This is a genomic window from Pseudomonas sp. LS44 (assembly GCF_024730785.1).
In the GTDB taxonomy this organism is placed as follows: Bacteria; Pseudomonadota; Gammaproteobacteria; order Pseudomonadales; family Pseudomonadaceae; genus Aquipseudomonas.
Genome location: NZ_CP102830.1, coordinates 3,908,477 through 3,965,375, shown reverse-complemented (window position 1 = coordinate 3,965,375; position 56,899 = coordinate 3,908,477). Strand labels below are relative to the sequence as shown.

The window sequence follows — 56,899 nt, the reverse complement described above, 5'->3', positions numbered from 1 at the left end:
CGTGACCCTCACTGGGACCTTCCGCATGACCCGCGCGATGCTGCCGCACATGGAGCGCCGTGGCGCCGGTGCGATCGTCAACAACGCCTCGGTGCTCGGCTGGCGCGCGCAGAAAGAACAAGCGCACTACGCCGCGGCCAAGGCTGGGGTGATGGCGCTGACCCGCTGCAGCGCCCTGGAGGCCGCCGAGAGCGGGGTGCGGATCAACGCCGTGTCGCCGTCCATCGCCTTGCATGAGTTTCTCAAGAAGGCCTCCAGCAGCGAGTTGCTGGAGCAACTGGCCGGCCGTGAAGCCTTCGGCCGCGCTGCCGAAGTCTGGGAAGTGGCCAACGTGATGATCTTCCTGGCCAGCGACTACGCCTCCTACATGGTTGGCGAAGTGCTGTCGGTCAGTTCGCAACAGGCCTGAGGAGGCAAACATGAGCACCGTATTCAGCAGTGCCGAGCAGATGCTCAAAGCCCAGGGCCTCGACCTGGGCGTCACCGAGTGGCTGCCGATCACCCAGGAGCGGGTCAACCTGTTCGCCGAAGCGACTGGCGACCAGCAGTGGATCCACGTCGACCCTGAGCGCGCCGCCAGCGGCCCGTTCGGCGGTTGCATCGCCCACGGCTACCTGACCCTGTCCCTGGCCAATCTGTTCATGCCGCAACTGATGAGCATCGAGAACATGGCCATGGGCGTCAACTACGGCAGCGACCGCGTACGTTTTCCGGCGGCGGTCAAGGTCGGTGCGCGAGTGCGTGGCCGCGGCGAAGTGCTGAGCGCGGAAATGGTCGGCGCGGCGGTGCAGTTCGTGGTGCGCATCAGCGTCGAAATCGAGGGCGGCGAGCGCCCGGGCTGCGTGGTCGACACCATCAGCCGCTACACCTTCAACCCTATTGCCGAGTGAGCCTGTCCATGAGCATGAATGAAGTTGTGATCGTTGCCACCGCGCGGACCGCGCTGACCAAGTCGTTCCGTGGTTCTTTCAACGACACCGAAGCCCCGGTGCTCGGCGGCCATGTGGTGCGCGCGGTGGTCGAGCGCGCGGGCATCGAGCCGGGCTCGGTGGAAGACGTGATCATGGGCGCCGCCGTGCAGCAGGGCACCCAGGGCTACAACATCGGCCGCCTGTGCGCCTACACCGGCGGTCTGCCGGACACCGTGCCGGGCATGGCCCTGGACCGCATGTGCGCCTCCGGCCTGATGAGTATCGGCGTGGCGGCCACGGGCATCCTCGCCGGGGAGATGAACATCGCCATCGCCGGCGGCGTCGAGTCGCTGTCGCTGACCCAGACCAAGCACAAGAACAGCTACCGGGCGCAGTCCGAGGCGGTGCTCGAGTGCATGCCGAGCGCCTACATCCCGATGCTCGAAACTGCCGAGATCGTCTCGCGCCGTTATGGCATCAGCCGCGCCGCCCAGGACGAATACTCGCTGCAAAGCCAGCAGCGCACTGCCGCCGCGCAGCGCGATGGCTTGTTCGACGAGGAAATCGTGCCGCTGGCCGCGCGCAAGCTGTGCTTCGACAAGGAAGGCCAGCCCACCGGCCATGAAGAGGTGTTGGCCGAGCGCGACGAATGCAACCGGCCGTCGACCAAGCTTGAAGATCTGGCTGCGCTGAAACCGGTGTGGAAGAACGGCAAGTGGATCGAGCAGGGCGAGTTCATCACCGCCGGCAACGCCTCGCAGTTCTCTGACGGCGCCGCTGCCAGTCTGCTGATGAGTCGCGGCGAAGCGCAGCGCCGTGGCCTGCAGCCGTTGGGTATCTATCGCGGCATCGCCGTGGCCGGCTGCGCCCCGGAAGAAATGGGCATCGGCCCGGTGCTGGCGGTGCCCAAGCTGCTCAAGCGCTTCGGTCTGAGCGTGGCCGATATCGGCCTGTGGGAACTCAACGAGGCCTTCGCTTGTCAGGTGCTGCACTGCCGTGACGTGCTGGGCATCCCCCACGACCGTCTGAACGTCAACGGTGGCGCCATCGCCATCGGCCACCCGTTCGGTATGTCCGGTGCACGGATGGTCGGCCACAGCCTGTTGGAAGGTCGCCGTCGGGGTGTGCGTTACGTCGTCGTGACCATGTGCATCGGTGGTGGCATGGGCGCCGCCGGCCTGTTCGAGATCTGCTGATCGGCCCGTCCGTCGCTCGTTCCGGAGATAGGCCATATGGACGATGTGCCCGGAACAGAGCGGGCGGACTATCGAGACCAGTCAGTCTTCGCTGTACTCGCTGTGCTTGATCGGCGAGGTTAATGACTACCAACAAGAATAAGAGGGTAGCCGCATGAGATTCGTCGAGCGCCTAGTTACTGCAGTATGGAGGCGATCATGCGTTCACTGATCGCCTATCTGGTGTGCGCCATTGTCGCGGCGGGCATTGCGTACGCCTTTACCCCGCGTGATCCGCAAACGCCGTCTGATACCCAGCTGCGCGCGGACCGGGTGCATATCAATGCCCTGCTCAATCTGGACAAGCGCCAGGTGGCGGTGGGCGAGCGCGGCAGCATTCTGCTGAGCGACGACCAAGGCCGTTCCTGGCAGCAAGCGTCGGTCAAGCCGCAGCGCCATGTGTCCTTGACCGGACTGGTGGCCGTGTCCGCCGAGCAGCTGCTTGCGGTCGGGCATGATGGCTTGATCCTGCGCTCGCAGGACGCCGGTTCCACTTGGCAGGAGGTTCGTTTCGAGGCCGAGCAGGGCGAGCCGCTGCTGGGTATCTGGGCGGCCGGCGGCAATCGAGTGCTGGCTTTCGGCAGCTTCGGCAAGTTCTACCAGTCCGACGACGCCGGCCTGACCTGGCAAACCTTGCCGCTGGAGGTCGACAGTGCGCACCTCAACAGCATGGACGGCGGCGCCGATGGCCGACGCATGCTGGTCGGCGAGCAGGGCCTGGTGTTGCGCAGCTCCGATGCCGGCCAGAATTGGCAAACCCTGCCCCCTTTCTATAAAGGTTCGCTGTTCGGTGTGGTCCGCCTCAGTGCGCAGCGCTGGGTGACCTATGGCATGCGCGGGCATGTATTCGTCAGCGACAACTTCGGCGACAGCTGGGAAGAGATCAAGGTCGGCAACAAGCTGCCGCTCTACGGTCATGTGCTGCTGCCGAACAATTCCGGAGTGCTGATCGTCGGCGCGGGCAGCTCGTTGGTGCGCCTGGATGGCCGCGGGCGTCTGCTCGAGACCAGCCGCCAGCCAGGGCTGGGCACGTTAACTTCAGCAATTGTGGTTGGCGCCCAGCAGGTATTGGTGGGCGGTGAGCGCGGTGTGTTCCAAGGTCCCGGTGTCAGCGTTGTTGCACTTGGCAAGTGAGAGGCTAGTGATGAAGCAAGGTAAATCCTGGATAGAACGCAAGGTCGAGGGCTGCGCCGATTTGCTCATGGCGTACCGCAAGCTGTTTATGACCGTGTTTCTGTTGCTGACGCTGGGCTTGGGCTATAGCGCCACCCACACCAAACTGGACCCAGGATTTAACAAGCAGATCCCAGTGCGCCACGAGTACATGCTCAACTTCCTGAAGTTCAGCCAGTACTTCACCGGCGCGAACCGCTTTCTGGTCAGCGTGAAGTGGAAGGGCGAGGGTGATATCTACAACGCCGAGTTCCTCGATACGCTGCAAAAGGTCACCGACGATGTGTTCTTTATCTCTGGCGTCAGCCGCGCCAGCGTAACCTCGCTGTTCACCGCCAATGTGCGTTACGTCGAAATCACCGAAGAGGGTTTCTTTGGTGACGTCGTGGTGCCGCCGCGCTTTGCCGGCTCCGTCGAGGATCTGGCCCAGGTGCGCAGCAACGCCGCTAGATCTGGGCAGATCGGGCGGCTGGTCGCCAACGACCTGAGGTCGGCGCTGGTCCGCGCCGACCTGCAGGATATCGACCCGAAGACCGGCAAGCCGGTTAGCTATGTCGAAGTGTCCAAGCGCCTGGAGGATATTCGCGCCAAGTACAGCAACGACAAGATCGAAATCAATATCGTCGGTTTCGCCAAGCTGGTCGGCGACGTGGTCGATGGCCTGATCACCGTGATCGGTTTCTTTGTCGTCGCCTTCCTGATTACTGGCCTGTTGCTGTGGTTGTATTCTCGCTCGCTGAAATTGACCGTGGTCGCCTTGGTGGTGGCGCTGCTGCCGGTGGTCTGGTTGCTCGGCCTCTTGCCGTTGCTGGGCCTGGGCATCGATCCGATGTCGATTCTGGTGCCGTTCCTGATCTTCTCCATCGGCGTCTCCCATGCGGTACAGATGACCAACGCCTGGAAGCAGGAAGTGCTCGCCGGTAGCGATTCGGTGCAGGCGGCGCGGGCGGCGTTCTGCAAAATTTTCATTCCCGGCTCCCTGGCGCTGTTGATGAACGCTCTGGGCTTTGCGGTGATCATGATGATCGACATCCCCATCGTCCACGAACTGGGGGTGACGGCTTGCATTGGCGTAATGCTGATGATCATCACCAACAAAATGATGCTGCCGATCATCATTTCGCACCTGCATCTGGAGCGCAGCGTGCTCAACCGCGAGCGCGTCGCGGAACAGGGCAAGCACCCGCTGTGGTGGCGGCTGTCGGCCTTGGCCGAGCCACGCCCGGCGCTGGCGGTGTTCGCTCTCAGCCTGCTGCTGCTGGGGTTCGGGGTGGTCAAGGCGCGTCAACTCGAGGTCGGTGATATCGGCGCCGGCGCACCGGAGTTGCGCGCCGACTCGCGCTATAACCAGGACAACGAAAAAATCATCAGCAGCTACTCCATCGGCCTCGATGTCCTGGCGGTGTTCGTGCAGGCGCAGGGCGTCGAGGAAGCCTGTCTGACGCCGCAGGTCATGCGTGCGGTGGAAGCCTTCGACTTCCAGATTCGCGCCGTGACCGGCGTGCAATCGGTGCAGAGCGTGGCGGGCATGGGCAAGGTGATGATTGCCGGTAACAACGAAGGCAACCCGCGCTGGGCGGCGATTCCGGGGTCGAGCCGGGGCTTGAGCCAGGGCTCGCGCGCCTACATGCCGGATGATGGCCTGGTGACCGATGGTTGCCAGCAGATGCAGATTCTGGTGTTCCTCACCGATCACGATGGTGCCACCGTGGCCCATGTGGTCAAGGAGGCCAAGCGGATCATCGCCGAGGTGGCGATTCCCGAGACCAAGTTCCTGCTGGCCGGCGGCAACGTCGGGGTGATGGCGGCCTCCAACGAGGCGGTGAAACGCGCCGAGGTGGTGATGTTGGCGGCGTTGTTCGGCTCGGTAGGGCTGTTCTGCTGGCTGACGTTCGGCTCCCTGCGCGCGGTGCTGTGCATTCTGGCGCCGCTGGCAATCGTCGCGGTCCTCTGCAACGCCCTGATGGCCATGCTCGGCATCGGCCTGAAAGTCGCCACGTTGCCGGTGATGGCGCTGGGCGTCGGAGTCGGGGTCGACTACGGCATCTACCTGTACGAGCGCATCCAGCACGAAATGGCCGAGGGGGCAGACCTGCGTAACGCGTTCTACGAGGCTATGTGCCAACGCGGCACCGCGGCGGTGTTCACCGCGCTGACCATGTCCATCGGCGTCTGCACCTGGGCCTTCGCGCCACTGAAGTTCCAGGCCGACATGGGCGTGCTGCTGTCCTTCATGTTCCTGGTCAACGTGCTCGGTGCGATCTTCCTCCTGCCAGCCCTGGCCGCCTGGTTCAATCAGAGCCGGCGCCTGGTCTCGGTGAAGGCTGCACCGGCTGAACAGCCACAAGTCGCTGGTCGCGACTACTCGCTAAAAAAAGCTGTAGCGGCAGAGGATGCCTAAGAGTCTTTTTACGACCTTCTGGATTAGAACCAGACAAGGCGCAACGACCAACGGGAGTAACAGCCCAAGGCTGGCCCGAAGGGCGAGCGTAGCGAGTCAAATGGCCGAAAAGCGCAGTTTACGACATGTAAATGCGCATTTTCGGCCACTTTTAACGCGATCTTGCCGCGAGTTAGGAGGACGTAAATAGGCTCTGAGAGCGCCGCTTTAGACGCTGTGGTGCTGGCGAATCGATAGCTAACCTTTTGTCTAAGTAGCCTTGTGCCGGGCTGGAGCTGTGGCACTATCCAGAGCATCGACTGGCATCTTGATTGAGCCCGGCGAGCGGGTCGAAATCATAAAAATAAAAAGGGCAGGCCAATGCGCTTAGCCCAAGCGAGGAGACAGGCTATGGAAAAAACCACCTTGGGCGTTCAGGCCCTGGCGGCGATGAATTTGGATCTGGTCGAGTATGATCGCGTCATTGGCGAGCTCTATGACGGCGCGCTTGACCCCAAGTTGATGGTGCATCCCTTGCGCCATATGCGCGAATTGTTCCAGGCGAACTACGTCACCCTGATCCTGCGGTTGCCCGATCAGCCGGAAATGGGGCTGATGCTCGTGGCCGGCGATATCAAAGATGAAGGCGAGGTGAGCTATCAGGTCTATCCGCAGACCATGAATCCTTTCATCAACCAGCCGATGGACCGGGTCTTCACGGTCGACGATGTGATGAGCGAATCGGAATGGGAGCACTCGGCCTACTTCCAGCAGGTTTGCTCCCAGCAAGGCGTGTTCCACGTGATGGGCGCGGATATCTCCACGCCGGATGGCGGCAAGTTTCGCTTCCGCATCACTCGGCCCAAGTCAGCGCCGAAATTCTCCGCCGCAGAATGTGCCCTCTGCGAGATGTTCCTACCGCACTTACGCCGTTCGCTGCGCATGCACAACCTGCTGGATCGCAGCGAGTCGCTGAGCGAGTTGTACGCCCAGGCGATCAGCCGCCTGTCGGTGGCAACCATCGTGCTCGACGAGAGCGGCAGTGTTTTGAAGATCAATCCGGTGGCCAAGGAAATCCTCGATCGATCCGATGGCCTGAAGTTGGTCGGTGGTCGTCTGGAAGCCACCTATCCGAGCGATAACCGCGAGTTGCAACGGCTGGTCCGCAATGCGTTCGCCTGCGAGGGCGAAGAGGGCCGGGCGGTGGCCGAGGCGATGTCGGTGGCACGGCCGTCCGGGCAGGTCAGCCTTGGTCTGGTGGTCGAGGCGATTCCTTCGTTGGACTGGGCCGATGGCAAAGGTAAACCGGCCGCGGTGGTGTACATTCGCGATGCGGTGGGCAAGTCGATAGCCAGCGAAGTGGTGACCAAGCAACTGTTCAACTTGACCCGGGCGGAAACCGCTCTGGCCATGGAACTGGCCAACGGCCTGTCGCTGGAAGAGGCGGCCGAGGTGCTGAACGTCCGCCGCAATACGGCCCGTGCGCACCTGCGCTCGATTTTCTCGAAGACCGGCGTACGCCGACAGACGGAGTTGGTGCGTATCCTCCTCAACAGTGTGGTCGCCTTGGGAAAGCCGAAGCTGGCGCTGCTGGCCGCCGACAAGGTCGACAAGGTCGAAGCTCCGGAACTGCACCTCGCTCACTCGGAACGTCGTAGCGCCTGAGCCTGCCCTGCGCAGCTCTGTTTAAAGCTCATAACCCCTCAAAGCCCCGGTCGTTTCCATGCGTCTGGGGCTTTTGCGTTGCGCTGGGAAATGGGTCGGTCTGTAGTCCGTGCGGACGATGTTGCCCGCCTCATGCCCTGCAGATACTTAGCTTCCACCGCATCAGCGCGGAGCCCCGCCCTGTGCTGGACGCGCGAACGATCCTGGCACTCAACGCCGATCGCTTGCGGGTCCGAGGATTCTGTAGATGCGGCGAGCGCCTGAGGCGTCGTTGCGAACCTGATGCTTACTGAACGAGGAGAGACTTTATGCCTGTTACAGCTGTCAGTGGTTCCGCTTCCGGAATGGGCGCCGCGATCTGCGCGGCGCTACGCGCCGCCGGGCACCGGGTCATTGGGATCGACCGGGCCAACGCCGAAGTCATCGCCGACCTGTCCAGCCATGCCGGCCGCCAGGCGGCCATCGCCAGTGTGCTCGAGCAGAGTGGCGGCGTGCTGGATGGACTGATCTGCTGCGCCGGGGTCGGTGTGACCGCGCCTTCGTGCGGCATCATCCTGGCGGTCAACTATTTCGGCGTCAGCGAGTTGCTCGATGGTTTGGCCGATGCCCTGGCCAAGGGCGAGCAGCCGGCAGCGCTGGTCATCGGTTCGGTCGCTTCGACTTATGCGAATGCCGACCAGCCAATGGTGGCGGCAATGCTGGCCGGCGACGAAGGCCAGGCGCTGGAACTGGCCAACGCCCTCGGTCAGCCACAGGCGGCCTATGCCGGCTCGAAATACGCGGTCACCTGCAATGCCCGGCAGAAGGCCGTGGCCTGGGCCAAGCAGGGCATTCGCCTGAACGTGGTGGCACCGGGCGCCGTGGAAACGCCCTTGTTCCAGGCCTCGCAGGAAGATCCTCGGTTCGGCGAGGCGACCCGCCAGTTCGTAGCGCCGCTGGGTCGCGCCGGCCATCCCGAAGAGATCGCCACGCTGGTGGCCTTCCTGCAATCGCCCCAGGCCGGTTTCATCCACGGCAGCGTGGTGTTCGTCGATGGCGGCATGGATGCGATGGCTCGTCCAACGCGCTTCTAAGAGCAGGCCCTGAGACCCAGTCGAGCGAGAAAAATAATGGCCAAGGTGGCATTCATTACCGGCGCTAGCCGGGGGATCGGGCGGGAGGCGGCGCTGGCCTTCGCCCGTGCCGGTTTCGATGTGGCAATCAGTGCGCGCACGCTGGAGGAAGGCGAAAGCCATACCCATGCGCTGCGCAATGCCGACGGCAAGCCGTTGTCGGGCAGCCTCAACGGCACCGCCGCGGCGATCCGCGCCCTCGGCCGCAAGGCGTTGGTGGTGCGCATGGACCTGCTCGACAGTGCTTCGGTGCTTGCTGCCAGCGCGGCGGTGTTCGCCGAGTTCGGCCGCATCGACGTGCTGGTCAATAACGCCGTCTACCAGGGCAGCGATCTCAACCTGCCCTTTATGGAATTGCAGGCGGAGACCCTGGAGCGGGTTCTCCAAGGCTATGTGATGACGCCTTTCCTGCTCACCCGCGCGGTGGTGGCGGGCATGCTCGAACAAGGCGGCGGGGTGGTGATCAACGTCACCTCCGGTGCCGGCGAGAGCGACCCGCCGATTGCCGCCAGCAAGGGTGGCTGGGGCTATGCCTACGGTGCGGGCAAGGCGGCGGTTTCGCGGCTGTCCGGGGTGCTCGCGATCGAGTTGGGTGAGCGCGGCATTCGCGCCTACACGGTCAACCCCGGCGTGGTGACCACCGACGCACTCAAGGCCACCATCGGCGACCGTGGCCTGATCGCCCTGCGTGCCGGTTCGGCGCCGCCCGAGGTGCCGGCGGCGGTGATGCTCTGGTTGGCCACGGCTGAGCAAGCGGTCGACTACCAGCGACGGACCATCGCGGCACAGCCGTTCGCCCTGGAGCACGGCATCGTGCCCGACTGGCGGCAAGCCTGAACCCCTGCGGCATGCCAGGCGTGCCGCAACTGACCCGGAGGAGCCATGCCAAACATGAAGTCGGTTTCACTGATCAGTCGACGTGCCGATCTGTCACGCGAGGCCTTTCGCGACTATTACGAGCACCAGCACTGCCTGTTGGCCATGCGCTATCTCCCATTTCAGCGCTATGTGCGCAATCACCTGCTCGGCTCGGAGCCCGAGGTCGATTTCGATTGCCTCAGCGAGTTCGAGGTCGCCGTTGGTTTCCGCAGTCAGGACGTCCTCGACTCGCCGGCCGGTGCCCTCCTGCGGGAGGACGAGCAGCGCTTCATGAAGCCGCGCGAACTCGTGCGCACGGCCGCCGCGGTGGAAAGCCTGCTGTTCGGCCCGCCGCGGGACGCCGAGCACTTCGTCTGTAACCGCCAGCTGCTGTTGTTCAAGCGCGGCGACGAAGCGGCGCCAAGCTTCGCTCGGCGTCTCGCGGCTCACGGCGCGGCACTGGGTGCTGCCGGCTCAGGCGTGCGGCGCGTGACCCTGGATCTGTTTCAGGCCTATCCCGGCGTCGCGCTCGGCTATGACGCCATGCTGTCGTTGTGGCTGGAGGAGGGGGCGCGAGCACCCGAAAGCGATTGGCCGGCCGAGGTCAGCATGCGGGTGAGCAGCCATGAAAGCCCACCCGAGCAGTTGGCTGGGCTCTACGTCGGGCCGGAGTTGGAGGGTGCGGCGGGCGGTTCTTGAGAGTCAGTCCGGTTTTCTCTAGTCCAAGCGGAGGATGAGTTACACGCGGCAGTGGTCGAAGATGCCCCAAGTTGAATCACTTGTACTCAGTAAGGTTAATCAGGGCAGGTGAGTTAAATCGTGGCGTTTCTATAGAGGACAATAATGATGACGAAACTCGCCGAGATCAAAGTTGAGAACGTGCTGGAACCCTATCGCTACGCCCGTGGCTGGCACTGCCTGGGCGATGCGGACCAGTATCGTGATGGCAAGCCACATACCCTCAATGTCTTCGGTACGCGTCTGGTCGCTTTCGCCACCAGCGATGGCAAGATCAACGTTCTCGATGCCTATTGCCCGCACATGGGTGCCGACCTGTCCCAGGGCACTATCGAGAACGACCGTCTGGTGTGTGCCTTCCACCACTGGAAATTCGATGCCGCTGGCAAGTGCGCGGAAATCCCCTACTGCAAGCGCATCCCGCCGAAAGCCAAGACCAAGAGCTGGCTGACCTGCGAAGAGAACAACCTGTTGTTCGTGTGGAATAACCCCGAGGGTAAGCCGCCGCGCGAAGGCGTGGTCATCCCGCATCTGCCGGAAATGGACGATGACTCGTGGATCCACAACTGGAACATCGACATCATGGAAATCGACACCAACCCTCGCGAGTTGGTCGACAACCTGGTTGATGCCCATCACTTCGGTCCGGTGCATGGTACGCCGACGACCTACTTCGCCAATATCTTCGAAGGCCATATCGGCCATCAGATCTTCCATGGCGATTCCGAGCGTCTGGGCGGTGGTCTAGTTGCACCGTCGGCCTACTACGGTCCTGCCACTCACTTCACGCGCATCAGCTCGAACTTTGGTGGCGTGGAGATTCACGCCATCCTCCTCAACAGCCATGTGCCGGTGACGCCGAATAGCTTCGTGCTGCGCTTCGGTTGCATGGTCAAGCGCGTGGAGGGCTTTACCGAGGAGCAGAACAACGAGATCGCCAAGGGCTATGTGACCGGCAACCGCGAGTCGTTCTACCAGGACGTGGCGATTTGGAAGAACAAAATCCGCATCGACAACCCCGTGCTGGCTGAAACCGACGGCCCGGTTTATCAACTCCGCGAGTGGTATCAGCAGTTCTTCATGGACGAGGACAAAGTACCGGCGAGCATGGCCGAACGCCGCGAAATCGTCACCGTCGATCTGCGCAAAAGCTGATCGCGAGCAGGAAAGGGCAATGGCGATGAGCGGCCGTAAAGGCTGACCAGCATCTTGGCGACCAGTTTCGCCTCGTCATGGGGTGGTTTACCGTTCAATGCCTGCCCTTTCTGCTCGGCGCCTTGGCCGACCGCTTCGGTTTCGATACCGGGCAGGTCGGCATGCTCGGCTCCGCTTACCAGCTAGCTGCTCGGCACTTGGGTGGTCGTGATGGTTATGGACCACCTGAGTGGGCATGACTGGAGCTGGTTACGGCGGCGCTATTTGCCTTTCCGCTTCTTCTGATGCTGCCTCGACTGTCTCTATCTGATCCTTCCCTTTCTTAACGTCACTTGCGTGAACCTCAGCGCTGCCAAATACCATATCGATCCTCCTGATTGATATTGGTCGGGCTGTCTGGGGCTGCATGGCAGATACGCGAGCCCCAAACATAGCTCCCCTCTTCGGCGAAGCTCTCCGACGTTACTGCTCGGAATGAAGCATCTTGCAAGAGAGGCTTGCCTTTCGTGCAGGTGTTGACCGGACGTTTGTGTCCCGCTTTGAGCGTGCTATCAAGCAGCCTACGATCACCACCCCGACCGCTCTTGGGTTGGCGCGGGGGTGTGCCTTCTGCGGATTTGCTGAGGGGAGCGGAAGAGGAATACGTGCGGTAGGCAGGCTAGCCGAGCATGTAGGCACCAAAGTGAGCAGTCACGATGTTCTGGCTGGAAAAAGAAAAGCCCCAAGCCGTTAGGCTTGGGGCTTTTGCATGGTGGGCCTTCCCGGGCTCGAACCGGGGACCGAGCGATTATGAGTCGCGCGCTCTAACCAACTGAGCTAAAGGCCCGTGAAACTTTTTCGGGCTTACCCTAGCGCTTACTGGGGGGATGGTTAAATCTGCGTAAGCGATTGTTTGTACTGATAAAGCGTCAGTCTGAAATGACTGCTTTGAGTCTTCTGCCCTAACTAACTGAGCCATACGACGCAGAAGGCCGGCGGATTATACCGGCGCCTTCTCGGCAGCGCCAACGGCATGGAGCGGCGTGAGGAAACTGGCTGCAAAAGCGTCCGCCGGCAATGCCGGGCTGACCACGAAGCCCTGGATTTGCTGGCAGCCTTCGCGGGTGAGGAATTCCTCCTGGGCGGCGGTTTCCACGCCTTCGGCAACTACCGTGAGCTGCATGCTGCGTGCCAGGGCGATGATCGCTCGGGTGATGGCGGCATCGTGGGGGTCACCCGGTAGACCTTGGACGAAGGATTTGTCGATTTTCAAGGTGTCCAGTGGCAGGCGCTTGAGGTAGCTGAGCGAGGAATAGCCGGTACCAAAGTCGTCGATCGCCAGTTGTAGCCCCAGCGCTTTCAACTCATGAAGGATGGCTAGCGCTTCTTCGGTTTGGCTCATGATGAAACTTTCAGTGATCTCCAGTTGCAGCAAGGCCGGCGGCAAGCCGTTGTCGCTGAGGAGACTGGCGACGCGCTGGACCAGTCGTGGCTGGCGGAGTTGGCTGCCAGCGAGGTTGACTGAAAGTGCGCCGAACGGGGCGTGCTGTGGAAGCCAAAGACTCATCTGTCGGCAGGCTTCCTGTAGTGCCCAGTCGCCAATTGGCAGGATCAGGCCGCTTTCTTCTGCCAGCGGGATGAAACGATCAGGCGAAACTTCCCCGAGTTGTGGGTGGTGCCAGCGGATCAGCGCTTCGGCACCGATCAGCTGGCGGCTGGGGAGGGCCAGTTTCGGCTGGTAGTACAGACTGAATTCACCCCGTTCGAGGGCGCGGCGCAGTTCATGTTCGAGCGCCATGCGCTGCGTGGCTTGGAACGTTAGATCGTAGGTGTAGAACTCGGCGCGATTGCGGCCCTTGGATTTCGAGCGATACATCGCGGCGTCGGCATTTTTGATCAGTGTGGCAACGTCTGTGCCGTCCTGTGGAAACAGGCTGATGCCGATGCTGGCGCTGATGAAGAACTCATGTTCGTCCGCTTCGAAGGCAGTGCCGAAACAGCGCAGCAGTTTGCTGGCGACATGTTCGGCATCGGCCGGTTGGTGCAGGCCGGGCAGCAGGATGATGAACTCGTCGCCGCCGAGTCGGGCAACGGTGTCGATGTCGCGTAGTTGGTCGCGCAGACGCATGGCAATGCTCTTCAACAGCAGGTCCCCGATGGGGTGGCCGAGGCTGTCGTTGATGTGTTTGAAGCGGTCGAGGTCGAGGAACAGCACCGCGCCCTGGCGATCATCGGCCTGGGCCTCTTGCAGCGCCATGCGCAGGCGGTTCTCGAAGAGCAGACGGTTGGGTAGGCCGGTGAGCGGGTCATGGTGGGCCTGGTAATCGAGCCGGGCCTCGGCGTGTTTGAGTATCGAGATGTCGGCGAACACGCCGACGAAGTGAGTGATTTCGTCAGCACTATTGTGCACTGCGCTGATGGTCAGCCATTGCGGGTAGGGCTCGCCGCTTTTGCGCCGGTTCCATATCTCGCCCTGCCAGTGGCCTTCGGCGGCGAGCTGGTGCCACATGGCGACATAGAAGGCGCTGTCGTGTTGCCCGGAGGCGAGCATGCGCGGGGTTTGGCCCAGCACGTCGCTTTCGCTGTAACCGGTGATTTCACTGAAGGCACGGTTCACGGCGGTGATGCGCTGCTGGGTGTCGGTGATCAGCACACCTTCGGCGGTGCTTTCGAAGACGGTGGCCGCCTGCAGGAGTTTTTCCTGCATGAGTTGGCGCTCGGTGATATCGCGGGCAATGGTCAGCATGCACTTTTCGGTGCCGATGACGATGGTTTGCGTGGAGAGTTCACACAGCCGTATCTGGCCGTCGCGGGTACGGATGGGAGCGACGAAGTTGCGTGCGCTACCGTTGTTTTGCAGTTGTTCGAGGAACCTTTTCCGGTCATCGACGTCGGCCCAAATGCCCAGTTGCAAGGTGGTCTGATCAGTTAAGTGGGCGAGGTTATAGCCGGTAATTCGGGTGAATCCGTCGTTGACGTCGATCAGCAGGCCATCGTGCTGGCGGGTGATCAACAAACCGTCCGGCGAGGCGTGGAAAGCCTTGGCGAACTTCTCTTCGGATACTTCCAGCTGCTGCTGGGTAGCCTTCAATTGGCTGATGTCGCGGACGGCGATGACCAGCGCCGGCACGCCGAGGAGCTGGATCTGTTGCGCCGAAATCAGGCCGGTGAACAATTCGCCGTTACTGCGGCGAAAGGGCATTTCCAGGTTGTGCAGATTTTTCTCTTGCAGCAGCTGGAGCAGCCCTGGGCCGATGTCGGATACTCCCCAGATCCCCAGTTCGGTGGAGGTTTTGCCGACGGCGACCGCGGCGCTGATGCCGATCTTTTCCTCGAAGGTTCGGTTGACCGTCAGCAGGCGGCCGTCGTCGCGGCTGGCGATGACCAGAATGTCTGGGCAATGGTGAAACACCGAGGTGAATTTCTGCTCCGACAGGCGCAGGGCGTTTTCCGTCTGCTTGGCCTCGGTGACTTCGATCATCAGGCCGCGCATCAGCAATTCATCGCCGTGCTTGATCAAAGTGACGATGTCGCGCAGCCAGACCACCCGGCCATTGGCGGCGATCATGCGATAGTCGAGGGTGTGGTCGCGTCCGGCGCTGCTTTCGCCGAAGCAGTAATCGATCGCTTGCTGCGCATCATCGGGATGCAGGGTGCGCTGCCAGAAGCCCGGCTCCCGCCATTCGCTAAGGGGGTAGCCGAGAAGCTTTTCGGCATGCGGCGAAACGTAGGTGAAACAGTGGTCGCTGAGGCGCATTTCCCAGGCGATGGCCGACAGGCTTTCGACTAGGCCGCGGTAGTGCTGCTCGCTGCTGCGCAGATCCTCTTCGAGGGCGACGCGCTGTCCGATTTCGGCGCTCAGACGGCGATTGATGCGCAGAATCCCTGCCAATACGACAAGTACCAGCAGTAGCCCCGGTAACCCATACAGCAGCACTTCGCGCCAGAGTCTCCGGCGGTCCAGGATGCTGCCGACCCAGGGTTCTTGCAGGCTGCTGATTTGCGCAGGGCTGAGGTCGGCAAACAACTTGTCGAGGATGCCGACGAAAATCTCCTGACCCTGCGGTACGGCCATCGCCAACTGGTAGCGGTATGGCGTTTCACCGCTGATGTAGAGACCTTCAAGCTTGAGTTGGCGCAGGCTCCACACGCTGGAGGCGAGATCGCTGACAAGGGCGTCGACCTGGCCGGTCGCCAACGCTTGGAGGGCAGCGTTGACGCTGCTCAGGGCGAGCAGATTGAAGTCGGGGTGCTGGCTGCGGAGCAGTTCGTGCGGGGCGTAGTCGCGGACGATGGCGATCTTCAGGCCATACAGGTCCTTTAGCGTGCGCGGCTGGGGGCCGCCCTGTTTGGCAAGGATGACGATCGGGAAATCGAGGTAGGGGCGGGTGAAGCTGAGGTAGGTCTGGCGCTCCGGCGTCGACATGACCCCGGGTAGCAAATCCAAAGTGCCGGCCTTGGCCTGGGTAAGTACCTCGCTCCAGCTGCTTGGTTCGACCGGACGCAAGGTGATGCCCAGGCGTTGTTCGATCAGCCGAACGTAGTCAGACGCCAGGCCCTTGTAGCGATTGTGTTCGTCGCGGAATTCGAACGGGGGCCAAGAGGCATCTACACCGAGGCGCAATTCGGGATGGGCCGCCAGCCAGGCGCGCTCTTCATCGGTCAAGTTCAATGCGCTAGACGGGGAGGCCCAAAGTGCCAGGCACAACAACAAAATGACCGGCAGTCGCGGCATACGAGCCTATCCCAAGGGTTCACTATTGGCGAAGTGTAGTCATGGAACAGGATGCTAGAAAAGCAAAACCCCCGGCTGGCCGGGGGTTCTGGATCACTCGTCGAGGAAGGAGCGAAGGTGCTCGCTGCGCGTTGGATGGCGCAACTTGCGTAAGGCCTTGGCCTCGATCTGACGGATCCGCTCACGAGTCACATCGAACTGTTTACCGACTTCCTCAAGGGTGTGGTCGGTATTCATGTCGATGCCGAAGCGCATGCGCAGGACCTTGGCTTCCCGTGCGGTGAGGCCGGCGAGTACTTCGCGGGTGGCTTCCTTGAGGCTTTCCACGGTCGCCACGTCGATCGGCGATTGCATGGTGGAGTCCTCGATGAAGTCGCCCAGATGCGAATCTTCGTCGTCACCGATCGGGGTTTCCATGGAGATCGGCTCTTTAGCGATCTTCAATACCTTGCGGATCTTGTCCTCAGGCATGTCCATGCGCTCGCCCAGCTCTTCCGGAGTCGGCTCGCGGCCCATTTCCTGCAGCATCTGACGAGAGATGCGGTTGAGCTTGTTGATCGTCTCGATCATGTGCACCGGGATACGGATGGTGCGCGCCTGGTCGGCGATCGAGCGGGTGATCGCCTGACGAATCCACCAGGTGGCGTAGGTCGAGAACTTATAACCGCGACGGTATTCGAACTTATCCACCGCTTTCATCAGGCCGATGTTGCCTTCCTGAATCAGGTCGAGGAACTGCAGGCCGCGGTTGGTGTACTTCTTGGCGATGGAGATCACCAGGCGCAGGTTGGCCTCGACCATTTCCTTCTTGGCGCGACGAGCCTTGGCTTCGCCGATCGACATACGCCGATTGACGTCTTTGATCTCGCCGATGGTCAGGTTGCATTCGGTTTGCAGCGCCGCCAGCTTCTGCTGAGCGCGTTGGATGTCGCCGAGCAGATTGCCGATCGCTTCGGCATACTTGGCCTTGCCTTTAGCCAGGTCAGCAGCCCAGGTTTCATTCACTTCGTTGCCCGGGAACAGGCGCAGGAAGTCGGCGCGCGGCATCCGTGCATCGCGAACGCACAGTTGCATGATGGCGCGCTCCTGGCTGCGCAGGCGCTCCAGGGAATCACGAACACGAACGACCAGTGCTTCGTACTGCTTGGGCACCAGCTTGATCGGCATGAACAGCTCGGCCAAAGCTTTCAGCTCGGCAATGCCTTGCTTGCTGCTACGGCCATGCTTTTTCAAGGCCTTGTTGGTCTTTTCCAGCTGTTCGGCCACGGCGGTGAAGCGGCGCAGGGCTTCTTCCGGATCCGGACCGCCATCGCCTTCCTCTTCCTCGTCACTATCGCCTTCGGCTTCTTCCTCGTCTTCGGTTTCCGCTTCGCCTGCGATCTTGGGCTCCGGAACCGGAGCTTCGTTCGGGGCGGCGATACCGTCGTCGGGGTCGATATAGCCACTCAAGACTTCAGACAAACGCCCACCTTCAGTGGTGACGCGTTTGTACTCGGCAAGAATGCTGTCGATGGTGCCGGGGAAGTGAGCGATGGCGCTCATCACCTCGCGGATGCCTTCCTCTATGCGTTTGGCGATTTCGATCTCGCCTTCGCGGGTCAGCAGTTCCACGGTACCCATTTCGCGCATATACATGCGCACCGGGTCGGTGGTGCGGCCAATATCGGTCTCTACGGCAGCTAACGCAGCTGCGGCTTCTTCCGCTGCGGCTTCATCGGTATCCGCTTCGGCCAGCAACAGGGCATCGGCATCCGGAGCAGTCTCGAATACATTGATGCCCATGTCGTTGATCATGCGGATGATGTCTTCCACCTGTTCCGGATCAGAAATATCCTCCGGCAGGTGGTCGTTGACCTCGGCGTAAGTCAGGTAACCCTGCTCACGACCGCGGCTGATCAACTCTTTCAAACGGGACTGCTGTTGCGCTTTTCCGGACATAACACCCTATCCACTGAAGGTCTTGGCGGGCAAAAATTAGCTGGACATTATAGCTGATCCCGGGCCTCACGCGCCAGTTGATGTCGGGGTGAGGGGCGATGTATTGCGGCTAAGGAGCTCGCGCAGCAGGTTTTTTTCCTCTGCGCTCAGCTCGCCTTGACGTGCTTTGCGGAGCAATTGCTCCAGGCTGCGCTCGCGTTGGCGAGCTGCAAGGCTAGTTATAGTGTCGAAAAACTGTTGTTCAAGGTTGTCGGCGCTAATAAGCCATTCCTTCTCCGCCAGCGCCTTGAGCAGACGGCCCTGTTCAGTGCCGTGCCAGCGGGCAATCAACTGCAGCGAGCGGAGCTTCGGATTCTTCTGCAGTGCGCCAAGTAGGGCAACAAGGAGCTGGGCGTACGTGTGGTCTTCATCGGCGAAGTGGCTGACATCTTCGACCTTATGCGCGAGCTCCGGGTGATGCAGAAGAGTGCGCAAGGCGGTCAAAGTCGGCGATTCGACAGCAACCGCAGCACGTGGCGCGCGGGGCTGAAACTCTTGGCGTGCGCCTTTTTTATTGGCATTTTTCTGCCAAGGTTTTTTGCTCTTTTCCGTAAACGGCTGGTCTTGCCAGGTCGCTTCAGGCGGCATTGCCTGGTCGTTGTACGAATGCCCTGTGCTGTTTTCGTAGTAAGAGTCGTAGGCGGGCGGTGTGTCGTGGTCCTGCGCAGCTGGAGCATTCGGATTGTGGGCAAATTGCTCCAGCGTTTCGCCGCTGAGCCCGGTGATTTCCTTGAGGCGCTGGCGCATCAGGGTGCGCAAATTGGTGCCGGGGATTTTGTCGATCAGCGGAGCAGCCAGAGTCGCCAGGTGGGCTTTGCCTTCCAATGAGCGCGGATCGGCTTCCTCGGTCAGTTGCTGGAAGAAGTAATCGGCCAGTGGCTGCGCGTGCTGATTGATGCGGGCGCGAAATGCGTCGGTGCCTTCGGCGCGCACCAGGCTATCCGGGTCTTCCCCTTCAGGGAGAAATAGGAAGCGTGCCCGACGACCATCCTGCAGGCTGGCCAGCGTCGACTCGAGGGCGCGCCAGGCTGCACTGCGTCCGGCTTGGTCGCCGTCGAAGCAGAACAGCACGCTCGGCACGATACGGAACAAGCGCTTGAGGTGCTCTTCGCTGGTGGCGGTGCCCAGGGTGGCGACGGCGTTACGCAGACCCTGTTGAGCCAGGGCGATGACATCCATATAGCCCTCGACCACCATGATCTCGTCGAGGTTGCGATTGTGCTGGCGTGCCTCGAATAAGCCGTAGAGCTCTTGGCCTTTATGGAACACCGGGGTTTCCGGCGAGTTCAGGTATTTCGGTTTGTCATCACCGAGTACTCGACCACCAAAGGCGATCACGCGGCCGCGACTGTCGCGAATGGGATAGATAACGCGGTCGCGGAAGCGGTCGTAGCGTTTGCCTGACTCGGCATTCTCAATCAGCAGGCCGGCATCGATCAGGGCTTTGTGCTGCAGGCTATCGCTGCCCAAGTGCTTGAGCAGGTTGTCCCAGCCCGGAGGAGCGAAGCCCAGGCCGAAATCTCGGGCGATCTCGCCGGACAAGCCGCGACCTTTCAGGTAATCGACTGCGGCCTTGCGCGTGGGGTGGCTTTTCAGGGCTTGGCGATAGTAGTCGGCGGCCGCAGCCAGCAGCGGATAGAGCGGAGAATCAGTGGGTTGGCGCGGCTTGTTTTGCCGTCCGCCTTCCTCGCGCGGTATTTCCATGCTGGCGGATTTGGCCAGGTCCTCGACAGCCTGGAGGAAGTCCAGGTTGTCGTGGTCCATGATAAAGCCGAGCGCGTTGCCGCCTGCGCCACAGCCGAAGCAGTAATAGAACTGCTTGTCCGGGCTGACGCTGAAGGACGGCGTTTTTTCCTTGTGAAAGGGGCAGCAGGCGCTGAAATTCTTGCCAGTCTTCTTCAGTTGGATGCGCGAACTCACCACGTCGACAATGTCGGTGCGGTTCAGTAGGTCATCGATGAAGGATTGTGGGATCAGTCCGGCCATGGGACTCAGGATACTGGCGTGGGTGATTCGGGGAAACAAAAAAACTCCGCTGTATCACCTGCTGGTGAAGCGGAGTCCGGTTTTGCTGTCCTGCGATGCCCGGACGAGCCGGGCATTCGAGGCGTCGCGCTGTGCGGGGTCGATCAGTACAGGCGAACGGCGCGGCGCTGTTCGCGCTGCACTTTCTTGGCGTGACGCTTAACGGCAGCAGCCGCTTTACGCTTGCGCTCGGAAGTCGGCTTTTCGTAGAACTCGCGGCTGCGAACTTCGGCCAGAACACCGGCTTTTTCGCAGGAGCGTTTGAAGCGACGCAGGGCTACGTCGAAGGGTTCGTTCTCTTTAACTTTGACGGCTGGCATCCAGGTCGTACCTACATTATTTACCGATGGTGGAACGTAACCCCGGCAAACGGCTCGGGATACGTCGGTTTTTAAGGGTTGCGGATGTTACCGCCTCGCCGCCGGGAATGCAAAGCCTCTGATCGAAAAGCGCTGGCCGGGGCTTGAGGGCGGCGATTATCATGCGCGCCTTCGAATTTGCCCAGGCTTATAGGTGCAAACCCATGCTCGTACTGGGATTGGAAACATCCTGCGATGAAACCGGTGTCGCGCTGTATGACAGCGAGCGCGGTCTGCTGGCCGATGCCTTGTTCAGTCAGATCGATCTGCACCGCGTGTATGGCGGTGTAGTGCCGGAGCTGGCGTCGCGCGATCACGTCAAGCGCATGCTGCCGTTGATCCGCGAGGTCCTGGAGACGGCTGCGTGCAAGGCCTCGGACATCGACGCGATTGCCTACACGGCGGGCCCCGGACTGGTCGGCGCGTTGTTGGTGGGCGCTTCCTGCGCTCAGGCGTTGGCGTTGGCGTGGGGTATCCCGGCGCTCGGCGTGCACCATATGGAAGGTCATCTGCTGGCGCCGATGCTGGAAGAGACTCCGCCGCAGTTCCCCTTCGTCGCCTTGCTGGTCTCCGGCGGTCACACGCAACTGGTGCGCGTCGACGGCATTGGCCGCTATCAACTGCTCGGCGAGTCGCTCGACGATGCCGCCGGTGAAGCCTTCGACAAGACTGCCAAGCTGATCGGCTTGGGCTATCCCGGCGGGCCGGAGATTGCCCGGCTGGCGCTCAGCGGCGCGCCGGGACGTTTCGTGTTTCCGCGGCCGATGACCGATCGTCCGGGTCTGGATTTCAGTTTCAGCGGCCTGAAAACCTTCACCTTGAACACCTGGCAGCAATGTCGCGCGGCTGGTGATGACAGCGAGCAGACGCGCTGCGACGTGGCCCTGGCCTTCCAGCAGGCGGTGGTCGAGACCCTGACCATCAAGTGCCAGCGGGCGCTGAAGCAGACCGGCCTGAACAATCTGGTGATTGCCGGCGGGGTCAGTGCCAACCTGGCCTTGCGCCAGGCGCTGGCAACCATGCTGGCTAAGTTCAACGGGCAGGTGTTCTACGCGCGCCCGGCGTTCTGTACCGACAACGGCGCGATGATCGCCTATGCGGGCTGTCAGCGTTTGCTCGCCGGTCAGCAGGATGGTCCAGCGATTGAGGTGCAGGCGCGTTGGCCGATGGAGCAGTTGCCGCCGCTGGCATCTTGAGCGCGATTCACCTGGTCGATTCAGAAATGCCGTTCGCGCCCTGCGAACAGGTCGCGTAGATTGCGTCGATGGCGCCAGACGATCAATGCGGTCAGCAGCGTCATCGGCAGCAGCACCGCCGGTTGTTGCCAGGCCAGCAGCGGCAGGATCAGCGGTGTGGCGATCAGCGCCGCCAGCGAGCTGGTCCGGGTCAAGACGAACGCCAGCAGCCAGGCGCAGGCAGCGAGTAGGGCCGCGGGCGGATACAGACCGAGCAGGGTGCCCGCCGCCGTAGCGACGCCTTTGCCACCGCGGAAGCGGAAGTACACGGGATACAGATGGCCGACGACTGCGGCCAGACCGATCCAGGCCTGCTGCTGCAAGGACAGGCCGAGCACTGCGGCAATCAGGATGGGTAGCAGGCCCTTGAGCAAGTCGCCCAGCAAGGTCAGCGCCGCCCATTTCTTACCGGCGACGCGCAGCATGTTGGTGGCGCCGGGGTTGCCCGAACCGCTGGTGCGCGGATCTGGACCGCCCGCGAAGCGGCTGAGCAGGATGGCGAAGGACAATGAGCCGAGCAGGTAGGCGAGGACCGCCAATAGCCAGAACATGGTATCCATTCCGGGCAAATAGGCCCTGATTCTAACGGGGCATACCGCCCTTGTCGTGGAGCAGACGGGTTGGACAAGGTATTTATCGAGGGGCTGGAAGTTGACACCGTGATTGGTGCCTACGACTGGGAACGCAATATTCGCCAGTGCTTGCGCCTGGACTTGACCTTTGGCTGGGACGTCAGTGCGCCGGCGGCCGAAGATGATCTGAGCAAGGCTCTCGACTACGCCAAGGTGGCGGCCAGCATCGATTCCTTCGCCCGCGCCGCCCAATTCGAACTGGTTGAAACCTTCGCGGAACGCTTGGCCGCGACCCTGATGGGCGAGTTCGGCATTCGCTGGTTGCGCCTCAAAGTCACCAAGCCCGGCGCCAATCCCGCCGCCCGTGGCGTCGGTGTGGAGATTGAGCGCGGATGCCGCTGATCCCGATCTATCTTGGTCTCGGCAGCAATAGCGAGCGTGAGCCGCACATTCGCGCCGGTCTCGACGCGCTGGCCGGTTTTCTCCATGGGCTGCGTTGCTCACCGGTGTTCGAAAGTCAGGCGGTGGGGATCAAGAGCGGGCCGTTCTACAACCTGGTGGTCGCCGCGCTGACCGATCTGCCGCTGCACGAGTTGGACCGCCGGCTGAAATCCATCGAGGCCGACAACGGCCGTTACGCGCCGGACCGCAAAGGTCTGCCGTTGGATATCGATGTGCTGCTGTACGGCGATCAGGTCGGGAACTTCGATGGGTTGGTGCTGCCACGCGCGGAAATTCTCAAGAACGCCTTCGTGCTCTGGCCGTTGGCTTTGCTCGCCCCGGAGCTCGTGCATCCCGGCGCCCAGCGGCGCATTGCCGAGATCTGGCAAACGGCGGCGATCGAGCAGCGTCTGTGGCCGGTGGCATTCCAGTGGCGGGGTCTGGAGCTGACGCCGGCCGAGCTGATCCAGGCGTATCCCGCTGCTCTGTAGGAGCGGATTTATCCGCGAACCCAGGCAACTCCGCGCAGTCCCTATCGCGAATAAATTCGCTCCTACATGTGGCCGGCGTTTTCCTTGTAGGCCTTGAGCGCTTTGAGCCGTTCACCGGTCAGCGCCTCGCCCAATTGCGCGCCTTGCAGACCGCGCTCGAGTAAGGGTTGAACCGTCACCGCGCGCGCTGCCGTCGCAGCCCCGCGTAGATAGGCGGCTTGTGGATAGCCGCGCTGTTCCAGGCCGTGACGGCCGCGCGCATCCATCTCGCAGGTGGCGATGAACTCTTCGAAGCGTTGCGGGCGGCGATAGACGTCGAAGCGCTGCAGCAGCTCCAGCAACGTCGAGGGACGCAGTTCCAGGGCGCGGTGCCCGTGGGTGTGGTATTCGCCGACCAGCAGAGCCAGTTCCTGACAGTCCCGGGGCGCCTTGCAGCGCTGATTGACGGCGCGGATCAACTTCAGGCCGCGCGTTTCGTGCGCAATATGCCGTGGCCAGTCGCTTTCCGGGGTCAGGCCTTTGCCCACGTCGTGCAGCAGACAGGCCCAGCGCACACTGAGCGGTTGCCGGTGCTCGGCACACTGGCGCAGTACGCTGAGGGTGTGGATGCCGGTATCGATTTCCGGATGGTACTGCGCCGGTTGTGGCACACCGAACAGGGCATCGACCTCCGGCAGCAGCTCTTGCAGGGCGCCGCAGTCGCGCAGGGTTTGAACGAATACATCCGGGCGCGCTTCCATCAAGGCGCGGCTGATCTCCTTCCAGCTGCGCTCGGCGGTCAAGGCGCGCAGTTCGCCGGATTCGCTGAGCTGGCGCATCAAGGCCTGGGTTTCTTCCGCCACGTGAAAGCCCAGCGGCGCATAGCGCGCGGCGAAGCGGGCGACGCGCAGCACGCGCAGCGGGTCTTCGGCAAAGGCTGGCGAGACATGGCGCAAGATCCGCGCTTGAAGATCGCGCTGGCCATGGAAGGGGTCGGTGAGCGTGCCGTGCTGATCTTCGGCCATGGCGTTGATGGTCAGGTCGCGGCGCAGCAGATCCTCTTCCAGGGTGACTTCGGGGCTCGCGAAGAAGGTGAAGCCACCATAGCCCTGACCGCTTTTGCGCTCGGTGCGGGCCAGGGCGTATTCCTCGCCGGTCTGTGGATGGAGAAACACCGGAAAATCCTCGCCCACCGGACGATAGCCCTCGGCCTGCATTTGCGCGGCTGTTGCGCCGACCACCACCCAGTCGATATCCGCCACCGGTAGGCCGAGCAGGCGATCGCGTACGGCGCCGCCAACTTTGTAGATCTGCATGAAGAAACCTCCGTGAAGCCGACAGCATAACTGCTGCGTGGGCTGCACGGCGGTTCGTGGCGTGCGACAGGCCCTAGTGGGTTGGCGGAATCTGCTCCAGCAAGGCTCGGACCGCCAGCTGCAGTTGCTCGGCGCTGTCCCACGCGGGGCTCAGGTCGGTGCTGACCACGCCTTCCCAGAGGATTTTGCCGTCGAGGTCGGTCAGGCGCACGCGCAAGGTGCCGGTTTCATCGCGCAGCCGATGGATGGCTTGGTAGCTGCCCAGCGGATTGGGTGGCGGCACATCGACTCGAAATTCCAGCGGCGTATCGCGCAACGCCAGCCAGTAATAGACCTGCAGTTGCGGCGTCTGGCTTTCATGGTATCCGCGCTCGCCGAGGCCCTGGCGCAGCAGCGGAGCCAGCTGCGCATATCGTTCGGCATACGGCGGCGCACCGCTCAAGGCCTGCTCGGGCGGCATCAGCTGGAAGCTCTGGCGGCCCTGCAACTGGGCCGTGGCGGGGTGTTCGATGCGGATCTGCGGGATATGGCTGGCGCAGGTGGCGAGGGCCAGGCACAGCAACAACAGGGCGAATACACGCATGGCACGGGCTCCACGGACGGTTGGCAGGCCGTTGAAAAACTACTGCGCTCGGCTATACCGCGTTGAAATCAGGCTAAAAATGCTCATTTACCACTCGTAAACTGCGCTTTTTCGCCTGATTTCGCCTTGTCTAGCCTTCGCTCGCTACGTTTTTCAACGACCTGTTAGGCCATGCTCGAACCTGCCGGCATGCGGGTCAACCGATCAAATGGGCGGGATCGTCAGTTCCAGGCGTGGGTACTCGTCGCTGTGCGGATCCGCGCGCGGCGGCATGTGTTGGGTATGCACGATCTGCTCACCCTGCACGGTTTCCAGGTGGATATCGAAGCCCCACAGGCGATGCAGGTGCTTGAGCACATCATCGGTGGAGTTCCCCAGCGGTTTGCGGTCATGTTGCTGGTGACGCAGGGTCAGCGAGCGGTCGCCACGTCGGTCGATGCTCCAGATCTGCACGTTCGGCTCGCGGTTGCCGAGGTTGTACTGCGCGGCGAGCGACTCGCGGATAAAGTGATAGCCCTGTTCGTCATGGATCGCCGGCACCAGCAGTTCGTCCTTCTGGTCGTCGTCGAGGATGCTGAACAGCTTGAGATCGCGAATCACCTTGGGCGAGAGGAACTGCAGGATGAAGCTTTCGTCCTTGAAGCTCTTCATGGCGAACTTCAGGGTGGTCAGCCAGTCGCTGCCGGCGATGTCGGGGAACCAGTGGCGGTCTTCGTCGGTGGGTTTTTCGCAGATCCGCCGCAGGTCGCTGTAGATCGCGAAGCCCAGGGTGTAAGGGTTGATCCCGCTGTAGTAAGGGCTGTCGAAGCTCGGCTGGTAGACCACCCCGGTGTGCGACTGGAGAAACTCGATCATGAAGCCGTCGGTGACCAGACCCTCGTCGTACAGGTCGTTCATCAGGGTGTAGTGCCAGAAGGTCGCCCAGCCTTCGTTCATCACCTGGGTCTGCCGCTGCGGATAAAAGTATTGGGCGATCTTGCGCACGATGCGCACGATTTCGCGCTGCCAGGGCTCGAGCAGCGGCGCATGTTTTTCGATGAAATACAGGATGTTTTCCTGCGGCTCGGCGGGGAAGCGCTTGTTGTCCTTCTCGCTGTGCTTGCCGCTGCTCTTGGGGATGGTCCGCCACAGGTCGTTGATCTGCTTCTGCAAGTGCTCTTCGCGATCCTTCTGGCGCCGCCGCTCTTCCTCGGCGGAGATCGGGTAGGGGCGCTTGTAGCGGTCGACGCCGTAGTTCATCAGGGCGTGGCAGGAGTCGAGCAGGTCTTCCACCGCGTCGATGCCGTGGCGCTCCTCGCATTGCATGATGTACTGCTTGGCGAACACCAGGTAATCGATGATCGAACTGGCATCGGTCCAGGTGCGGAACAGGTAGTTGCCCTTGAAGAAACTGTTGTGGCCGTAGCAGGCGTGGGCGATCACCAGCGCCTGCATGCACATGGTGTTTTCTTCCATCAGATAGGCGATGCACGGGTCGGAGTTGATCACGATCTCGTACGCCAGGCCCATCTGGCCGCGGCTGTAATTTTTTTCGGTGCTGAGGAAGTGCTTACCGTACGACCAGTGGTGATAGCCGAGCGGCATGCCGACCGAGGCGTAGGCGTCCATCATCTGCTCGGCAGTGATCACTTCGATCTGGTTCGGATAGGTATCCAGCGCATAGCGCTCGGCCAGGCGACTGATCTCCTTGTCGTAGGTGCGAATCAGCTCGAAGGTCCATTCCGAGCCGGTGGAAATGGGCTGGCGCTTCATGTCACGGCCCTCAGGTAGTCATCCGGCGCTGGAACAGTTCGCGGAACACCGGGTAGATGTCCGCCGCCGATACCAACTGCTGCTGGGCGAAGGTGTCTTCGAACGCTTCGCGCACCAAGTCGTACTCGAACCACAGCGCCTGGTGCTCGCGCGGGGTGATCTCGACGTAGGTGAAATACTGCACAAACGGCATGATCTGATTGATGAGGATATCCCGACAGATCGGCGAGTCGTCATTCCAGTTGTCGCCGTCCGAGGCCTGGGCGGCATAGATGTTCCATTCGTTGATCGGATAACGCTCGGCCATCACTTCCTGCATCAGCTTGAGGGCGCTGGACACGATGGTGCCGCCGGTCTCCCGCGAGTAGAAAAACTCTTCCTCGTCGACTTCTCGGGCGCTGGTGTGGTGGCGGATGAACACCACGTCAATCTTGTCGTAGTTCCGCTTGAGGAACAGGTACAGGAGGATGAAGAAGCGCTTGGCGATGTCTTTGGTCGCCTGGGTCATCGAGCCGGAAACGTCCATCAGGCAGAACATCACCGCCTTGGAGGACGGGTTGGGGTGTTTGACCAGCAGGTTGTATTTCAGGTCGAACGTATCGAGGAACGGCACGCGTTTGATGCGCGCGAGCAGTTTGGTTATTTCTGCCTCAATTTCCTGGATATCGCCGAAGTTATCCGGCTCTTCGACTCGTAGTCGTTCGAGCTCCGCTTCGGCTTGCTTGAGTTTCGCGCGACTGCTGCCGGACAGCGCGATGCGCCGCGCGTGCGCCGAGCGCAGGGTGCGGATGATGTTGATACGCGAGGGGTTGCCCTCGTTGCTGATCCCGGCGCGCACGGTCTTGAAGGTGTCGCTGCCGGCCAGATGGCGTTTGACCAGATTAGGCAATTCGAGATCCTCGAACATGAAGTCGAGGAATTCCTCCTGGGTAATCTGGAAGACGAACTCGTCCATGCCTTCGCCGCTGTTGCTGGCCTTGCCGCTGCCCGCCCCACCGGCACCCCCAGAAGGCCGGGGAATACGGTCGCCGGCGGTGAACTCTTTGTTGCCGGGGTGCACGATCGTTTGTTTGCCGCCGCGACCATGGTGCAGCACCGGCTCGTCGATATCGCGGCCGGGGATGCTGATCTGTTCGCCGTGCTCCATGTCGGTGATCGAGCGACGCCCGACCGCTTCTTCCACCGCCTTTTTGATGTGGTCACGGTAGCGCCGCAGAAACCGCTGACGGTTCACCGTGCTTTTGTTCTTGCCGTTAAGACGGCGGTCGATCACATAGCTCATGAGCGCTCCTCGGAGCCTGCGTCAGGCGACGCAGGCTCTGCGGTGACGACGACCGGCGGGCCGGTGGAGAGTTACTGCGATTTTCTGACCCGCAGGTACCACTCCGATAGCAGGCGCACCTGCTTGTCGGTATAGCCACGCTCGACCATGCGCGAGACGAAGTCGTTGTGCTTCTGTTGATCCTCCTTGCTCGCCTTGGCGTTGAAGCTGATGACCGGCAACAGGTCTTCGGTGTTGGAGAACATTTTCTTCTCGATCACCACGCGCAGCTTCTCGTAGCTCAGCCAGGTCGGGTTCTTGCCGTTGTTGTTGGCCCGCGCGCGCAGTACGAAGTTGACGATCTCGTTGCGGAAATCCTTCGGATTGCTGATTCCGGCAGGTTTCTCGATTTTCTCCAGCTCTTCGTTGAGCGCCACGCGGTTGAGGATTTCGCCGGTTTCCGGGTCGCGGTATTCCTGGTCCTGGATCCAGAAGTCTGCGTACAGCACATAGCGGTCGAAGATGTTCTGCCCGTATTCGCTGTACGACTCGAGGTAGGCGGTCTGGATTTCCTTGCCGATGAACTCGATATAGCGCGGCGCCAGGTATTCCTTGATGTAGCGCAGGTAGCGCTCGCGCAGTTCGGCGGGGAACTGTTCCTGCTCGATCTGCTGCTCCAGCACATAGAGCAGGTGCACCGGGTTGGCGGCGATTTCGTGCGGGTCGAAGTTGAACACCTTGGAGAGGATCTTGAAGGCGAAGCGGGTCGAAAGGCCGTTCATGCCTTCGTCGACGCCGGCACTGTCGCGGTATTCCTGAATCGACTTGGCCTTCGGATCGGTGTCCTTGAGGTTCTCCCCGTCGTACACGCGCATTTTCGAGTAGACGTTGGAGTTCTCCGGTTCTTTGAGGCGCGACAACGCCGAGAACTGGGCGAGCATTTTCAGGGTGTCCGGCGCGCAATGAGCATGGGCCAGCGAGCTGTTGAGCAAGAGCTTGTCGTAAATCTTGATCTCGTCGGTAACCCGCAGGCAGTACGGCACCTTGACGATGTAGATACGGTCGATGAACGCCTCGTTGTTCTTGTTGTTGCGGAAGCTATGCCATTCCGACTCATTGGAGTGGGCGAGGATGATGCCGCTGAACGGCAGGCCGCCGAGGCCTTCGGTGCTGTTGTAGTTGCCTTCCTGGGTGGCGGTCAGCAGCGGGTGCAGCACCTTGATCGGCGCCTTGAACATCTCGACGAATTCCATCATCCCCTGGTTGGAGCGGCACAGGGCTCCGGAGTAGCTGTAGGCATCGGCGTCGTTCTGCGGGAACTCCTCCAGCTTGCGGATATCCACCTTGCCGACCAGCGCGGAGATGTCCTGGTTGTTCTCGTCGCCCGGTTCGGTCTTGGCAATGGCGATTTGGCTGAGGATCGACGGATAGAGTTTGACCACGCGGAACTTGCTGATGTCGCCGCCGAATTCGGCAAGGCGTTTGGTGGCCCAGGGCGACATCACCGTGCGCAGATAACGCTGCGGGATGCCGTATTCTTCTTCGAGGATGGCGCCGTCCTCATCGACATTGAACAGCCCGAGGGGCGATTCGAACACCGGCGAACCCTTGATCGCGTAGAAGGGCACCTTCTCCATCAGTTGCTTGAGCTTTTCCGCTAGGGAGGACTTGCCGCCGCCCACCGGGCCGAGCAGATAGAGGATTTGTTTCTTCTCTTCCAGACCCTGAGCCGCGTGGCGGAAGAAGGACACCATCTGGTCGATGCACTCTTCCATGCCGTGGAAGTCGGCGAAGGCAGGGTAACGGCGAATGACTTTGTTGGAGAAGATCCGCGAGAGTCGCGAGTTGGTAGCGGTGTCGGTCAGTTCCGGCTCACCAATGGCCAGCAGCATGCGCTCGGCAGCGGTGGCATAGGCGCTGCGATCCTGCTTGCACAGCTCGAGGTACTCCTGCAGGGAGTACTCCTCTTGCCGCGTCGCCTCGAAGCGTTGTTGGAAGTGGCTGAAAATACTCATGACGTCACCTCGCTCGATGCTAGGAGCCGGTGCGGTATCGGTCATGCGGGTGCTGGCAATCTGCCGACTGATCGGCCGATCAAGAACCCCCCAGAACACCTAAATGGTCGCTGCCGATAGCCCGGAAGCCGGTGTGCCGGCTCTCCCTTGGTTGGATGGCCTGAGGTAAGAGTAGTTCGGAATCGGCAAGGTCAAGGGCTGCGGAGGGATATCCGTGGAGTGCCGTTCGTCAGACAGCTGTTCCAGCCCAGAGCTGGTGCGGGATTGGCGGGCGACGAAAAATTATTCGTCGGCCGCGCGGCTGGTCTGCTCCGGGTAGGTCGCGCGCCACAGCTCGAACCCGCCATCGAGGCTGTACACCTCGGAAAAGCCCTGGCCGGCCAGATAAGCGGCGGCGCTTTGACTGGAGTTGCCGTGATAGCAGGAGACGATCAGCGGCTGATCGAGATCGGCATGGCTGATGAAGTCGTGCAGCGAGTGGTTGTCCAGATGCCGGGAGCCGGTGATATGGCCAAGCGCGAAGCTTTGCGGATCGCGAATGTCGACCACCACGGCGCCTTGCTCGCGGAGTTGCTGGGCCTGTTGCGGGGGGATGCGCTTGAATTCGGTCATGCGGGATTCTCCGGGCAGTCGCAGCGGTGCAGCTTACCGCTGTCGACATTCATTAGGGTCAGGGCGTTGCCCCACACGCAGCCGGTGTCCAGGGCAAACAGGCCGGGCTCGTTGCAGCGACCCTCGAGCGCGGCCCAATGGCCGAAGATCAGCTTCAGGCCGCGGGTCTTGCGCTCCGCATGGCTGAACCATGGTGCATAACCGGGTGGCGCGCTGCCGAGACCTTCTTTGCTTTTCAGATCGAGGGTGCCGTCGGCTTTGCAAAAGCGCATGCGGGTGAAGTAGTTGGTGATGACCCGCAGGCGGGTCACGCCTTTCAGATCTTTGTCCCACTTTGTCGGTTCGTTGCCGTACATGCCGTCCAGATAGGGCCGCAGGCGGGCGTCATCGCGCAGGGCTTCTTCGACTTCGCCGGCGTATTTGAGGGCTTTTTTCAACGACCACTGCGGCGGAATACCGGCGTGCACCATGGCGATCTCGCGTTCGGTGTCGTAGTGCATGAGCTTCTGCTGACGCAGCCAGTCGAGCAGGTCATTACGATCCGGCGCCTGGAGGATGTCGTTCAGGGTGTCGGCTTTTCTCAGGCGCTCGATGTCATGCGCTACCGCCAGCAGATGCAGGTCGTGATTGCCGAGCACGCAGACCAGCGAATCGCGCATGGCATACAGAAAGCGCAAGGTTTCCAGCGATTGCGGACCGCGGTTGACGAGATCGCCGACCAGCCACAGGCGATCGCGCGCCGGATCGAAGGCCACACGTTGTAGCAAGCATTTGAGTGGGTCCAGGCAGCCTTGCAGGTCACCGACGGCATACACCGTCATTAATGCAAGGCTCCGGGCATCGCCAGGCGAAAGGGTGCGATCGGCGCGTCGAAGGAGTGACCGTCCTCGGCGAGCATCTGGTAGCTGCCTTGCATGTTGCCGACGCGGGTGGCCAGTACCGTGCCGCTGCTGTAGGTATGGCTGGCGTCAGCGGCGATCAGTGGTTGCTGGCCGATGACACCGGCGCCACGGACTTCCTGCACGCGGCCGTCGCCATCGGTGATGATCCAATGCCGCGACAGGAGCCTGGCCGGCAGTTGGCCGCGGTTATGCAGCGTCACGGTGTAGGCGAAGGCAAAGCGGTTCTGGTCCGGCTGCGATTGCTCCGGGAGATATCGAGTAACGACGCTGACGTCGATCTGGTAGCGAGAGTCGGACATGGAAGGCGCTCGGCGAACTGAATAAAGAGTCTAAAACCTCAGCTCGGGCTTGTCTGCCCGGCCAGCTGATCGGCGAGGCGCACGAAGGCGGCCAGATCCAGTTGTTCCGGACGTAAGCTGCCGTCCACCTCGGCCGCCGCGATGGCATCGGCATTCAGCAGGTTTTTGAGGGTATTACGCAGGGTTTTGCGGCGCTGGTTAAACGCCTCGCGCACTACGCGCTCGAGCAGCCGGTGATCTTTGGCCGGATGCGGCAGCACCTCGTGTGGCACCAGGCGGACGATCGCCGAGTCGACCTTGGGCGGCGGATTGAAGGCGCCCGGGCCGACGTTGAACAGGTGCTCAACCCGGCAGTGGTACTGCACCATGATCGACAAGCGCCCCCAGTCACCGCCGCCGGGCACTGCGGCCAGGCGTTCGACCACTTCTTTCTGCAGCATGAAATGCATGTCGCCAATCAGGTTGGCATGCTCCAGCAGATGGAAAATCAGCGGAGTGGAGATGTTGTAGGGCAGGTTGCCGACCACCCGCAGGCTGTGCGGGGCAGTGCTCAGCTGACGAAAATCGAACTTCAACGCATCGCCTTGATTGAGGCGGAAGTTGGCTTGCTCACCGAATTTTGCCCGCAGGATGGGGATCAAGTCGAGGTCCAGTTCCACCACGTCCAGATGCGCGCCGCTGCTCAGCAAACCCTCGGTAAGGGCACCCTGCCCCGGGCCGATTTCCACCAGGCGCTCGCCCTCACGGGCATGGATGGCGCGCAGGATGCGGTGGATCACGCCCGCATCGTGCAGGAAGTTCTGCCCGAAACGCTTGCGCGCGCGGTGTTGGTAATTTTCGGTCATGGGAACAACTCCAGGCCGCGAGCGGTTTGCTCGCGGCGCATTGCAAAAGAAGCGCAGTCTATCAAGCTGCAGAGTTTCAGGCTGCACGGCCTTCCCGGACGGTCGGCTAAGCTGGCGGCTAGCGGCGGGTGCGGCTGGCAGTCATGGCGTAAGCGGTTTCCAGCGCGACTTGCAGACTGCCGGTGTCGATCTTGCCGTTACCGGCGAGATCCAGCGCGGTGCCGTGGTCGACCGAGGTGCGAATGATCGGCAGGCCGAGGGTCACGTTTACCGCAGCACCGAAGCCCTTGTACTTCAAAACTGGCAGGCCTTGATCGTGATACATCGCCAACACCGCGTCGCAGTGTTGCAGATGTTTCGGAGTGAAGAGCGTGTCGGCTGGTAGCGGGCCGATCAGTTGCATGCCTTCGGCGCGCAGCTGATCAAGTGTTGGCTCGATCACGTCAATTTCTTCGCGGCCTAAATGACCGCCTTCGCCGGCATGCGGGTTGAGGCCGCAGACCAGAATGCGTGGCTCGGCGATGCCGAATTTGTCGCGCAGATCGGCATGCAGAATGCGGGTGACCCGCCGCAGACGTTCGGGCGTGATCGCGGCGGCGACGTCTTTCAACGGCAGATGCGTGGTGACCAGGGCGACGCGCAGATCGCCAGTAGCGAGCATCATCACCACTTGCGGGGTGCCGGTCAGCTCGGCGAGAAACTCGGTGTGGCCGGAGAAGGAGATGCCTGCATCGTTGATCACGCCCTTGTGCACCGGCGCGGTGATCATTCCAGCAAAGTGACCGTCGATGCAGCCTTGGCCCGCGCGGGTCAGAGTTTCCAGCACATACGCTGCATTGCGGCGATCGAGCTGGCCAGCCTGGACCGGGGCGGCTAGAGGGGTATTCCAGACATACAAGCTACCGGCAGGGGCCGGTTGGTCTGGCAGGTGCGCAAGGTCGACGTCGATCAGGCGGATGTCCAGCGCCAACTGCGCGGCTCGTTCGGCGAGCAGCTCACGGTTGGCGATGGCGATCAAAGGGTAAGGCTGGGTGTCGCGTGCGAGCAGCAGGCACAGGTCAGGACCTATGCCGGCCGGCTCGCCGGGGGTCAGGGCAAATAAGGGGGTGGCACTCATCGTGGGGCTCTCGTGCGGGGCGCAACCAACACTTTACGCCGTAGCGGGAGGGAATAAAAAAGCCCGGCGATTAGCCGGGCTTGGGTGTCTCAACAAGCAAGCCCGTTTAGAGCTTGATTTCGACGTAGGCCTCGTCGCGGATCTGGCGCAACCAGGCTTGCAGCTCTTCGTCGTACTTGCGATTGCGCAAGGCCCCCATCGCTTGCTGCTCACGGAACTGCTCGCTGCTGTCCGTGGCACGACGGCCTATGACCTGCAAGACATGCCAGCCGTAGGGGCTCTTGAACGGCGGCGACAGCTCGCCGCTGGCAGTGTTGGTCATCACTTCACGGAACGCGGGCACCAAGGCGTTCGGGTCGATCCAGTTGAGGTCGCCGCCATTCAGGGCCGAACCTGGATCTTCCGAGTAGCGTTTCGCCAGCTCGGCGAAGTCTTCGCCGGCGACGATGCGTTCGTAGAGGCGCTCGACCAGGCGCTTGGCCTCGTCTTCACTGCGAATCTCGCTCGGTTTGATGAGAATGTGGCGAACATGCACCTCATCGCGCACCTGAGTGCCGCCGCCGCGTTTCTCTACCATCTTGAGGATGATGAAACCGCCCGGGGTGCGCATCGGTTGGGTCACTTCACCCGGTTTCAGCGCGCCGATCATGGTGTCGAACGGTGAGGGCAGTTGCGCCGCTTTGCGCCAGCCCATGTCGCCACCTTCCAGTGCGGTTTCGCTGGCCGAGCGGGAAATCGCCAATTGGGCGAAGTCCGCGCCTTGCTGCAGTTGCTGATAAAGCTCATCCGCTTGGCGGCTGGCGGCCTGAATGGTCTCCGGTGAGGCGCTTTCCGGCACCGGGATGAGGATATTCGCCAGATGGTATTCCTCGGAGAGCTGCATCTTGCCCAGATCCGAAGCCAGGAAGTTTTGCACTTCCTGCTCGGTGACCTGGACGCGCTCGGCGACCCGGCGCTGGCGCACGCGGCTGATGATCATCTCGCGGCGCACCTGATCGCGTGCATCATCGTACGACAGGCCGTCCTGGCTGAGCGCCGCACGGAACTGCTCGACGCTCATGTTGTTGCGCTGGGCGATGGTGCCAATCGCCTGATTCAGCTCTTCGTCGGTGATCCGGATCCCAGAACGTTCGCCGATCTGCAGCTGGATGTCTTCGATGATCAAGCGTTCAAGCACTTGCTGGCTGAGCACATGCTCAGGCGGCAGCGCCGCACCGCGCTTGGCGATGGTTTGTTGGACCTCGCGCAGGCGCTGGTCCAGTTGGCTCTGCATGATCACGTCGTTGTCGACAATCGCGACAACGCGATTCAGTGGTTGAACTTCGGCATGTGCCAGAGTGCTCAGCGTTGCGTTTCCCAGCAACAGCGCGCCCAGCAGCAGCGGGCGCATGCAATCAGAAAGCTTGGTCTTCACGTTCACGATAACCTTGGATGCCTTGATCGAGGAAACTCTCGACTTTATTGCCGACGACCCCACCGAGGCCCTTCAGCACGATTTGCAGGAAGATGCCGTGATCACCCTGTTCATTCAGGTCAGGCGACAAGGTGTACTCGTCGTAATCGACCCAGTAACGGTTGATCAGGCGCAGCTTCCAGCAGCAACTGTCGTACTCGAAGCCACCGAAGGCCTCGAGGGTGCGGTTGCGGCTGTAGTCGTATTGCCAGCGCGCGATTGCACTCCACTGCGGCACGAGTGGCCAAATGGTCGATAGGTCGTGCTGCTCGACTTTGTAGTAGTCCTTGATGGTCTGGCCGGTGACTGGGTCGGTGTAGTCGCCACCCTGCTGCCATTGGCCAGTGCTCGAGTTGTATACCACGGTGTCGTTGCGGTAGCGGAACCCAGCATTGACCACCTTGTTCGGATTGTCTTCCGGCTGGTAATGGAACATTGCGCTGCCGGAGCGGGTGCTGCGACTGTCCGGATCCCAGTTGAAGTCGGACGTGAAGCGCCAGTCGCGGTTGAAGCGGTAGAGGTACTCGAGAGCATACGGCGAGACATTGGACTGCGCATCCTCGCGGAGGCGGTAGTCAATACCTGGCATCTGCACCTTGCGGTCGGCAAAGTAGAGTGCCTGGCCGATGCTGAAGGTTTGCCGCTCGAAGCCGTCGGGCTGAATCCAGCGATTGGTCGCGCCGAGGGACAGCTGGTTGGCATCACCGACACGATCACGACCGGAGAAGCGGTTTTCGCGGAACAGCGAGGAATAGTTGAAGGTGCTTTCGGCGCTGTCGAAGATCGGGATGTCATCCTGTTCTTCTTCGGGAACATACAGATAGAACAGGCGCGGTTCGAGGGTCTGGCGATAGTTTTTGCCGAACCATTGCGCGTTGCGGTCGAAGTACAGGCCGCTGTCGACGCTGTAAATCGGTACGCCGCGATCGGGGGCGTCGTCAAAATCTGCTTTGGCGATACCGCCCTGATTAGGGTCCAAGCCCTTTGAGTCCAGATCCAGGTCGTACTGGGTATAGAGGTATTTGACCGAGGGTTTGAGAAAGCCCCAGGTCCAGTCAAGCGGCAGGCTGACGCCTGGCTCGACATGCGCGCGGTCACCGGTGGCGCGTGCCAAGCCTCGAATATTTTCGTCATACCAAGGCGCTGGGTTGCCATCCTGATCGATGAAATTGCCTTCGCGCAAGTCACGATCGAAGCGCACGAACTCGGTGCCATAGGTCAAATTCAACCCACCTGGCTGGAAAGGCAAAGCGCCATCCAGGGTGAGCTGCGGCAGTTGGTCATAAGGGGTGATGTCGGTGACCGTGGCCAGTTCATAGGCATGGGCATTCAGGCGGGCGGTATAGCTGTCGCCGCGCCAGGTGAGTGTGCCGCGTTGATCGACAAAAGACGTCGAGTTGATGCCCAGATCGGTTTTCAGATCCTGGAAATAGTACGGATCGCTGATATCGGTGTAGTCGACTTCCGCCAGCAGGCGTGAATTCAGGCCGCCGGTGTGCTGCCAGTTGTACAGCCAGCGTTGGTCTTCATATTCGGACTGCAGCTTGCGCTCGTCTTCCTGGTCGTCCAGGTAGGCGGCGCCGATTTGGCCTTCGCTGCTCGGGGTCAGGTAACGACCTTCGCCTTCCAGCAACAAGCCGCGGTTGGCCATGAAGGTCGGATACAGCGTGGCGTCGTAATTCGGCGCCAGGTTGAAGTAATAAGGCGTCTCGATGAAGAAGCCAGTGTCGGACGAAGTACCAAGGCTCGGCGGCAGGAAGCCGGACTGGCGACGGTCGTCGATCGGGAAATAGATGTACGGGGTGTAGAACACCGGGATGTCTTTGACTCGCAGCGTCACGTTGGTGGCGGTGCCGAAGCCAGTGGCCGGGTTCAGGGTGATGTTGTTGCCCTTCAGGTTCCAGGCGTTGCTGCCCGGCTCGCAGCGCGTGTACGTACCGTCCTTGAGGCGGATGATCGCGGTTTCTTCACGCTTGACGTACTGCGCGTTGCCGCGGGTATGCGACTGGTGCAAAACGTATTCGGCGTTGTCGACCTTGGCTTCACCGTTATCCAGTTGCAGCTCGGCGTGATCGCCGACGACCAGCGCGCCGTTGTCGCGCAACTTGACGTTGCCGGTCAGCTCGCCGCGGTTTTCCGCCTGATGCAGACTGGCTTCGTCAGCCTCGATCTGCAGGCTGCCCTGGCGCATGACCACGTCACCCGCCAGCGTCGCGGTTTCTTTTTCCTGTTCGTAGCGCGAGGCCTTGGCCGATACGTACATTGGCGCCTCGCTCAGCGGCGTCTTGTCGCTCATACCGGGCCGGCTGGGTTCGATATAGGCGCCGGCACAATACGGGCCGGTTTCCGCGAGTTGGGCGGCGGTCAGTTGATCGCGCGGAATCCAGTCGAGATGGCTATAGTCGGCGCTGCGCGACTTGAGGCCCTTGCCCTGGCTTTCCGTGACCAGCGTGGTACTCGCTGCGGCGCCGGCTTGCTCGCGGCCTTCGGCAGGCGAACTGACCGAGCTGGCATCGTGCACCGGGCGCGGCGGCAAGGTGGCGGTTTCGGCTTTCGGTGCGCATACCCAGCCGCCCGTAGGGGAGACCTGGCAGTTGAACTGCTCGGCGGCAACGACGTATTGGGTGGCTAAAGGCTGCAAGGCCAGAAGGCTGCCAGTGAACAGCAGCGGGAATTTTCTACGAAACGCGGGATAGTTATTAACTGCCATCTTATAAGTCCGGGCTTCCTGCGCGCCATCGGCCGCTGGGGCCGCACGCCTCTCGATGGGCTGAAAAAGATGCTGGATAATAAAGCATGCCCCGCACAACGGCTAGCGCCGTCGGAGACCCTTGATAATGCCTGATGAAGATGTACGCCTGGACCAGCTTAATGCCTGGTTAGATCACTGCTTACCGGCGCTTTTTGCCGCTGAAAACTGGGGGGGCGTGCCCACCGCCACGCTGACGCCAGCCAGCAGCGACGCCAGTTTCCGCCGTTATTTCCGTTGGCAGGCCGGCAGCCGCAGCCTGATCGTGATGGACGCGCCGCCGCCCCAGGAAGATTGCCGGCCCTTCGTCAAGGTTGCGCACATGCTCGCGGGTGCCGGCGTGCATGTGCCGAGAATTCTCGCCGCCGATCTCGAGCGCGGCTTTTTGCTGCTCGACGATTTGGGTCGCCAGACCTATCTCGAGGTCATCGATGGCAGTAATGCCGACCAGCTGTTCGACGATGCCGTGGAAGCGCTGCTGGCCTTCCAGCGTCTACCGCTTGGCGATGCGCTGCCGCATTACGACGAAGCGCTGCTGCGTCGCGAGTTGCAGTTGTTCCCCGACTGGTATGTGCAGCGTCATCTCGGGATCACGCTCGAAGGCGCGCAATTGGCGGCCTGGCAGCGCAGCTGCGAGCAACTGATCGGGAGCGCCCTGGCCCAGCCCAAGGTGCTGGTGCATCGCGATTTCATGCCGCGCAACCTGATGCTCAGCGAGCCGAATCCCGGGGTGCTCGACTTTCAGGATGCGGTTTACGGCCCGGTGACTTACGACGTCACCTGCCTGTTCAAAGACGCCTTCCTCAGCTGGCCCGAGGCGCAAGTGCGCATCTGGCTGGAGCGCTATTGGCAGCTGGCGCGGGAGCGCGGCATTGGCGTGCAGGATGATTTCGACGAGTTTCTGCGCGCCAGCGATCTGATGGGCCTGCAGCGCCACCTCAAGGTCATCGGTATTTTTGCGCGGATTTGTCACCGCGACGGCAAGCCGAAGTACCTCGGCGACGTGCCGCGCTTTTTCCGCTATATCGACGCGGTGCTGGCGCGCCGGCCGGAACTCGCCGAACTGCGTGAACTACTCGCCAGCCTGCCGACGTTCGAGGAAGTGTCGGCATGAAGGCGATGATTCTCGCCGCCGGCAAGGGCGAGCGCATGCGTCCGCTGACCCTGCACACGCCCAAGCCGCTGGTCCAGGCCGGCGGCCTGCCGCTGATCGAGTACCACATCCGCGCGCTGCAGCGCGCCGGCTTTCGCGAGCTGGTGATCAACCATGCCTGGCTCGGTCAGCAGATCGAGGATTACCTCGGCGATGGCGCGCGCTTCGGCGTCAGCATCTGCTATTCCGCCGAGGGCGAACCGCTGGAAACCGGTGGCGGAATTTTCCGCGCCTTGTCCTTGCTCGGCGATCAGCCATTTGTGGTCGTCAACGGCGACATCTGGACCGACTACGATTTCGCGGCACTGCGCCAGCCGCTCGCCGGCCAGGCGCATCTGGTGCTGGTGGACAATCCTGCGCATCACCTGGCCGGCGATTTCCAGCTGCATGATGGGCGAGTGCGCGATGGCGCCGGCCAGTCGGGTCTGGATGGGCCGTGCCTCACCTACAGCGGTATTGCGGTGCTCGCGCCGGCGCTGTTCGCGGGCTGCTCGGCGGGTGCCTTCAAGCTGGCGCCGTTGCTGCGCCAGGCGATGGCCAGCGAGCAGGTCAGCGGCGAGCATTTTGCCGGACGCTGGGTGGATGTCGGCACCCATGAACGGCTGGCGGAAGTCGAACGCCACCTCGCGGCGCAGGCCTGAGATGCTCTGGCCGGCAACCGTGATTGGCGCGACCGCCGGACTGGCGCTGGCGAGCATTCCCGGAGCCTTGCTCGGCGCCTTACTCGGCCAGGTAGTGGATCGGCGCCTGCGCCTGGATAGCTGGTCGGCGCTGTTCGGGCATCTGCGCGGCTCGTTGGCGAGCGACGCGCCGCCGGATGATGAGCAATTGCTCTTCGTCCTGCTCGGTCGGCTGGCCAAGAGCGACGGTCCGGTACTGGAGACGCACATCCAGATGGCCCGCGGGGAAATGCGTCGTCTGCAGTTGGACGACTCCGGGCAGCGCAAGGCCATCGAGGCGTTTTCCCGTGGCAAGCTGGGCCAGCATTCATTGCGCCAACCCTTGTCGCGCTTGCGCGCTCGGCCCGAGCGCGGCGAAGTATTGTTGCGCGCCTGCTGGCGGATGATCTGGGCCGATGGCCGGGTCGGGCCACGCGAGCGCGATTCGTTGCTGCAATGGGGACAATGGCTGGGTTGGCGCAGTGAAGCGGTGCTCGCCCTGGGCCAGGATTACCAGCCGGCGGGGCGTGCTATGCCGACGCACGGCGGCTCTTATCAGGAGGCGCTGCGCTTGCTCGGCGTGAAGGATGACAGCGAGCCGGCGGCCATCAAACGCGCCTATCGACGTCTGCTCAGCCGTCATCACCCGGACAAGCTGGCGGGCAGCGGCGCCACCCAGGCGCGGGTGCGCGAAGCGACCGACAAGACTCGTGAATTGCACAACGCCTTCAGCCTGATCCGCGAGCGCCGCGGCTTTCGCTGAGCGCTGCTGCGGCGTTTAGGGCGTCGGCGTGCCCGCTGCAGTGGCTGGCGGCGTGGCTTGATCGCTGCGCAGATGCAGTGCCAGCCAACCCTTGATGCGCCGGAACAACTGCTCCTGCTCGGTCGCCGGATCGCCCGGTAACGCCTTCATTGCCACCTGGATATAGGCCGGTTGCGCCTGGCGTTTGCTGGCCGCCAGACGCTGGCGCGCCGCCTCGCGCTCGGTCGGCAGATCCTGGTAGTAGAAGTCACCGGTGGCCAGCTTCAACGGTGGCAATAGCTGCACCAGTGGCGGGCTGAAACCGTCTGGCACGCGCGCGGCCACCAGCAGCAGATTGTGCACCGGCGCGTCGCCGTGTTCGCTCAGATAACGCGCCGCCCAATAAGCGCCGCTGCCGGCGCCGAGCAGGACGATGCTGGTCGGCTGCTGTTGCTGGGCATAGCCGATCCCGGCCTGGATGCGCGCCAGCACCCGTTCGGCGTGCGCCTGGCGCTGTTCGGCGCTGAGTTCCGGCGGATCTTCGGCGGGAGCGACAGGAGCGCTGGCGGCGTCTTCTGATTTCTTTTCAGCAGGCGACGGTGGCGTGGCATCTGCCGGTCGCGGCGGCGGTACGCTGCCCTGTGGATCGGGCAGGTTGAGGCTCAGGGTGTGCCAGCCGGCATCCGGCAGCTTCTGGCGCAGCGGGCCGATGGCGCGGGGCGCAGCGGCGCTTTGCGCATCGCCGGGGAGAAGGATCACCACGCCCTTCGGTGCGCTGACATTGGCCGGCAGCCACAGGCCGAGGAAGGATTCATCGGCGCTCTTTAGCAGCACTTGCTCGGCCTCCGGCAACTGGCGTTCCAGGGCGCTGGCGGCATCGGCATTGCGTTCGGTGTGCACGCGCTCGATGACCGGCGCCGCTGGGGGTTTTTCCGCCGTGGTGTCGGCAGCCTGCAGGGGTTGAGCGGCACCCAGCAGCACGAGACAGGTCGCGAGCGAAGGCAAGCAGAACGAGTGGCGCATCGTGGCATTCCGAGCCGGGAAGATGGCGGCCAGCCTACTGCGCCGCCTCGCGTTTGTCAGGCGTGCGTTGGCGCGCTAGGGGTGATGTCGCCAATGCGGCGCTGTGTCCAGGACGCAGCGAGATCACTCGCCCGCGGCGCTAGCCAATCCGTAAAAGCAATTAACCCCTTCTGCTTATAGCAATCGCGCATACCTCACGGTTTGCGCGGCGTGCAGGCTTCTCTAGGCTTTCAACACGGGACAATTGTTGAAGGTGCGGTGATGAGCGCGGGTATGACGGGTGACGTGGGTGCCGGTGAGGTGCTGGTGAGCTTCCGTGGCGTGCAGAAGAGCTACGACGGCGAAAGCCTGATCGTCAAAGACCTCAATTTGGACATCCGCAAGGGCGAGTTTCTCACCCTGCTGGGGCCGTCCGGATCGGGCAAGACCACCAGTCTGATGATGCTCGCCGGTTTCGAAACGCCCACCGCCGGCGAAATTCGCCTCGGCGACCGCGCCCTCAACAACGTGCCGCCGCACAAGCGCGACATCGGCATGGTGTTCCAGAACTACGCACTGTTCCCGCACATGACGGTGGCCGAGAACCTGGCCTTCCCACTGTCGGTGCGCGGCATGAACAAGCGCGATGCCAGCGAGAAGGTCAAGCAATCGCTGGCCATGGTGCAGCTCGACAAGTTCCGCCACCGCTATCCCGGTCAGCTTTCCGGTGGCCAGCAACAGCGCGTTGCGCTGGCCCGCGCGCTGGTGTTCGAGCCGCAGCTGGTGCTGATGGACGAACCGCTCGGCGCCCTCGACAAGCAGTTGCGCGAACACATGCAGATGGAGATCAAACATATCCATCAGCGCCTCGGCGTCACTGTGGTGTATGTCACCCACGATCAGGGCGAGGCGCTGACCATGTCCGACCGCGTGGCGGTGTTCCATCAGGGCGAGATCCAGCAGATCGCCCCGCCGCGCGAGTTGTACGAGGCGCCGCGCAATACCTTCGTGGCCAATTTCATCGGCGAGAACAATCGTCTCAACGGCCACTTGCTCAGCCATGCCGGCGAGCGCTGCGTGGTCGGTCTGGCCGGCGGCGAGCGGGTCGAGGCGCTGGCGGTGAATGTCGGCCAGCCGGGCGAGCCAGTGACCCTGTCGATCCGGCCCGAGCGCGTGCGCTTGCAGGTGCAGGCCGAGCAGGCGGCGAATCGCTTTTCCGGCACGGTCGCCGAATTCATCTATCTCGGTGACCACGTGCGCATCCGTCTGGAGGTGTGTGGCAAGCCGGACTTCTTCGTTAAACAGCCGATTGCCGAGCTTGACCCCGCGTTGGCGGTCGGCGACGTGGTGCCCCTCGGCTGGCAAGTGGAGCACGTGCGCGCCCTCGACCCGCTGGTGGCCGAGTAGGCGTCTGTCGATGTTTTTCAACCCGCTAGCTGGAGAACCCAACCATGAAGCTGTCTCTGAAACTCACTGCCATTACCGTCGCTATGGTCTGCGCGGCGCCGGTGCTGGCCGTCGATCTGACCGTGATTTCCTTCGGCGGGGCGAACAAGAATGCTCAGGTCAAAGCCTTCTACCAGCCGTGGGAGAAAGCCGGCAACGGCAAGATCATCGCCGGCGAATACAACGGTGAGATGGCCAAGGTCAAAGCTATGGTCGACACCAACAGCGTGTCGTGGAATCTCGTGGAAGTGGAGTCGCCGGAACTGGCGCGTGGCTGCGATGAGGGTCTGTTCGAGGAGCTCGACGCCGCGCCATTCGGCAAGGCCGAGGACTTTGTGCCGGGTGCGCTGAGTAGCTGTGGCGCCGGGTTCTTCGTCTGGTCGACGGTGCTTGCCTACAACGCCGACAAGATCAAAGGCACACCGAGCGGCTGGGCGGACTTCTGGGATACCAGCAAATATCCGGGCAAACGCGGCCTGCGCAAAGGCGCCAAATACACCCTGGAATTTGCCCTGATGGCCGACGGCGTGGCGCCCAAGGAGGTGTACGCGGTGCTCGCCACCAAAGAAGGCCAGGACCGCGCGTTCAAGAAACTCGACCAGATCAAGCCGAGCATCCAGTGGTGGGAAGCCGGCGCCCAGCCGCCGCAGTTCCTCGCTTCCGGCGACGTGGTGATGAGCTCGGCCTACAACGGCCGGATCGCTGCGGTGCAGAAGGAGAGCAACCTCAAGGTGGTGTGGAACGGCGGCATCTATGACTTCGACGCCTGGGCTATCCCGAAAGGGGCGAAGAATGCCGACGAGGCGAAGAAATTCATCGCCTTCACCCTGCAACCCGCGCAGCAGAAGATCTATGCCGAGAGCATCGCCTACGGTCCGGCCAACATCCAGGCCGTGCCACTGCTCGACAAGAAGCTCCTGCAGGACATGCCGACCACCCCGGAAAACATCGTCAATCAAGTCGCCATGGACGTGGCGTTCTGGGCCGATTATGGCGAGCAACTGGAGCAGCGCTTCAACTCGTGGGCGGCCAAGTAGCGCTGGAGGATGGGCCGAGCGCAGCGATACCCATGCGGTGCTGATCAATCGGGATCGCATCTCAAGCTGCGCGGTCCGACCGACCCGGTCCGCCACCAAGTGTTTCGGAGTGAGCAATGGCCAGCACCGTGCCCCTGACCCAGTTCGCAGGCTTGACCCTCAAGCAGCGCCTGGCGCGTGCCGAACGCCTGAACCGTTTGAAGGCGCAGGCGCTGATCCTGCCGCTGGTGCTGTTCTTGCTCCTGGCCTTTCTGCTGCCCATCGTGCTGCTGCTGTACAAGAGCGTCAGCAACCCCGAAGTGGTCGGCGCGTTGCCGCAAACGGTGCGGGTGATTGCCAACTGGGACGGCAGCGGGTTGCCCGACGAGCAAACCTATCAGGCGTTGAGCCAGGACCTGGCCGAGGCGCGCAAGCAGCAGACCGTCGGCGATCTGTCCAAACGCCTGAACATGGAAGTCGCCGGCTACCGCAGTCTAATGGCCAAGACTGCCCGCGCCCTGCCGTTCAAACAGCCGCCGGCGTCCTATAAGGCAGCGTTGCTGGCGCTCGATCCGCGCTGGGGCGAACCGGTGTATTGGCAGGCGATTCGCCGCAATGCCAGCGCCTTCACCTCGTACTACCTGCTCGCCGCCGTCGACCATCGTATCGACGAGGATGGCAACCTGGCGCCCGCCACGCCGGATCAGGCCATCTACCTGGACATCTTCGGGCGCACGTTCTGGATGGGCCTGGTGATCACCGCCATCTGTCTGGTGCTGGCCTATCCGCTGGCCTACTTGCTGGCCAATCTGCCGACCCGGCAGAGCAACCTGCTGATGATCCTGGTACTGCTGCCGTTCTGGACCTCGATTCTGGTGCGCGTCGCCTCGTGGATCGTGCTGCTGCAGTCCGGCGGCTTGATCAATGGCGCGCTGCTGAAGCTGGGCTTGATCGACCAGCCGCTGGAGCTGGTCTTCAACCGCACCGGGGTGTACATCGCCATGGTCCACATCATGTTGCCGTTCATGATCCTGCCGATCTTCAGCGTGATGAAGGGCATTTCGCCGAGCTACATGCGCGCGGCGATCTCCCTCGGCTGTCACCCGTTCGCCAGCTTCTGGCGGGTGTACTTCCCGCAGACCGTGGCTGGGGTCGGCGCCGGTTGCCTGCTGGTGTTCATCCTGTCGATTGGCTACTACATCACCCCGGCCCTGCTCGGCAGCCCCGGCGACCAGATGGTCAGCTACTTCGTCGCCTTCTATACCAACACCAGCATCAACTGGGGCATGGCCACCGCACTCGGTGGCCTGCTGCTGGTCGCCACGCTGGTGCTGTATGTGGTGTACGGCTGGCTGGTTGGCGCCAGTCGGTTGCGCCTGAGTTAGCCAGGTCTGCGAAGCAGACCATCTGATGGCCCTCGCCCCTTCGGGGAGCGGGTGCCCGTAGGGCGGGAGAGGGGCTGCAAGCGACGCCACCCTCTCCCCTGACCCCTCTCCCACAAGTGGGAGAGGGGAGGCTTCACGAGAATCCAAGGAGAGCGACTCATGCTCCATCCCTACACGTCCCCCATCGAGCGCCTGTGGTTCTACACCCTGCGGATTTTCTGCGGCTTGCTGTTGCTGTTTCTGGTGTTGCCGGTGCTGGTGATCGTGCCGCTGTCGTTCAATGCCGGGACGTTTCTGGTCTATCCGATCCAGGAGTTCTCGCTGCGCTGGTACGAGGACTTCTTCAGCTCGGCGGAGTGGATGCGCTCGTTGAAGAACAGCCTGATCGTCGCCCCCGCCGCGACCCTGCTGGCCATGGTGTTCGGCACTCTGGCGGCGATCGGCCTGACCCGCGGCGAGTTCCGCGGCAAGGCGCTGATCATGAGTCTGGTGATCTCGCCGATGGTGGTGCCGGTGGTGATCGTCGGCGTGGCCAGCTATCTGGCCTTCGCGCCGCTGGGCTTTGGCAACAGCTACCTGGCGCTGATCCTCGTGCATGCGGTGCTCGGCGTGCCCTTCGTGATCATCACCGTGTCGGCCACTTTGCAGGGCTTCAACTACAACCTGGTGCGCGCCGCCGCCAGTCTCGGTGCCACGCCGACCACCGCGTTCTTCCGCGTGACCTTGCCGCTGATTGCGCCGGGCGTGATCAGCGGCGCGCTGTTCGCCTTCGCCACCTCGTTCGACGAAGTGGTGGTCACCCTGTTCCTCGCCGGCCCCGAGCAGGCCACCTTGCCGCGGCAGATGTTCAGCGGCATCCGCGAGAACCTCAGCCCGACCATCGCCGCCGCCGCGACCCTGTTGATCGGCTTTTCGATCGTCCTGCTGCTGACCCTCGAATGGCTGCGCGGGCGCAGCGAGAAACTGCGTACGACCGCAACGTAGGTTGGCGCGTGGGTTGGTGCGTAGGTTGGCGCTGAGCGCAGCGATGCCCAACGGTCCAGCGATGCCCAACAAATGGCCCAACAAATGCTCCCACCGAAACATCCCGCGCGCTGGGCATCGTCGCTGCGCTCCTCAGCCCAACCTACAACCAAGGTCGAGCCCATCCACTGACATACGACAACCGCCTCGCACTGCGACTCAGGCTACAATTCGCGCACCTGATTCTGCTCCGAGGCATTCCATGCAACCGTTCGCCATCGCCCCGTCGATTCTTTCCGCCGATTTCGCCCGTCTCGGTGAGGAAGTCGACAACGTCCTCGCCGCCGGCGCCGACATCGTCCACTTCGACGTGATGGATAACCACTATGTGCCGAACCTGACCATCGGCCCGATGGTCTGCACCGCGCTGCGCAAATACGGCATCACCGCGCCGATCGACGTGCACCTGATGGTCTCGCCGGTGGATCGCATCATCGGCGACTTCCTCGAAGCCGGCGCCAGTTACATCACCTTCCACCCTGAAGCTAGCCAGCACATCGACCGCTCGCTGCAACTGATCAAGGACGGCGGCGCCAAGGCCGGCCTGGTGTTCAACCCGGCCACGCCGCTGGATAGCCTCAAGTACGTGATGGACAAGGTCGACATGATCCTGCTGATGAGCGTTAACCCCGGCTTCGGCGGACAGAAGTTCATCCCCGGTACCCTCGACAAGCTGCGTGAAGCGCGCGCGCTGATCGACGCCAGCGGCCGGCAGATCCGTCTGGAAATCGACGGTGGGGTCAACGTGCAGAACATCGGCGCGATTGCCGCGGCCGGTGCCGACACCTTCGTCGCCGGCTCGGCGATCTTCAATCAGCCGGACTACAAAACGGTGATCGACGCCATGCGCGGCGAGCTGGCGTCTGCCGCGCGATGAGTTTCGAGCAACTGTTCCCCGGGCGCTTGCCGCGCCTGGTGATGTTCGATCTGGACGGCACGCTGATCGATTCGGTGCCAGATCTGGCCGCGGCGATCGATTGCATGCTCCACACTCTCGGGCGCCCGGCCGCCGGTATCGAGGCGGTGCGCACCTGGGTCGGTAACGGCGCACGGGTGCTGGTGCGCCGCGCCCTGGCGGGCAGTATCGAACATGCGGCGGTCAGCGACGCGGACGCCGAGCAGGCGCTGGCGTTATTCATGGATGCCTACGGCGGCAGCCACGCGCTCAGTAGCGTCTACCCCGGCGTGCGCACCACCCTGAAGTGGCTGAAGAAGCAGGGCGTGGAAATGGCCCTGATCACCAACAAGCCGGAACAATTCGTCGGCCCGTTGCTGGACGACATGAAGATCGGCCGCTACTTCCGCTGGATCATTGGCGGCGACACCCTGCCGCAGCAGAAGCCCGATCCGGCGGCGCTGCTGTTCGTGATGAAGATGGCCGAGGTCAACGCCGAAGACGCGCTGTTCATTGGCGACTCGCGCAACGACGTGCTCGCCGCGCGCGCGGCCGGGGTGCTCTGCGTGGCCATGAGCTACGGCTACAACCATGGCCGGCCGATTCACGAAGAAGCCCCGGCGCTGGTAGTCGACGACCTGCGCGCGCTGCTGCCGGAAGGTTGCTTAGCGCAAGACGCTGCGCTAATGTCGCCTGACTCCGCTGCAAACCCACCTTTTCGAGACAGCATCGTGGTAGTTGCCAGCAAACCCTGGATGACCCTGATCAAGGCCCTGGCCCGTTGGCGTTGGCGCGCCTGATCGATTCCTGACCGGCACCGCGCCGGTGCGTTTGCATACCGACCGTCTCACCCTCATGCCACGAGGCTGATCATGACCCGCGAAGAATTCCTGCGTTTAGCCGCTGCCGGCTATAACCGCATTCCGCTTGCCTTTGAAACCCTGGCCGATTTCGACACGCCGCTGTCGATCTATCTGAAGCTGGCCGACCAACCCAACTCCTACCTGCTCGAATCGGTGCAGGGCGGCGAGAAATGGGGCCGTTACTCGATCATCGGCCTGCCGTGCCGCACCGTGCTGCGCGTGCATGATCACCAGATCAGCGTGACCCAGGACGGCGAAGAGATCGAACGCCTCGAGGCGGAAGATCCGCTGGCTTTCGTTGAAGCGTTCAAGGCGCGCTACAACGTGCCGAGCGTTCCGGGCCTGCCGCGTTTCAACGGCGGTCTGGTCGGCTACTTCGGCTATGACAGCGTGCGTTACGTCGAGAAGAAGCTGGCCAAGTGTCCGAATCCGGACCCGCTGGGCAATCCGGATATTCTCCTGATGGTCTCCGACGCAGTGGTGGTGTTCGACAACCTGGCCGGCAAGATGCACGCCATCGTGCTCGCCGACCCGAGCGTCGACGATGCCTATGAACAGGGCCAGGCACGCTTGCAGGCTCTGCTGGAAAAACTCCGTCAGCCGATCACCCCGCGCCGCGGCCTTGATTTCAGCGCGGTCGACGGTCCGGAACCGAGCTTCCGCTCCAGCTTCAGCCGCGAGGATTACGAACGCGCGGTGGATACCGTCAAGGAATACATCCTCGCCGGCGACTGCATGCAGGTCGTGCCGTCGCAGCGCATGAGCATCGACTTCAGCGCCGCGCCGATCGATCTGTACCGCGCGCTGCGCTGCTTCAACCCGACGCCGTATATGTACTTCTTCAACTTCGGCGACTTCCATGTGGTTGGCAGCTCGCCGGAAGTGCTGGTGCGCGTCGAGGACAACCTGATTACAGTGCGCCCGATTGCCGGCACCCGCCCGCGCGGCGCCACGGAAGAGGCCGATCTGGCGCTCGAAGAAGACCTGCTCTCCGACGCCAAGGAAATCGCCGAGCACCTGATGCTCATCGATCTGGGCCGCAACGACGTCGGCCGGGTGTCCAGCACCGGTTCGGTGAAGCTCACCGAGAAGATGGTCATCGAGCGCTATTCCAACGTCATGCACATCGTCTCCAACGTCACCGGCCATCTTAAAGAGGGACTGACGGCGATGGACGCGCTGCGCGCGATTCTGCCGGCCGGCACCTTGTCGGGCGCGCCGAAAATCCGCGCGATGGAAATCATCGACGAGCTCGAGCCGGTCAAGCGCGGCGTGTACGGTGGCGCGGTCGGTTATCTGGCGTGGAACGGCAACATGGATACCGCGATTGCGATTCGCACCGCGGTGATCAAGAACGGCGAGCTGCACGTGCAGGCCGGCGGCGGCATCGTCGCCGACTCGGTGCCGGCGCTGGAGTGGGAAGAAACGATCAACAAGCGCCGCGCGATGTTCCGCGCCGTCGCGTTGGCCGAACATACCCACAAGACTCAAGCCTGAGGATTTCGCCATGTTGCTGATGCTCGATAACTACGACTCCTTTACCTACAACGTCGTGCAGTACTTCGGTGAGCTCGGCGCGGACGTCCACGTGGTGCGCAACGACGAGCTGACGGTCGCCGAGATCGAGGCCCTGCGGCCCGAGCGCATTGTCGTCTCGCCCGGCCCGTGCACGCCGACCGAAGCCGGCGTGTCGCTGGAGCTGATCCGCCACTTCGCCGGCAAGCTGCCAATCCTCGGCGTCTGCCTGGGCCATCAGGGTATCGGCCAGGCCTTCGGCGGCGATGTGGTGCGCGCCCGCCAGGTGATGCACGGCAAGACCAGTCCGGTGTTCCATGAACATCAGGGCGTGTTCGCCGGCCTCAACAATCCGCTGACGGTGACTCGCTACCATTCATTGATCGTCAAGCGCGAAACCTTGCCGGACTGCCTGGAAGTCACCGCCTGGACCCAGCACGCCGACGGCAGCGTCGACGAGATCATGGGTCTGCGCCACAAGACTCTGCAGATCGAGGGCGTGCAGTTCCATCCGGAATCGATTCTGTCCGAGCAGGGTCACGAGCTGTTCGCCAACTTCCTCAAGCAGCAGGGTGGGGTGCGCTGACATGAACATCAAGGAAGCTCTCAATCGGGTGGTCAACCAGCTCGACCTGAGCACCGCGGAAATGCAGGACGTGATGCGCGAGATCATGACCGGGCAGTGCACCGACGCGCAGATCGGCGCGTTCCTCATGGGCATGCGCATGAAGAGCGAAACCATCGACGAAATCACCGGTGCGGTATCGGTGATGCGTGAGTTGGCCTTGCCGGTCAAGCTCAACAGCCTCGACCACGTGGTCGATGTGGTTGGTACCGGCGGCGACGGCGCGAATATCTTCAACGTCTCCTCGGCGGCCGCCTTCGTGGTCGCCGCCGCCGGCGGCAAAGTCGCCAAGCATGGCAACCGCGCGGTCTCCGGCAAGAGTGGCAGCGCCGATGTGCTGGAAGCGGCGGGCATCTATCTGGAGCTGACCGGCGAGCAGGTCAAACGCTGCATCGAGGGCGTCGGCGTCGGCTTCATGTTCGCCCAGACGCATCACAAGGCGATGCGTTATGCCGCCGGTCCACGCCGTGAGCTGGGCCTGCGCACGCTGTTCAACATGCTCGGCCCGCTGACCAATCCGGCCGGGGTCAAGCATCAGGTGGTCGGCGTGTTCAGCCAGGAGCTGTGCCGTCCGCTCGCCGAAGTGCTCAAGCGCCTGGGCAGCAAACATGTGCTGGTGGTGCACTCGCGTGATGGGCTGGATGAGTTCAGCCTGGCCGCCGCCACCCATGTCGCCGAATTGCAGGACGGAGAGATTCGCGAATATGAAGTGCGCCCGGAAGAACTCGGTTTGCACAGCCAGACCTTGATGGGCCTGGAAGTCGATAGCCCGCAGCAGTCGCTGGAACTGATCCGCGATGCGCTGGGCCGGCGCAAGACTGAAGCCGGCAAGAAAGCCGGCGACCTGATCGTCCTGAACGCCGGCGCCGCGCTGTATGCCGCCGACCTGGCGACCAGTCTGCATGAGGGCGTGCATCTCGCCCACGACGCGCTGTGCACGGGGCTGGCGCGCGAGAAACTGGATGAGTTGGCGTCGTTTACCGAAGTGTTTCGTCAGGAGAATCAAGCGTGAGTGTGCCGACCATTCTGGAAAAAATCCTCGCCCGCAAAGTCGAAGAGGTTCGCGAGCGCAGCTCCGTGGTCAGCCTCGCCGAGCTGGAGCGCGAGGCGCGAGCGGCGGATGCACCGCGCGGGTTCGCCAACGCCATGCTGGAACAGGCGCGACGCAAACAGCCGGCGGTGATCGCCGAGATCAAGAAAGCCTCGCCGAGCAAAGGCGTGCTGCGCGAGAATTTCGTCCCGGCGGAAGTCGCCAAAAGCTACGCCGACGGTGGCGCGACCTGTTTGTCGGTGCTCACCGACGTGGATTTCTTCCATGGTGCCGACCGCTATCTGCAGGAAGCCCGCAGCGCCTGCAATTTGCCGGTGATCCGCAAGGACTTCATGGTCGATCCGTATCAGATCGTCGAAGCCCGCGCGCTCGGCGCCGATTGCGTGCTGCTGATCGTCTCCGCCCTGGCCGATGCGCAGATGGCCGAGTTGGCCGCGGTGGCCAAGGATTTCAATCTCGACGTGCTGGTCGAGGTGCATGACGGCGAAGAACTTGAGCGGGCGCTGAACACCCTGGATACACCGCTGGTGGGCATCAACAACCGCAATCTGCATACCTTTGAGGTCAGCCTGGAGACTACGCTGGATCTGCTGCCACGGATTCCGCGCGATCGTATGGTGATCACCGAAAGCGGCATCATGAACCGCGCCGACGTGGAGCTGATGGAGATCAGCGAAGTGTTTGGCTTCCTGGTCGGCGAAGCGTTCATGCGTGTGGAAAACCCCGGTGCAGAGCTGCAGCGGCTGTTCTTCCCCGAGCGGCGGATCGTTGCCGGCAACGATCCGGACTAAATGATCTGGTCATGAAAAAGCCCGGCATTGCCGGGCTTTTTCATTCTGTTCTGGGTGTTCAGCGAGTGCCGAATACCACCATGGTCTTGCCTTTGACGAACACCAGGCCCTGTTCCTCCAGCGACTTGAGCACCCGGCCGACCATCTCCCGCGAGCAGCCGACGATCCGGCCGATTTCCTGGCGGGTGATCTTGATCTGCATGCCATCCGGATGGGTCATCGCGTCCGGTTGCTTGCACAGATCGAGCAGCGTACGAGCGACGCGCCCGGTGACGTCGAGAAACGCCAAGTCGCCGACCTTGCGCGTGGTGTTGCGTAGACGATCAGCCATTTGGCTGCCGAGCGCATAGAGAATTTCCGGGTCTTGCTGGGTCAGTTCGCGGAACTTGGCATAGCTCAGCTCGGCGACTTCGCATTCGGTCTTGGCACGCACCCAGGCGCTGCGTTCTTTCTCGCTGCCTTCCTTGTCGAACAGGCCCATCTCGCCGAAGAAATCGCCGGGGTTGAGGTAGGCAATGATCATTTCGCGGCCGTCGTCATCCTCGATGAGGATGGTGACCGAGCCTTTGACGATGAAGAACAGGGTTTCGCAGCGATCACCTGCGTAGATGATGGTGCTTTTAGCGGTGTACCGACGGCGGTGGCAGTGTGCGAGAAGCTTGTCGAGATTTTTTATTTTAGGAGTAAGTGTTATCGCTACCATGCCCAAGCCCCAGAAAGTAGATGTAAATCATTGTCTTGCCGACTGATTTTTTTTGTAATTCAGCCAGTGTGCCAGCAAACCGACGCCAACTTAACATGCCTAACGTTACGCTAATCCGATTTGCGACACAGCTAACATTCGGCAATACGACCCGTACGGGCAGCCGGCGAATGGCCATCCAAGAGTGCTGTGCTAAGCTGCCGTCCCTTTTTTACCAGCGGAGTCGCGGCAATGAAAGCGCGCATTCAGTGGGCCGGTGAAGCCCTGTTCCTTGGCGAGTCCGGTAGTGGTCACGTCGTAGTGATGGATGGCCCGCCGGAGAGCGGTGGTCGCAATCTCGGCGTGCGGCCGATGGAGATGGTGCTGATCGGTTTGGGCGGCTGCACCAATTACGATGTGGTCAGCATTCTCAAGAAGTCGCGTCAGCCGGTGGAAAGCTGCGAGGCGTTTCTCGAAGCGGAGCGCGCCGCGGAAGAACCCAAGGTGTTCACCAAGATTCACGTGCATTTCGTGGTCAAGGGTCGCGGTTTGAAAGAGACGCAGGTCAAGCGCGCGGTCGATCTGTCGGCAGAGAAATACTGCTCGGCGTCGATCATGCTCTCGCGCGGCGGCGTGGAGATCACCCATGATTACGAGATCATCGAGTTGGGCTAATCCAGCCGAATAAAAAAGGGCGCCATTGGCGCCCTTTTTTATGGGTGGTGATTCAGATGCGATAGGTGCTCTTGGTCATCACCTTGGACAGCACGCTCATGCCGAACTTGATCGGCGCCGGAAAGCGAAAGCCGCCGGCCTGCAAGGCGCTGTCGGCATGCTGCTGCTCGTCTTCGCGCATCTGCGTCAGGATCGCGCGGGATTTTTCGTCCTCGGCCGGCAATTGCAGCAGGTGCTCATCGAGATGTTTGCACACCTGATCTTCGGTGGCGGCGACAAAGCCGAGGCTGATACGGTCGCTGATCAGACCGGCCACGGCGCCGAGACCAAAGGACATTCCATAGAACAGCGGATTGAGCACGCTGGGCCGACTGCCCAGCTCGCGGATGCGTTGCTCGCACCAGGCCAGATGGTCGACTTCTTCTTCAGCGGCATGCTCCATGGCGGCGCGCACGCCCGGCAAGCGCGCGGTCAACGCCTGACCTTGATACAGCGCCTGGGCGCAGACCTCGCCGGTGTGGTTGACGCGCATCAGGCCGGCGACATGGCGAGCGTCGTCAGCATGCAGGTCGGTGTCGGGTTGGGTGATCGCCGGTGAAGGGCGGTACGGCTGCCCACTGAACGGCAGCAGGGTGCGCAAAGCCGCGTCGGCCTGCAGCAACAGGCGGTCGGCGGGGGAGTAGTGACGTTCGGTGGCCATGGGGCACCTCCGGAAAAGGCTTCGCCGGCAGTGTAACCCAATCGCCTTTGCCGGGCTCGGCGGCGACCGCTCAGGCTGGCCGTCAGCCCGGTGGCCAAGTCATCTGGCGCTGGCCGAGCACGTGCATATGAACGTGGTAGACCGTCTGGCCGCCGAGGGCTTTGCAGTTCATCACCAGGCGAAAGCCATCGTCGCAGCCTTGTTGGTTGGCCAGCCGCTGCGCAGTCAGGAGCAGAAGTCCGGCCAGGGCCTGGTCGCCTTCGTCGAGATCATTGAGGGTGGCGATGTGTTTTTTCGGGATCACCAGGAAATGTACCGGCGCCTGGGCACCGATATCGTGAAAGGCGATCACCTGGTCGTCCTCGTAAAATTTGCGCGCGGGTATCTCTCCGGCGACGATCTTGCAGAACAGGCAGTCCACGGACAGTCCTCCAAGCGGATGGCAGGGCGACTTGAGTGTAGCGGGGTGCACTAGGGCGGAGTGCTCAGCGCTGAATGACCGCCTTGTTCATCCGGCCGACGCGGCGACGGAGGAGTGCCCGCGGCAGCACGCGTGGCAGGAGGCTGAGCAGGCGCGTGCGCCAGCCAGGAATGATGATGGCGCGGTTCTTGTCCAGTGCACGCACGGCGTACAACGCCACTTCCTCGGCGCTCAGCATCCGCTTGCTGTCGCGCATGCGCTGCTCAGCGATACCCGCCTGGCGGTAAAGCGCGCTGCGTGTCGGCCCTGGGCAGAGCGTCGAGACGGTGACGCCATAGTCGCGAAACTCTTCGCGCAGCCCCTCGGAAAGATGCAGCACGTACGCCTTGCTGGCGAAATAGCTGCTCATCCACGGACCGGCCTGGAAGCCGGCCAATGAGGCGACGTTGAGAATCTTCCCGCCGCCCAGAGCGACCATGCTGTTACCCAAGCTGTGGCACAGACGAGTCATGGCCAGCACATTGAGCTCCAGTAGTTGCTGCTCATCGGCCCATTCATGGGCGAGGAAGGAACCACTCAGGCCGATGCCGGCGTTGTTCACCAGCAGGTCGATCTGCCGCTCGCCCTGCTCGAGCTCGAGCAGCAGGCCGGTGAGTTGCAGAGGGTTGCTCAGGTCGCAGACCCGAAACAGCACTTCGACGCCGAACCGTTGAGTCAGCTCGCAGGCGACGCTGTCCAGCGCATCACGCTGGCGCGCCACCAGGATCAGGCTGCGGCCGCGCCGCGCCAGGGCTTCGGCCAACGCCAGGCCGATACCGCGGGAGGCACCTGTGATCAGGGCATAGCGAGGCATACAGTTCTCCGCTAAATAACGCCGGCCGAATGTTGCCGCGCCGATTGATCACTCACCGTAGGGATTGCTCGGCGCCGCAGGCGTAGCGGGTAGTCCTTCGCTGACCTGGTTGCCCAGTTCGCTGAGCGTGGCGAAGCCACCGGAGGCCCCGACTACCACGCCGGCGATAACCACAAGCAGCCACACTGCGCTGAGGATCTTCACCGCCCGGCTATTGGGCGGCGGTGGTGGGCCGAAGCGATTGGGGCCGTTGGTTCCCGGCACCACCAGCATGAGTAACGCCATCACGCTGCCGACCACGGGGATCAGGTTGAGCAGGAACAACCAGCCTGACCAGCCGATATCGTGCAGGCGCTGCACGCCGATCTGCACCGCGACCACCATCATGCCGATGAAAATGCCGAGAAATAGCACACCGCCAACAATGGGGTGGATATTCAGGCCAATCGCCGCGATACCGATCAGGCCACCGGCAGCGAGCATCAGCACCAACGACCAGGCCAGATAGCGCAGCCGGCCGATGCGTCCTTCGACGCCGAACACATTCAGCTCGGCAAACTCCGGCAGAACGTCGCCGACCGGCGCGCGTGGTGGGCTATAGGGGGATTGGCTGGGCAGCTCGGCGGCCATCGGGGCGCCGGCGGCAGGAGAAGGTGTCGCACTGTCGGCTTGACCGTTTTCGGCGATCAGTTGCGCCTGACGGGCCAAGTATTTGTCGATGACGATGCCGCAAGCGGTGCATTCAATTGCCTTGGCCTGTTCCTGAGCACATTTCGGACAAATCATGTATTCGGGCGCTTTGGGCGCCGCGGCGAGCTGTTCTTCCTCGGTGGTGATCAGGCTGAGGCTGGCGGCCATATCGGGCTCTTTGCGCACATTGGCGCCGGCGCGGTTCAGTGCTACTAGGTACTTGTCCACCTGATCGGCCGACAAATCGCGCTTGAGCACCACGGCGCGGTGCTCGAACAGGTGCTCGATGCGGCTGCGATCGCTTTTGAACAGGCGGGCGAGATTGTCTTTGACGGTGTCCAGGGACATATCCGGTAATAGCTCGCCATCGAAGACGATCTTGAAACGGGCCTCGGTCATGCGGGCATCCTTGTCTGCGTCAATAAAGGTGGAGTACTGAGTTGTGGAGAGCGTAGCCGGCTGGCGGGCGGTCCGACAAGCGGACCGCCCGCAATGACTCAGCGTGGCCAGCGTTGGGCAATCGCCGTGCTGTTGGCGAGTGCGGCGCGGTATTCGCGATCGAGGCGTTGAATCAGTTCTTCGACGCTGGGAAGATCGTCAATCTCACCGACCCCCTGGCCGGCCGACCACACGGTTTTCCAGGCCTTGGCCTCATCGCTGACCGGCTTGAGCTTTTCACCGTAGTTCATTTCGCCTTTGTCTTGCAGGCGCTGCAAGTCGTAGCCAGCGCGCTCCAGGCTCTGACGCATAAAGCTCGCCGGGACACCGGAAACCGCCGGGGTATGGAT

Annotated in this window: 51 protein-coding genes, 1 tRNA gene and 2 pseudogenes (2 of these 54 cut by a window edge); 28 read left to right on the top strand and 26 right to left on the bottom strand. The window is 62.3% G+C overall.

The window, feature by feature from the left end:
• The 11 genes from NVV93_RS17875 to NVV93_RS17825 form a co-directional block, all read left to right on the top strand.
• On the top strand, nt 1-409 hold the 3' portion of the coding sequence (locus NVV93_RS17875; RefSeq protein WP_258251975.1) for an SDR family oxidoreductase. Its footprint begins 377 nt before the window's first position; only the last 409 of its 786 coding nucleotides appear in the window; its start codon lies beyond the left edge, outside the window; its stop codon occupies nt 407-409.
• A gap of 10 nt (nt 410-419) precedes the next feature.
• Entirely contained in the window at nt 420-890 is a 471-nt protein-coding gene (locus NVV93_RS17870) for a MaoC family dehydratase (RefSeq protein WP_258251974.1), read from the top strand.
• Nucleotides 891-898: 8 nt separating this feature from the next.
• On the top strand, nt 899-2,107 hold the full coding sequence (locus NVV93_RS17865) for an acetyl-CoA C-acyltransferase (RefSeq protein WP_258251973.1): 1,209 nt from the start codon (nt 899-901) through the stop codon (nt 2,105-2,107).
• Between the two features lie 198 nt (nt 2,108-2,305).
• Complete coding sequence (locus NVV93_RS17860; RefSeq protein ID WP_258251972.1) at nt 2,306-3,280, top strand: YCF48-related protein; 975 nt, start codon at nt 2,306-2,308, stop codon at nt 3,278-3,280.
• 10 nt (nt 3,281-3,290) lie between these two features.
• Nucleotides 3,291-5,720: an RND family transporter gene (locus tag NVV93_RS17855; protein WP_258251971.1), complete on the top strand. Its 2,430-nt coding sequence runs from the start codon at nt 3,291-3,293 to the stop codon at nt 5,718-5,720.
• A 390-nt stretch (nt 5,721-6,110) separates the two neighbouring features.
• Complete coding sequence (locus NVV93_RS17850) at nt 6,111-7,364, top strand: helix-turn-helix transcriptional regulator (protein WP_258251969.1); 1,254 nt, start codon at nt 6,111-6,113, stop codon at nt 7,362-7,364.
• Between the two features lie 308 nt (nt 7,365-7,672).
• On the top strand, nt 7,673-8,437 hold the full coding sequence (locus tag NVV93_RS17845) for an SDR family oxidoreductase (RefSeq protein WP_258251968.1): 765 nt from the start codon (nt 7,673-7,675) through the stop codon (nt 8,435-8,437).
• Between the two features lie 36 nt (nt 8,438-8,473).
• Nucleotides 8,474-9,313: an SDR family NAD(P)-dependent oxidoreductase gene (locus NVV93_RS17840; RefSeq protein WP_258251967.1), complete on the top strand. Its 840-nt coding sequence runs from the start codon at nt 8,474-8,476 to the stop codon at nt 9,311-9,313.
• 54 nt (nt 9,314-9,367) lie between these two features.
• Nucleotides 9,368-10,033, top strand: a complete 666-nt coding sequence (locus tag NVV93_RS17835; protein ID WP_258251966.1) for an EthD domain-containing protein — start codon at nt 9,368-9,370, stop codon at nt 10,031-10,033.
• Nucleotides 10,034-10,180: 147 nt separating this feature from the next.
• Nucleotides 10,181-11,227 carry an aromatic ring-hydroxylating dioxygenase subunit alpha gene (locus NVV93_RS17830; protein WP_258254411.1) on the top strand — a complete coding sequence of 349 codons (1,047 nt, stop codon included), beginning with the start codon at nt 10,181-10,183 and terminating at the stop codon, nt 11,225-11,227.
• A 77-nt stretch (nt 11,228-11,304) separates the two neighbouring features.
• The gene (locus NVV93_RS17825) at nt 11,305-11,466 is read left to right on the top strand and encodes a hypothetical protein (protein ID WP_258251965.1); all 162 of its coding nucleotides are present in this window, start codon (nt 11,305-11,307) and stop codon (nt 11,464-11,466) included.
• 510 nt (nt 11,467-11,976) lie between these two features.
• Here the strand turns inward: NVV93_RS17825 and NVV93_RS17820 are convergent.
• From NVV93_RS17820 to rpsU, 6 genes and pseudogenes are all read right to left on the bottom strand, one after another.
• A tRNA-Ile gene (locus NVV93_RS17820) sits at nt 11,977-12,053 on the bottom strand.
• A gap of 153 nt (nt 12,054-12,206) precedes the next feature.
• Nucleotides 12,207-15,941 carry an EAL domain-containing protein gene (locus NVV93_RS17815; protein WP_258251963.1) on the bottom strand — a complete coding sequence of 1,245 codons (3,735 nt, stop codon included), beginning with the start codon at nt 15,939-15,941 and terminating at the stop codon, nt 12,207-12,209.
• Nucleotides 15,942-16,034: 93 nt separating this feature from the next.
• Entirely contained in the window at nt 16,035-17,879 is a 1,845-nt protein-coding gene (gene rpoD / locus NVV93_RS17810; RefSeq protein WP_258251962.1) for an RNA polymerase sigma factor RpoD, read from the bottom strand.
• Between the two features lie 66 nt (nt 17,880-17,945).
• Nucleotides 17,946-18,461: pseudogene (locus NVV93_RS20225) on the bottom strand (DNA primase); the annotation flags it as partial.
• A gap of 158 nt (nt 18,462-18,619) precedes the next feature.
• Nucleotides 18,620-19,904 (bottom strand): annotated as a pseudogene (dnaG, locus tag NVV93_RS17805) (DNA primase); the annotation flags it as partial.
• A gap of 143 nt (nt 19,905-20,047) precedes the next feature.
• Complete coding sequence (gene rpsU, locus NVV93_RS17800) at nt 20,048-20,263, bottom strand: 30S ribosomal protein S21 (RefSeq protein WP_002551877.1); 216 nt, start codon at nt 20,261-20,263, stop codon at nt 20,048-20,050.
• Nucleotides 20,264-20,466: 203 nt separating this feature from the next.
• Here rpsU and tsaD point away from each other — a divergent pair, with 203 nt between their 5' ends.
• Complete coding sequence (gene tsaD / locus NVV93_RS17795) at nt 20,467-21,498, top strand: tRNA (adenosine(37)-N6)-threonylcarbamoyltransferase complex transferase subunit TsaD (protein WP_258254410.1); 1,032 nt, start codon at nt 20,467-20,469, stop codon at nt 21,496-21,498.
• 20 nt (nt 21,499-21,518) lie between these two features.
• On the opposite strand, the gene plsY is transcribed toward tsaD, so the two are convergent.
• Complete coding sequence (gene plsY / locus NVV93_RS17790) at nt 21,519-22,088, bottom strand: glycerol-3-phosphate 1-O-acyltransferase PlsY (RefSeq protein WP_258251960.1); 570 nt, start codon at nt 22,086-22,088, stop codon at nt 21,519-21,521.
• Between the two features lie 69 nt (nt 22,089-22,157).
• On the opposite strand from plsY, the gene folB reads away from it, so the two are divergent.
• A complete protein-coding gene (gene folB / locus NVV93_RS17785) occupies nt 22,158-22,511 on the top strand; it encodes a dihydroneopterin aldolase (RefSeq protein WP_258251959.1) in 354 nt (117 codons plus the stop codon).
• Nucleotides 22,502-23,041 (top strand): 2-amino-4-hydroxy-6-hydroxymethyldihydropteridine diphosphokinase, encoded by a 540-nt coding sequence (gene folK / locus NVV93_RS17780; RefSeq protein ID WP_258251957.1) that lies wholly within the window; start codon nt 22,502-22,504, stop codon nt 23,039-23,041. Before folB ends, folK begins: the two co-directional genes overlap by 10 nt.
• A 62-nt stretch (nt 23,042-23,103) precedes the next feature.
• On the opposite strand, the gene NVV93_RS17775 is transcribed toward folK, so the two are convergent.
• From NVV93_RS17775 to NVV93_RS17720, 12 genes are all read right to left on the bottom strand, one after another.
• Nucleotides 23,104-24,336 (bottom strand): multifunctional CCA addition/repair protein, encoded by a 1,233-nt coding sequence (locus tag NVV93_RS17775; protein WP_258251955.1) that lies wholly within the window; start codon nt 24,334-24,336, stop codon nt 23,104-23,106.
• Between the two features lie 73 nt (nt 24,337-24,409).
• Entirely contained in the window at nt 24,410-24,919 is a 510-nt protein-coding gene (locus NVV93_RS17770) for a DUF4136 domain-containing protein (RefSeq protein ID WP_258251954.1), read from the bottom strand.
• Nucleotides 24,920-25,123: 204 nt separating this feature from the next.
• The gene (locus tag NVV93_RS17765; protein ID WP_258251953.1) at nt 25,124-26,671 is read right to left on the bottom strand and encodes a SpoVR family protein; all 1,548 of its coding nucleotides are present in this window, start codon (nt 26,669-26,671) and stop codon (nt 25,124-25,126) included.
• A 10-nt stretch (nt 26,672-26,681) separates the two neighbouring features.
• Nucleotides 26,682-27,953, bottom strand: a complete 1,272-nt coding sequence (locus tag NVV93_RS17760) for a YeaH/YhbH family protein (protein WP_258251952.1) — start codon at nt 27,951-27,953, stop codon at nt 26,682-26,684.
• A gap of 71 nt (nt 27,954-28,024) precedes the next feature.
• Nucleotides 28,025-29,947 carry a PrkA family serine protein kinase gene (locus tag NVV93_RS17755; protein ID WP_258251951.1) on the bottom strand — a complete coding sequence of 641 codons (1,923 nt, stop codon included), beginning with the start codon at nt 29,945-29,947 and terminating at the stop codon, nt 28,025-28,027.
• Nucleotides 29,948-30,229: 282 nt separating this feature from the next.
• The gene (gene glpE / locus NVV93_RS17750; protein WP_258251950.1) at nt 30,230-30,559 is read right to left on the bottom strand and encodes a thiosulfate sulfurtransferase GlpE; all 330 of its coding nucleotides are present in this window, start codon (nt 30,557-30,559) and stop codon (nt 30,230-30,232) included.
• The gene (locus tag NVV93_RS17745; RefSeq protein WP_258251949.1) at nt 30,556-31,380 is read right to left on the bottom strand and encodes a symmetrical bis(5'-nucleosyl)-tetraphosphatase; all 825 of its coding nucleotides are present in this window, start codon (nt 31,378-31,380) and stop codon (nt 30,556-30,558) included. The genes glpE and NVV93_RS17745 overlap by 4 nt, the downstream gene beginning before the upstream one ends.
• A complete protein-coding gene (apaG, locus tag NVV93_RS17740; RefSeq protein WP_258251948.1) occupies nt 31,380-31,760 on the bottom strand; it encodes a Co2+/Mg2+ efflux protein ApaG in 381 nt (126 codons plus the stop codon). The genes NVV93_RS17745 and apaG overlap by 1 nt, the downstream gene beginning before the upstream one ends.
• 38 nt (nt 31,761-31,798) lie before the next feature.
• Nucleotides 31,799-32,605, bottom strand: coding sequence for a 16S rRNA (adenine(1518)-N(6)/adenine(1519)-N(6))-dimethyltransferase RsmA (gene rsmA, locus NVV93_RS17735; RefSeq protein ID WP_258251947.1), 807 nt, complete (start codon nt 32,603-32,605; stop codon nt 31,799-31,801).
• Between the two features lie 118 nt (nt 32,606-32,723).
• A complete protein-coding gene (gene pdxA / locus NVV93_RS17730) occupies nt 32,724-33,722 on the bottom strand; it encodes a 4-hydroxythreonine-4-phosphate dehydrogenase PdxA (RefSeq protein WP_258251946.1) in 999 nt (332 codons plus the stop codon).
• Nucleotides 33,723-33,828: 106 nt separating this feature from the next.
• Nucleotides 33,829-35,112: a peptidylprolyl isomerase gene (locus NVV93_RS17725; protein ID WP_375162937.1), complete on the bottom strand. Its 1,284-nt coding sequence runs from the start codon at nt 35,110-35,112 to the stop codon at nt 33,829-33,831.
• A 4-nt stretch (nt 35,113-35,116) separates the two neighbouring features.
• Nucleotides 35,117-37,885, bottom strand: coding sequence for an LPS-assembly protein LptD (locus NVV93_RS17720; protein WP_258251944.1), 2,769 nt, complete (start codon nt 37,883-37,885; stop codon nt 35,117-35,119).
• A gap of 127 nt (nt 37,886-38,012) precedes the next feature.
• Between NVV93_RS17720 and NVV93_RS17715 the strand changes: the two genes are divergently transcribed.
• Genes NVV93_RS17715 through NVV93_RS17705 form a run of 3 tightly spaced genes read left to right on the top strand, consistent with a single transcriptional unit; the run spans nt 38,013 to nt 40,499 of the window.
• Complete coding sequence (locus NVV93_RS17715) at nt 38,013-39,038, top strand: aminoglycoside phosphotransferase family protein (protein ID WP_258251943.1); 1,026 nt, start codon at nt 38,013-38,015, stop codon at nt 39,036-39,038.
• Entirely contained in the window at nt 39,035-39,718 is a 684-nt protein-coding gene (gene murU / locus NVV93_RS17710; RefSeq protein ID WP_258251942.1) for an N-acetylmuramate alpha-1-phosphate uridylyltransferase MurU, read from the top strand. Before NVV93_RS17715 ends, murU begins: the two co-directional genes overlap by 4 nt.
• Before the next feature lies 1 nt (nt 39,719).
• Nucleotides 39,720-40,499 (top strand): TerB family tellurite resistance protein, encoded by a 780-nt coding sequence (locus NVV93_RS17705; RefSeq protein WP_258254409.1) that lies wholly within the window; start codon nt 39,720-39,722, stop codon nt 40,497-40,499.
• Between the two features lie 15 nt (nt 40,500-40,514).
• On the opposite strand, the gene NVV93_RS17700 is transcribed toward NVV93_RS17705, so the two are convergent.
• A complete protein-coding gene (locus NVV93_RS17700) occupies nt 40,515-41,501 on the bottom strand; it encodes an alpha/beta hydrolase family protein (RefSeq protein ID WP_258251941.1) in 987 nt (328 codons plus the stop codon).
• A gap of 273 nt (nt 41,502-41,774) precedes the next feature.
• Between NVV93_RS17700 and NVV93_RS17695 the strand changes: the two genes are divergently transcribed.
• The 10 genes from NVV93_RS17695 (at nt 41,775) to trpC (ending at nt 52,090) form a co-directional block, all read left to right on the top strand.
• A complete protein-coding gene (locus NVV93_RS17695; protein WP_258254408.1) occupies nt 41,775-42,887 on the top strand; it encodes an ABC transporter ATP-binding protein in 1,113 nt (370 codons plus the stop codon).
• Nucleotides 42,888-42,931: 44 nt separating this feature from the next.
• Nucleotides 42,932-43,963 (top strand): polyamine ABC transporter substrate-binding protein, encoded by a 1,032-nt coding sequence (locus NVV93_RS17690; RefSeq protein WP_258251940.1) that lies wholly within the window; start codon nt 42,932-42,934, stop codon nt 43,961-43,963.
• Nucleotides 43,964-44,079: 116 nt separating this feature from the next.
• The gene (locus tag NVV93_RS17685) at nt 44,080-45,327 is read left to right on the top strand and encodes an ABC transporter permease (RefSeq protein ID WP_258251939.1); all 1,248 of its coding nucleotides are present in this window, start codon (nt 44,080-44,082) and stop codon (nt 45,325-45,327) included.
• A gap of 159 nt (nt 45,328-45,486) precedes the next feature.
• A complete protein-coding gene (locus NVV93_RS17680; RefSeq protein WP_258251938.1) occupies nt 45,487-46,311 on the top strand; it encodes an ABC transporter permease in 825 nt (274 codons plus the stop codon).
• Between the two features lie 241 nt (nt 46,312-46,552).
• On the top strand, nt 46,553-47,227 hold the full coding sequence (gene rpe, locus NVV93_RS17675; protein WP_258251937.1) for a ribulose-phosphate 3-epimerase: 675 nt from the start codon (nt 46,553-46,555) through the stop codon (nt 47,225-47,227).
• A complete protein-coding gene (locus NVV93_RS17670) occupies nt 47,224-48,045 on the top strand; it encodes a phosphoglycolate phosphatase (RefSeq protein WP_258251936.1) in 822 nt (273 codons plus the stop codon). Before rpe ends, NVV93_RS17670 begins: the two co-directional genes overlap by 4 nt.
• 72 nt (nt 48,046-48,117) lie before the next feature.
• Nucleotides 48,118-49,605, top strand: a complete 1,488-nt coding sequence (trpE, locus tag NVV93_RS17665; protein WP_258251935.1) for an anthranilate synthase component I — start codon at nt 48,118-48,120, stop codon at nt 49,603-49,605.
• Nucleotides 49,606-49,615: 10 nt separating this feature from the next.
• The gene (locus NVV93_RS17660; protein WP_258251934.1) at nt 49,616-50,209 is read left to right on the top strand and encodes an aminodeoxychorismate/anthranilate synthase component II; all 594 of its coding nucleotides are present in this window, start codon (nt 49,616-49,618) and stop codon (nt 50,207-50,209) included.
• Nucleotide 50,210: 1 nt separating this feature from the next.
• Complete coding sequence (gene trpD, locus NVV93_RS17655) at nt 50,211-51,260, top strand: anthranilate phosphoribosyltransferase (RefSeq protein ID WP_258251933.1); 1,050 nt, start codon at nt 50,211-50,213, stop codon at nt 51,258-51,260.
• A complete protein-coding gene (gene trpC, locus NVV93_RS17650; protein ID WP_258251932.1) occupies nt 51,257-52,090 on the top strand; it encodes an indole-3-glycerol phosphate synthase TrpC in 834 nt (277 codons plus the stop codon). Before trpD ends, trpC begins: the two co-directional genes overlap by 4 nt.
• 58 nt (nt 52,091-52,148) lie before the next feature.
• Here trpC and crp read toward each other — a convergent pair whose 3' ends face one another.
• A complete protein-coding gene (gene crp, locus NVV93_RS17645; RefSeq protein ID WP_258251931.1) occupies nt 52,149-52,793 on the bottom strand; it encodes a cAMP-activated global transcriptional regulator CRP in 645 nt (214 codons plus the stop codon).
• A 231-nt stretch (nt 52,794-53,024) separates the two neighbouring features.
• Here crp and NVV93_RS17640 point away from each other — a divergent pair, with 231 nt between their 5' ends.
• Entirely contained in the window at nt 53,025-53,447 is a 423-nt protein-coding gene (locus NVV93_RS17640; RefSeq protein WP_258251930.1) for an OsmC family protein, read from the top strand.
• Nucleotides 53,448-53,499: 52 nt separating this feature from the next.
• On the opposite strand, the gene coq7 is transcribed toward NVV93_RS17640, so the two are convergent.
• The 5 genes from coq7 to NVV93_RS17615 form a co-directional block, all read right to left on the bottom strand.
• On the bottom strand, nt 53,500-54,147 hold the full coding sequence (coq7, locus tag NVV93_RS17635) for a 2-polyprenyl-3-methyl-6-methoxy-1,4-benzoquinone monooxygenase (protein WP_258251929.1): 648 nt from the start codon (nt 54,145-54,147) through the stop codon (nt 53,500-53,502).
• An 82-nt stretch (nt 54,148-54,229) separates the two neighbouring features.
• Complete coding sequence (locus tag NVV93_RS17630; RefSeq protein ID WP_258251928.1) at nt 54,230-54,568, bottom strand: histidine triad nucleotide-binding protein; 339 nt, start codon at nt 54,566-54,568, stop codon at nt 54,230-54,232.
• A gap of 64 nt (nt 54,569-54,632) precedes the next feature.
• On the bottom strand, nt 54,633-55,421 hold the full coding sequence (locus NVV93_RS17625; protein WP_258251927.1) for an SDR family oxidoreductase: 789 nt from the start codon (nt 55,419-55,421) through the stop codon (nt 54,633-54,635).
• Nucleotides 55,422-55,469: 48 nt separating this feature from the next.
• The gene (locus tag NVV93_RS17620) at nt 55,470-56,510 is read right to left on the bottom strand and encodes a DUF805 domain-containing protein (protein ID WP_258251925.1); all 1,041 of its coding nucleotides are present in this window, start codon (nt 56,508-56,510) and stop codon (nt 55,470-55,472) included.
• A gap of 98 nt (nt 56,511-56,608) precedes the next feature.
• A protein-coding gene (locus NVV93_RS17615; RefSeq protein WP_258251922.1) for a nitronate monooxygenase family protein crosses the window boundary here: on the bottom strand, nt 56,609-56,899 show its 3' end. The gene runs 672 nt beyond the window's last position; the window shows 291 of its 963 coding nt (coding positions 673-963); the start codon falls outside the window, past its right edge; the stop codon is at nt 56,609-56,611.

Bases quoted from the DNA above. Each gene is read 5' to 3' on its own strand.
- NVV93_RS17870 (WP_258251974.1), top strand. From the start codon at position 420: ATGAGCACCGTATTCAGCAGTGCCGAGCAGATGCTCAAAGCCCAGGGC.
- NVV93_RS17865 (WP_258251973.1), top strand. From the start codon at position 899: ATGAGCATGAATGAAGTTGTGATCGTTGCCACCGCGCGGACCGCGCTG.
- NVV93_RS17860 (WP_258251972.1), top strand. From the start codon at position 2,306: ATGCGTTCACTGATCGCCTATCTGGTGTGCGCCATTGTCGCGGCGGGC.
- NVV93_RS17855 (WP_258251971.1), top strand. From the start codon at position 3,291: ATGAAGCAAGGTAAATCCTGGATAGAACGCAAGGTCGAGGGCTGCGCC.
- NVV93_RS17850 (WP_258251969.1), top strand. From the start codon at position 6,111: ATGGAAAAAACCACCTTGGGCGTTCAGGCCCTGGCGGCGATGAATTTG.
- NVV93_RS17845 (WP_258251968.1), top strand. From the start codon at position 7,673: ATGCCTGTTACAGCTGTCAGTGGTTCCGCTTCCGGAATGGGCGCCGCG.
- NVV93_RS17840 (WP_258251967.1), top strand. From the start codon at position 8,474: ATGGCCAAGGTGGCATTCATTACCGGCGCTAGCCGGGGGATCGGGCGG.
- NVV93_RS17835 (WP_258251966.1), top strand. From the start codon at position 9,368: ATGAAGTCGGTTTCACTGATCAGTCGACGTGCCGATCTGTCACGCGAG.
- NVV93_RS17830 (WP_258254411.1), top strand. From the start codon at position 10,181: ATGACGAAACTCGCCGAGATCAAAGTTGAGAACGTGCTGGAACCCTAT.
- NVV93_RS17825 (WP_258251965.1), top strand. From the start codon at position 11,305: ATGGGGTGGTTTACCGTTCAATGCCTGCCCTTTCTGCTCGGCGCCTTG.
- NVV93_RS17815 (WP_258251963.1), bottom strand. From the start codon at position 15,941: ATGCCGCGACTGCCGGTCATTTTGTTGTTGTGCCTGGCACTTTGGGCC.
- rpoD (WP_258251962.1), bottom strand. From the start codon at position 17,879: ATGTCCGGAAAAGCGCAACAGCAGTCCCGTTTGAAAGAGTTGATCAGC.
- rpsU (WP_002551877.1), bottom strand. From the start codon at position 20,263: ATGCCAGCCGTCAAAGTTAAAGAGAACGAACCCTTCGACGTAGCCCTG.
- tsaD (WP_258254410.1), top strand. From the start codon at position 20,467: ATGCTCGTACTGGGATTGGAAACATCCTGCGATGAAACCGGTGTCGCG.
- plsY (WP_258251960.1), bottom strand. From the start codon at position 22,088: ATGTTCTGGCTATTGGCGGTCCTCGCCTACCTGCTCGGCTCATTGTCC.
- folK (WP_258251957.1), top strand. From the start codon at position 22,502: ATGCCGCTGATCCCGATCTATCTTGGTCTCGGCAGCAATAGCGAGCGT.
- NVV93_RS17775 (WP_258251955.1), bottom strand. From the start codon at position 24,336: ATGCAGATCTACAAAGTTGGCGGCGCCGTACGCGATCGCCTGCTCGGC.
- NVV93_RS17770 (WP_258251954.1), bottom strand. From the start codon at position 24,919: ATGCGTGTATTCGCCCTGTTGTTGCTGTGCCTGGCCCTCGCCACCTGC.
- NVV93_RS17765 (WP_258251953.1), bottom strand. From the start codon at position 26,671: ATGAAGCGCCAGCCCATTTCCACCGGCTCGGAATGGACCTTCGAGCTG.
- NVV93_RS17760 (WP_258251952.1), bottom strand. From the start codon at position 27,953: ATGAGCTATGTGATCGACCGCCGTCTTAACGGCAAGAACAAAAGCACG.
- NVV93_RS17755 (WP_258251951.1), bottom strand. From the start codon at position 29,947: ATGAGTATTTTCAGCCACTTCCAACAACGCTTCGAGGCGACGCGGCAA.
- glpE (WP_258251950.1), bottom strand. From the start codon at position 30,559: ATGACCGAATTCAAGCGCATCCCCCCGCAACAGGCCCAGCAACTCCGC.
- NVV93_RS17745 (WP_258251949.1), bottom strand. From the start codon at position 31,380: ATGACGGTGTATGCCGTCGGTGACCTGCAAGGCTGCCTGGACCCACTC.
- apaG (WP_258251948.1), bottom strand. From the start codon at position 31,760: ATGTCCGACTCTCGCTACCAGATCGACGTCAGCGTCGTTACTCGATAT.
- rsmA (WP_258251947.1), bottom strand. From the start codon at position 32,605: ATGACCGAAAATTACCAACACCGCGCGCGCAAGCGTTTCGGGCAGAAC.
- pdxA (WP_258251946.1), bottom strand. From the start codon at position 33,722: ATGAGTGCCACCCCCTTATTTGCCCTGACCCCCGGCGAGCCGGCCGGC.
- NVV93_RS17725 (WP_375162937.1), bottom strand. From the start codon at position 35,112: ATGCGCCCGCTGCTGCTGGGCGCGCTGTTGCTGGGAAACGCAACGCTG.
- NVV93_RS17720 (WP_258251944.1), bottom strand. From the start codon at position 37,885: ATGGCAGTTAATAACTATCCCGCGTTTCGTAGAAAATTCCCGCTGCTG.
- NVV93_RS17715 (WP_258251943.1), top strand. From the start codon at position 38,013: ATGCCTGATGAAGATGTACGCCTGGACCAGCTTAATGCCTGGTTAGAT.
- murU (WP_258251942.1), top strand. From the start codon at position 39,035: ATGAAGGCGATGATTCTCGCCGCCGGCAAGGGCGAGCGCATGCGTCCG.
- NVV93_RS17705 (WP_258254409.1), top strand. From the start codon at position 39,720: ATGCTCTGGCCGGCAACCGTGATTGGCGCGACCGCCGGACTGGCGCTG.
- NVV93_RS17700 (WP_258251941.1), bottom strand. From the start codon at position 41,501: ATGCGCCACTCGTTCTGCTTGCCTTCGCTCGCGACCTGTCTCGTGCTG.
- NVV93_RS17695 (WP_258254408.1), top strand. From the start codon at position 41,775: ATGACGGGTGACGTGGGTGCCGGTGAGGTGCTGGTGAGCTTCCGTGGC.
- NVV93_RS17690 (WP_258251940.1), top strand. From the start codon at position 42,932: ATGAAGCTGTCTCTGAAACTCACTGCCATTACCGTCGCTATGGTCTGC.
- NVV93_RS17685 (WP_258251939.1), top strand. From the start codon at position 44,080: ATGGCCAGCACCGTGCCCCTGACCCAGTTCGCAGGCTTGACCCTCAAG.
- NVV93_RS17680 (WP_258251938.1), top strand. From the start codon at position 45,487: ATGCTCCATCCCTACACGTCCCCCATCGAGCGCCTGTGGTTCTACACC.
- rpe (WP_258251937.1), top strand. From the start codon at position 46,553: ATGCAACCGTTCGCCATCGCCCCGTCGATTCTTTCCGCCGATTTCGCC.
- NVV93_RS17670 (WP_258251936.1), top strand. From the start codon at position 47,224: ATGAGTTTCGAGCAACTGTTCCCCGGGCGCTTGCCGCGCCTGGTGATG.
- trpE (WP_258251935.1), top strand. From the start codon at position 48,118: ATGACCCGCGAAGAATTCCTGCGTTTAGCCGCTGCCGGCTATAACCGC.
- NVV93_RS17660 (WP_258251934.1), top strand. From the start codon at position 49,616: ATGTTGCTGATGCTCGATAACTACGACTCCTTTACCTACAACGTCGTG.
- trpD (WP_258251933.1), top strand. From the start codon at position 50,211: ATGAACATCAAGGAAGCTCTCAATCGGGTGGTCAACCAGCTCGACCTG.
- crp (WP_258251931.1), bottom strand. From the start codon at position 52,793: ATGGTAGCGATAACACTTACTCCTAAAATAAAAAATCTCGACAAGCTT.
- NVV93_RS17640 (WP_258251930.1), top strand. From the start codon at position 53,025: ATGAAAGCGCGCATTCAGTGGGCCGGTGAAGCCCTGTTCCTTGGCGAG.
- coq7 (WP_258251929.1), bottom strand. From the start codon at position 54,147: ATGGCCACCGAACGTCACTACTCCCCCGCCGACCGCCTGTTGCTGCAG.
- NVV93_RS17625 (WP_258251927.1), bottom strand. From the start codon at position 55,421: ATGCCTCGCTATGCCCTGATCACAGGTGCCTCCCGCGGTATCGGCCTG.
- NVV93_RS17620 (WP_258251925.1), bottom strand. From the start codon at position 56,510: ATGACCGAGGCCCGTTTCAAGATCGTCTTCGATGGCGAGCTATTACCG.